The organism is Nocardioides sp. (assembly GCF_036274455.1).
Lineage (GTDB): Bacteria > Actinomycetota > Actinomycetes > Propionibacteriales > Nocardioidaceae > Nocardioides.
Genome location: NZ_DASUFR010000024.1, coordinates 1 through 55,458, shown reverse-complemented (window position 1 = coordinate 55,458; position 55,458 = coordinate 1). Strand labels below are relative to the sequence as shown.

The window sequence follows — 55,458 nt, the reverse complement described above, 5'->3', positions numbered from 1 at the left end:
CGGGTCGTGCGCGACCCGGCCCAGGCCGAGGAGGTCGCCCAGGAGGCGTTCCTGGAGATCTGGCGGACGTCGGGACGGTTCGACCCGGCCAAGGGCAGCCCGCTCGGCTGGCTGCTCACCATCGCGCACCGCAAGGCGGTGGACCGGGTCAGGTCCGCCGAGGCAGCCACCCGGAGGGACACGACGTACCACCACCAGAACCAGCCCGTCGAGCACGACTCGACGGCCGAGGCGGCGACGGCCTCGCTCGAGGCCCGCCGGGTCCGCGACGCCCTGGCGCGCCTCACCCAGGCGCAGCGCGAGGCGCTCGAGCTGGCCTACTTCGGCGGCTACACGCACACCGAGGTGGCGGCGATGCTCGAGCTCCCAGTCGGCACCGCCAAGACCCGCATCAGGGACGGTCTCATCCGTCTGCGCGACACCATGGGGGTGGGCGCATGACCACGTCACGACACCGCACGAGAGGGGGGCTGGGCGCCATGCCCGCACAGTTCCACGGGGACCCCGGAGGTGGAGCATGACCGAGATCCACGCACTCTCCGGGGCCTACGCCGTCGACGCGCTCGACGGTGACGAGCGCGCCCGGTTCGAGGAGCACCTGGCCGGGTGCGCCGACTGCCGCAGCGAGGTCGACTCGCTCCGGGAGGCCGCGGCGCTGCTCGCCGAGACGAGTGCCGCCACCCCACCGGCCGGGCTCCGCGACACGGTGCTGACCGGCATCACGACCGTGCGCCCACTGCCGCCGGAGCCGGCCGCGGCGCCGGTCGCGGCGCCGGTCGTGAGCCTGCGGCCACGCCGGCGTCGGCGTACTGTCGCCTGGCTCGCGGCGGCCGCCGCCGTGGTCGCGATCGGCGGCGGGGCGGTCGTCTGGCAGCAGGTGGACGAGGAACAGCCGAGCCGGATCGAGCAGCTGCAGGCGGCCGGCGACGTCCAGCGGTACACCCTGCCCGTTGGCGACGGGAGTGCCACGGTCTACCGCTCGGAGGACCTCAACGAGGCGGCGATCGTCACGAAGGGGGTGCCGCCCGCGCCGGAGGGCAAGGAGTACGTGCTCTGGCTCCAGCACGGCACGATGATGACCCCGGCGGGCGTGCTGCCCACCGGTTCGGACAACAAGGTCTTCTTCAGCGGGGACGCCGCCACCGCGGACGCGGCCGCGGTCAGCATCGAGGACGCGGGCACCGACCCGACCACCCCGAGCGCCGACGTCGTCGCCGTCTTCGCGTTCTCCTGAACGGCCACGACACGGGCTCGTCCGACACCGGTCGCCGCGGCGCAGGTGCGTGACCGCCGGATGGTCCGATGCTAGGAAGGGCACATGAGGCCCGCACCCAGGCCTGCGCCGTCGTACGCCGCGCGGCTCGTCGTCCTCGCCACAGCGCTCGTCTCGGCGCTGGTGCCCCTCGCGCTGCCCGGCCCGGCAGCGGCCGCGCCGCTGGGCAGGCAGAGCCTGTTGACCCTGGCCGAGGCGGAGACGGTCTACCCGCAGCTCCGCGGGCGCCATGACGACGGCCACCGCAGCGTCTACGCGTTCGGGATCGACGCTCCCGACTTCACGACCTCGCCGCTGCACTGCGACCGCTACCGGAGCTACCGCGGCACCAGCCGTGCCCAGGGCTACTACTACTCGCTGAGCGGCCCGGCGTTCGCCTTCACCGAGACCCTGGTCCGGATGCGCACGACGGCCGAGGCCCGCGCGGTGCTCAGCCACTACCGCGCGTTCGTCAGGGCCTGCAGTGGGACCCACGCCACCACCGACGGCGAGGGCGGCAAGGCGACCATGAAGGTCCGCGGCTGGGAACCCCCACGGGTCGGCGACGAGCGGGTCGGACTGCTCGACGCCTTCATCCAGTACGGCGACACGACCTGGCGGCGCACCCTGCTGACGAGGGTGGGCCGGACCGTGCTGGAGCTGGTGGTCGAGCCGCGCCGGGGCACCGGCAGTGCGACGCGGGCCGTCGAGGCCGCCGAGCTCGCTCTGGACAAACTCGGCTGACCGCGGTCGCCCTCACCCATCCAGGGAGGCCCGCCAGACCGGGATCGCGAGCAGGCCGGCGACCAGCAGCTGCGCGGCCTGCAGCACGTTCATCACACCGCCGGGGAGCCCGACGAACAGCGAGACGGTGAGGGCGAGGAAGACGGCGACGGCCGGCCACGGGACGGCGCGGGCCCGGATCAGGGCGGCGGAGAGCACCAGCGAGGCGAGCGTGACCAGCACGAAGCCGGCCATCTCGACGCCGAGCGCGTGACCGATCTCGTCGTTGACGGCGTCGACGAGGCCGCGGCCCTGCTCCTCGGGCAGCGTGGCGGCGAACCAGAGCAAGGTGGCGAACGCGAGCCCGCCCATGGCGCTGACCACGCCTCCGACCACCGCGAGCACTCCGCCGACGGTGGCCGCGAGCCGAGCGCGCGCGCGGACCAGGCGCCAGCAGCCGATGGTCACGCAGATCGACAGCAGGCCGAAGGCGAGCGAGTCGACCAGCATCGCGGTCCAGGCGGCGTCGATGTCGGCCGGCAGCCCGGCGTACGACACCACGTCGTCGGCGCTGCTGTCGAGCCGGTCCCCCCACGGATGGGTCAGCACGAGCACGGCGGCGGTCGCAGCCGTGACCGCGATGCCCGCGGCGACGATCCGGGTCCGGCCCGACAGTGCGGTGACCGTGGTGGTCACGGTCGGGTGCGGCGAGGTGGTGGTCATGGCTGCCTCCCAGGGCGGTCGATGGACGATGCCCGGACGCTAGGAGCGGGAGCCACGTCGCCGGATCGTGGCGGCCGCGGGGGTGGGTCCCGTGCTGGCACGGACCCCGCAAGGGCCCGTCGGTCCCTACAGTTCTGACATGTTGGCCCGTCGCGCCGCCCTCGGGTGCGCGGTGCTGGCCGCCGTCCTCCTGGTCGCCGCGGTCGGCTTCACGGCCACCGCCCCGACCCGCACGTCGTGGCTCACGCTCGGGCTCGGGCTGGTCGTCGTCCCCGCCACCACCGGCCTCTCGGTCCTGGTCTCCCGCCGGCGAGACGGGGCCGTGGTGGGCGCGCTCCTCGGCCTGCTGTCGCTCGCGGTCGCGGCGGTCGTGGCCAAGGAGGTCTGGCTGCAGTGGCTGGCCACCACCGACGACCCCGGCGGGTGGGCATGGCTGGTCGCGGTCACCGCCGAGAACGCGTGGTGGGTCCTGGCCACGTTCGGACTGGTGCTGCTCCACTTCCCGGACGGCCGGGTGCCGTCGCGCCGCTGGCGCTGGGTGCCGCTGACCCTGGTGACCGCGGCGGCGGTGACCCAGGTCGACGGGGCGGTCGCCGCCGAGCCGTTCCGGGCCCCGCTGGCCGACCTGGACCGTCCGTTCGGCCCGCCGCCCGCCTGGTGGGAGCTGTTCGCCCTGGTCTGGTTCGTCGTGCTGTTGGTGCTGGTCGCGGCCTGCGCGGTCTCGCTCCTGCTCCGGTTCCGCCGCGCCGAGCTCGTCCAGCGCCAGCAGATCAAGTGGCTGGCGCTCGCCGGGATCGGGCTCCCGCTCTATCCGCTGCTCTGCCTCGTCGAGATCCTCTTCTGGGGCCAGTCCCAGTGGGTCAGCGCCGCCGTCGGCCTGGCCTCCCTGGTCGCCACGCCGGTCGCGGCGGGCATCGCCGTCCTCAGGCACGACCTCTACGACGTCGACAAGGCGCTCGCGCTCGCGGTCACCTGGGGCGTGGTGACCGCGCTCCTCCTGTCGGTCTACGCCGCCACGTCGTCGCTGGCCGGGCTCCTCGTCGGTCGTGGCTCCGAGGTGGGTGTCGCCGTCGGCACGGCGGCGGCCGCCCTCCTGCTGCTGCCGGCCCTGCGCGTCGTACGCCGGGCGGTCGACCGGCGCATGTACCCGCTGCGCCGCGCGGCCCTGGCGGCCGTCGACGGCCTGCACCGCGAGGTGAGCGCGGGCCGGGCCCGCCCCGAACGGCTGCCGGACGTGCTCCGCGAGGCGCTGCGCGACCCCGGGCTGCGGGTCGGCTTCCGCGCGCCCGGCTCGGACACGTTCCTCGACACCTCGGGAGAGCCGGTGCCCGCCGACGGCGTCCTGGTCCAGCAGGACGGCGAGCCGACCGGCGTGCTCGTGCCCGGCGGCGGCCCGGCCTCCCCCGAGCTGCTCCGCGAGGTCGCCGACCGCAGCAGCACCCTGGTCGAGGTGGTGCGGCTCCGTGCGGAGGTGGCACAGGCCCTGCGGGAGGCGCAGTCCAGCCGCACCCGGCTGGTCGAGATCGGCTACGAGGAACGCCGCAAGATGGAGCGCGACCTCCACGACGGCGCCCAGCAGCGGCTGGTGTCGCTCGGGATGCAGCTGCGGCTGGCCCAGCGCCACCTCGGTGACGGCACCGTCGACCTCGACGAGCTTCTCGACGAGAGCGTGGCCGAGCTGGGGACGGCGGTGGCCGAGCTGCGGCAGATCGCCCACGGCCTGCGGCCGGGCAGCCTCGACGACGGACTGCCGGCTGCGCTCTCCAACCTGGTGCGCAGCCTGCCGATGACGGTCGACATGGATGTGGACGACGGGCCGCTGCCCGACGCCGTGGCCACGACGGCGTACTTCGTGGCGAGCGAGGCGATCGCCAACGCCGTCAAGCACTCCGAGGCGACCCGGATCGAGCTGCACGTCGAGCGACGCAACGGCCGTCTGTTCGTCCGGGTGGGCGACAACGGGTGCGGCGGCGCCCGGCTGGGGCTGGGGTCGGGGCTGGCCGACCGAGTGGCCGCCCTGGGCGGCTCGCTGCGCGTAGCCAGCCCGGTCGGGCACGGCACCGAGGTCGAGGCGGCGCTCCCCCTCGAGCCGTCGCTACCTCGCCCGGACGAGACGCCCTCCCTCGGCCTGGTCGGCCAGGTCGACCGCGTCCAGGGACCGCCGTGCGCATCGTGATCGGCGAGGACTCGGCCCTGTTCCGCGAGGGGCTGGCCCGGCTGCTCGAGGACGCCGGCCACGAGGTGGTCGGCAAAGCCGGCGACGCCACCGCCCTGGTCGAGGAGGTCGAGCGGCAGAGGCCGGACCTCGCGATCGTCGACGTGCGGATGCCACCGGACGGGACCGACGACGGCGCGCGTGCCGCCAAGGAGCTGCGTAGCCGCGACCCGGACCTCGCGATCGTGCTGCTATCGCAGCACGTCGAGACCAGGCACTCCGTCGAGCTCGTCTCCGGGGGCCGGGTCGGCTACCTGCTCAAGGACCGGGTCTTCGAGGTCGACGACTTCATGGACTCCCTGCGCCGGGTGGCGGCCGGAGGGTCGGCGCTCGACCCCGAGGTGGTGGCGACGCTGCTCGGCCCGCGCCGCGACGACGACCCGTTGGCGACCCTGACTCCGCGCGAGCGTGAGGTCCTCTCCCTGATGGCCGAGGGCCGCAACAACGTCGGCATCGCGCGCCGGCTCTTCCTCACCGACCGCACGGTCGAGACCCACATCGCCAGCATCATGCAGAAGCTCGGGCTGCACGAGACCGGTGAGGAGCACCGGCGGGTGCTGGCGGTCCTGACCTGGCTGGGTGTGCGGCAGCGCGGCTGACGGTCGTAAAGCCGGCTTCCTTTACGACCCGGGCGCGCCGGGAGCAAGAGGTAAAGGAAGGCTACTTTTCTTCCTGCTCGCGCTTCTGCTGCTCCTCATAGCGCTTCCGCTGCTGCTCGGCCCGGGCCCGCACCTGCTCGAGGAACGCCTCGTCCTTCTCCGGGTCGACGGCCGCCGCGCGGCCGGGGCGGTCGTACTCCGGGAACGACGGCTGGCCGCGCTCGTAGGCCGGCACGGCACGCGGCCGGTGATCCGGCCGGCCGAAGACGAACCACCCGACGATGCCCGCGAGCGAGAAGAACAGGACGATGACGATCCACGCGCCCTTGTTGAGGTTGCGGACCTCGGCCTCCGGTGTCTGGGCCACGTCGACCAGCGTGTAGACCCACGCGCAGAACAACGCCACCGCGAGGAGTCCCTCCAGCTTGATCACGGCGGCAGTGTTCACGACGTCAAGGTCGGCTGTCTCTGGTCCACATGGGTGGTGTCGGTCCCCTGGGGTTGCCAGACTCAGCGGATGGAGGACTCGGTCTCCGCCGCGTTCACGGCGACCCCGCGGTCCTGGTTCCTGCCCCGGCTGGCGCGCGGGCGGGCGGCGTACGACGGTCCGATCCAGATCGGCCGCGGCCAGACCAACTCCCAGCCGCGGACCGTGGAGGCGATGTTGCGGCTGCTCGACGTACGGCCCGGCGACCGGGTCCTCGACGTGGGCGCCGGCTCGGGCTGGACGACGGCGCTCCTGGCACACCTGACCGGTCCCACGGGCGAGGTGGTCGGAGTCGAGCTGGAGCCGACGCTGGTGGAGTTCGGCCGCGCCAACCTGGCTCGCGTCGCGCGGCCCTGGGCCCGGATCGAGCAGGCGCTCACCAGCGTCCTCGGCTGGCCCGACGGTGCGCCGTACGACCGGGTGCTGGTCTCCGCGGAGCCACGCTCGCTCCCCCAGGAGCTGGTCGACCAGGTCGTCGTCGGCGGCCGGATGGTCATCCCCGTGAACGGCGTCATGCTGCGGGTCGACCGCACCGACGTCGGGACCGAGATCAGCGAGCACGGCGGCTACCGGTTCGTGCCGCTGCGGTGACCCAGCTCCTCACGCCGCTGGTCGAGCCAGTCGAGACCTCCGCAGGAAAGCACCTACTGGCCCCGTCGGTGGCCCCGCCGGTCGAGCCTGTCGAGACCACCGCAGCGAAGGCACCCGGGCGAGTCCCAGCCCCGCGTCACCAGGCTTCGAGGCTCGGCGCCGGGGGCGCCTCGCACCTCAGCCACCGTGCTGGCCCGCCGCCGGTCGAGCCTGTCGAGACCTCCGCAGGGTAGGCACCCGCTGGCCCGCCGCTGGTCGAGCCTGTCGAGACCTCCGCAGCGAAGGCACCCGGGCGAGCCCCAGCCCGGCTCACCAGGCTTCGAGGCTCGGCGCTGGGGCGCCTCGCAGCTCAGCCACCGTGGGGTCGAGTTCCCACATCTTCGGCTCGAGGGGCCGGAAGGCCCCAGGGCTAGAGGGAGTCGTCCTCGAGCGGGCGCCGCTGCTCGGCGTACCGCCTCCGCTGCTCCTCGGCCCGGACGCGGAGCCGGGCGCGGAAGGATTCGAGCGACTCGGTGTCGAGGCCGTCGGCGAGGTCGTCGTGGTCGTACTGCCGTGGGGCACCGCTCGACGGCCGGCCCACGACCAGCCAGGCGATGGCTCCGGGTGCGAAGCCGAAGAACACCACGGGTGTCCAGGCGCCCGCGGTGAGGGTCCGGGCCTCGGCGTCGCGGGGCTCGAGCACGTCGATGAGGGCGTAGATCCACACGCCGAAGGCAGCGACGATCACCACCAGCATGTCCAACGTCATCGCGGAAGTGTGACCGAGCTCGCGGTCCTGTGTCTGTGGCCCGTCCGGGTGGTGGTGCCTGGCCCGTCGGCTGGTCGTTCACTCCCTCTCCCTAGGGTGTGCGTCGTGTCCGATGCGTCGCTGGGTGAGGAGCTGGTCCGCCTCGCATCGGCCGACAACTTCCGCGACCTGAGCGGCCCGGACACGGCGTACGTCGCCGCGGACGGGCGGCCACTGCGGCGTGGTGTGGCCTACCGCTCCAACGAGCTGCAGCTCTCGCACGCCGATGTCGAGTCGTTGACCCGGCTGGGGGTCGGCGCGATCTACGACCTGCGCACCGACCACGAGGTCGAGGCGCACCCGGACGTCGAGGTGCCCGGCGCGGCGTGGCGGCACCTCGAGGTCAAGGGCATCCCGATGACGGCGGTGAGCGACCTCGCCGACCGGGCGACCGCCCACGAGGTCATGCTGCGGGTCTACCGCGGGTTCGTGGAGATCGAGGGCGCGCGGGCGGCGTTCGCGACGCTGTTCGCCGAGCTCACCGCGGCCGAGGGGCCGGTGCTGTTCCACTGCACAGCCGGCAAGGACCGCACCGGCTGGGCCGCGGCGCTCCTGCTGCACCTCGCCGGGGTCGACGACGCGACGATCCTCGAGGACTACCTGCTCACCAACTCCTTCTCCTCGGCGACCCGCGAGAAGTACCTCGGCCTGGTCCGCGAGCACCTCGGTGCGGACAAGATCGACGTCTACGAGCGGGTGATGGTCGCCGACGCCGACTACCTGCAGGCCGGGTACGACGCCGTCTCCGCGGCGTACGGCGACCGGCTCGGCTACCTGCGTGACGGCCTCGGCCTCGGTCCGGCGACCCTGGACCGGCTCCGCGACAGGATGCTCGGCTGACCTGAGCCGAGGGTCAGGCGTGCGGAAGCAGCCCGCTCAGCGCCTCGGCGAAACGGTCCGCGCCGGCGCCGCGTCGCCCCGACCAGCCGACGATGCCGAACTTCAGGTCCGAGGACAGCGTGACCTCGACGGTCCCGGGCGGTCCCTGCCTGATCCGGGCGGTGACCTTCTCGCCCGAGCCCAGCACGAACCGCCCCGAGGTGAACACCGCGGTCCCGCTGTCGACGTCGCCGGAGAGGAACTGGAACCCGGTGCGCCGAGCCGCCTCCCGGAGCGCTGCGAAGACCTCCGGCGGCTTCGCCCGGAACGTGATCGACCGCGTGCTGCTACCGCTCATCTCGCCACCCTGGATCGCCTCGGAGCCACCGCCGTCCCCATGGCCCGTCCGCACGGCCCGGCCACGCGAGCCTAGTGGGCACCGCCGGCGAGACCGACGGGTCGGGACCGCCACGACGAGGAAAACGGTTGTGCGGCGGTCGTCGTCGCACGGCACCATGCCCGGGTGTCCCTGCCCACCCCCACCCTGGAGACCGACCGTCTCAGGCTGCGCCCCGTCACCGACGCGGACGCCGACCCCCTCTTCGCGATGCACAGCAGCGCACCCGTGCTGCGCTACTGGGACGCGCCTGCGTGGACCGAACGAGCGCGAGCCGAGAGGTTCATCGCGACGAGCCGGCAGCTGGCCGCGGACGGCAGCGGCGCGCGGACGGTGGTGGAGCAGGCCTCCGACGGAGCGTTCCTCGGCTGGTGCAGCCTGACCCGGTGGAACCCGGACTTCCGCAGCGCAGCACTCGCCTACTGCTACGCCGAGACGGCGTGGGGCCACGGCTACGCGACCGAAGCCGCGCACGCCCTGCTGCGGTGGGCGTTCGACACCCTGGACCTGAACCGGGTCCAGGCCGAGGCCGACACCCGCAACCTGGCATCTGCCCGCGTCCTGGAGAAGCTCGGCTTCGTCCGGGAGGGGACGTTGCGGGAGGACTGCGTGGTGAACGGCGAGGTGTCGGACTCGTGGGTCTACGGGCTGCTCAGGCGCGAGTGGCGGCCTGGGTCCTGACGGCCGGCGATTCGAGCGCCTGCCTCAGTGGGTCACCGCGGTCGGGGACGTCGTGACCGGCCGACGTCCGGGCCGGTACTCCTGCCACAGGACCAGCACGCCTGCCACGATGGCCATGAGCTCCGCCGCGGCTGCCGTCCAGACGGCCCACCCGGCCCAGTGCTCCGAGACCCCGAAAAGGCCCACGGTCGCGGCCGTGACGAACGCCGCGAGCGTGGACACGCCGAACCCCACGGCCAGCAGCGGTGGGATCCAGTGCCGCCAGGTCATCAGGAGCACGGCGATCACCAGCCCGGCGCCGGCGTTCAGCAGGAACGCGGGACCGATCTTGTTGTTGTCGTGTGCCCAGTCGAAGTACATCTTGAAGTGCACAGCCCCCGACACGAGCACCCCCGCGGCCCCCAACGCCCGCACTCTCATGGTGATCTCCGTTCGTCTCGCCGGTCCAGCCTGCCTGGGCCACCCGTAGACACGGGCTGCGGCCCGCGATGGTTCATCCCATCGGGCGTGGAGTCAGCGCGCCTTCGCGTCGATCTCGTCGCGGCGGGCCTCGACGATGCGCCGCAGAACGGCGTCGGGCAGCGGGTGGTCGGCCGAGTAGTGGACGCTGCCGGGGGTGGTCTCGAAGTCGCCGAGCGCGGCCGACACCGACGCGATGACCGCGCCGCTGTAGGGGTAGAGCGACAGGAACCTCTTCGCGCGCACCGTCGCGACCAGCCCCTTGCCCCGGTGGAGCAGCGCCGCCATCCCGTAGCTCATGCCCTCCTCGGCCTCCGGGACGACGTCACGGGCGATGGCGTAGACCCGCTCCAGAGCCACGCGGTCCGGGGAGTCGATGGTGCTGAGATAGTCGCCGACCACGCCCACGCTCGAACGCTACGCCGTCGAGACCGGTGGGCCGGGCGTCTCGGGGTCCTGCGACTCACCGCCCTCGGGGGTCGACGGACCCGATCCGGTGACGTGCAGGACCGTGCCGCGCAGCCTTGGGGCGACGAGGTTGTGCTCGGTCAGCCGTTTCCCCGGGTCAGCCACCCCGGCTGGAGTCGTGCAGAGGGCGCTCGTCGGGACCCGGGTCGTCCTTCGGGTCGTCGGGGGTCGGTTCGTCGGGCTTCGGGTCGGCCGGCGGGTCCTGGCGTTCGGGATCAGAGGTCGTCACGGTGTCAAGGATCCCACGATCCGGCGCCCGGTTCGGTCAGGACAGGCCCAGGATCGTCCCGTCGTCGGCCAGGTCGATCCGCGACGCCGACGGGTCCTTGGGGAGCCCGGGCATCGTCATCATGTCGCCGCAGACCACCACGACGAAGCCGGCCCCGGCCGAGAGCCGGACCTCGCGGACGTGCAGCTCGTGACCGGAGGGGGCTCCGACGAGAGTCGGGTCGGTCGAGAAGGAGTACTGCGTCTTCGCGACGCACACCGGCAGCTCGCCGTACCCGTCCCGCTCGATGCGCAGCAGCCGCCGCCGGGCCCGCGCGTCCCAGGTGACCAGCCCGGCGCCGTACAGCCGGGTCGCGATCGCCTCGACCTTCTGGGTCAGGGACAGGTCGTCGGGGTAGGTGAAGGAGAACGAGTATGGCGAGGGCTCGTCGAGGACCTGCAGCACACCCTTGGCGAGGTCCTGGGCACCGACGCCGCCATCGGCGAAGTGGCTCGCCGGGAACGCGCTGACGCCGGCCGACTCGACAAGCTCGACGACCTTCGCCACCTCGAGGTCGGTGTCGGTCGGGAACCGGTTGACCGCGACCACGCACGGGATGCCGTAGACGTCACGGACGTTGTCCAGGTGCCGGCGCAGGTTCACCATCCCCGCCTCGACGGCGCCGAGGTCCTCGGTGGCGAGGTCGGCGAGCGCGACCCCGCCGTGGTACTTCAGTGCCCGCACCGTCGCGACGACCACCGCGACGTCGGGCCGCAGCCCGGACTTGCGGCACTTGATGTCGACGAACTTCTCCGCGCCGAGGTCGGCCCCGAACCCCGCTTCGGTGACCACGATGTCGGCCAGCCGCAGGCCGGCGCGGGTGGCCATCACCGAGCTGCAGCCGTGCGCGATGTTGGCGAACGGACCGCCGTGCACGAACGCCGGAGCACCCTCGAGCGTCTGCACCAGGTTCGGCGCGAGGGCGTCGCGGAGCAGGGCCGCCATCGCACCGTCGGCACCGAGCTCGCGTGCGGTCACCGGCTGGCCCGCCCGCGCGTAGCCGATGACGATGTCGCCGATGCGTCGCTTGAGGTCGGCCCACGACTCGGTGAGGCAGAAGATCGCCATCAGCTCCGAGGCGACCACGATGTCGAAGCCGTCCTCGCGCGGGAAGCCGTTGGCGTGGCCGCCGAGCGCGACGGTCACCTGGCGCAGCGCGCGGTCGTTGACGTCGAGCACGCGCTTCCACGTGACGCTACGGACGTCGATGTCGAGCTCGTTGCCGTGGTGGACGTGGTTGTCGATCAGCGCGGCAAGCAGGTTGTTGGCGGCGGCGATGGCCGCGAAGTCACCGGTGAAGTGCAGGTTGATGTCGGTCATCGGCACCACCTGGCTGTAGCCACCTCCGGCCGCGCCGCCCTTCATGCCGAACACCGGCCCCATGGACGGCTCGCGCAGGCAGGCGACCGTACGCCGGCCCAGCCCGTGCAGCGCATCGGTGAGCCCGACCGTGGTCGTCGTCTTGCCCTCCCCGGGCGGCGTCGGTGACAGCGCGGTCACCAGGACGAGCCGGCCGAGCGGACGGTCGGCGAGCGAGGCCAGGTAGGCGATGTCGACCTTCGCCTTGAAGTGGCCGTAGGGCTCCAGGTGCTCCGCGGCGATGCCGAGGGTCTGTTCGGCGACCTCTCTGATCGGCCTCAGCGTGGCGGCGTTCGCGATCTCGATGTCCGACAGCACTGTCGTCCACCCCCTTCCTCCCGCGGGTGCACGCTAGCCCAGCACGGCGGGCGGGTCGACGCGTGAGCGACCTCCCAACGCTCGCGCGTCGGACCGGTCGACCCTCCTGCGCGGTCTCCGTGAGCCGGGCGACCGCTCATCGAGCCTGTCGAGATGCCCGCGGGGTCGGCTCCCAGCCCGGGCCGCGGGGGTCTCGACAGGCTCGACCAGCCGGATGGGAGGGCGGATGCGTCCGCGGTGGCCGGGCGACCGCCCATCGAGCTCGTCGAGATGCCCGCAGCGTCGGCTCCCAGCCCGGGCCGCGGGGGTCTCGACAGGCTCGACCAGCGGCGGTGGGGAGCTACCCGCGGGTCAGCGCCTCGGCCGCGGCGGCGCGGCCGGTACGCACCGCGCCCTCCATGTAGCCGGCGACCCACTGGTCGGAGCCGCAGACGTAGAACGGCGGCTCGTGCGTGCCGTGCAGCGGCCCGACCCGCAGGACGTCGCCGGGGTGCCACTGGGTGACGTAGCCCTGCGTCCACGGGTTGGTGCCCCACAGCCGCTCGAAGGTGGCCACCGGCGCCAGCGCCTCCTGGCCGAACCACGAGGCGAGCTCGGCCAGCGCCTCCTGCTCGCGGAACCGCGGGTCGGTCGAGAGGTACGCCGCGATCCGCTCCGGCGGCACCAGGCAGGACAGGACGCCCTCGCACTGCGGCCACGACGAGCCCAGGATGCCCTCGGACTCGGTCAGCCCGTTCTGGCCGTTGTCGCGCCAGAACGGCCGGGCGTACGCCGCCACGAACTTGGCGGCAAGGGCGTGCCGCTGCCGGTGCAGCGACTCGAGGCGTTCGTCGGAGACCCCCTCGACGTCGATGTCGCGCAGCGGACCGGCCGGGACCGCGCAGACCACAGCGCTCCCGGAGATCAGCTCGCCACCGTCCAGCTGCACCGCGCAGCCGTCGGTGCCCACCTCGACCGACCGCACCGGCACACTGAGCCGCACCCGGTCACCGAGCTCCTCGGCCAGCCGCAGCGCGACGGTCGCCGACCCCTCGGCCACGCGCAGGTTCTCCCACTCGTCGTAGGCGTAGAGGCCCTTGGTCGACGTGACCGCCGCCTTGCGCAGCTGCGACAGCAGCGACGTGCGCTCGTAGGCCCCCGCGCTGAGCGCGAGCTGCCCCGCCTCGAGGGCGCGGATGACGTTCGGGGTCGCGCCGACCTCGCGAAGCCAGCGCGTCACCGACGTGTCGTCGAGCCGGGCCGCGTCCGGGTGGGCCCACGGGTCGTCCGGGTCGACGGTGCGAGCCAGCTCGGCGAACGACGACTCGACCCGGGCCATGCTCGCGTGGTCGTCGTCCGAGAACCACGTGGGCCGCTCGCCGACATGGATGCCGTCGCTGAGGATCCAGGTGAGCTCACCCGGCTCGGCCACGTAGCTCGGCACGAGCGTGAGCCCGAGCTCGGCGACCAGCTGCTGGTAGGCGGTGTGCGCGTTGCCGATGACCTCACCGCCGAGCTGCACCAAGCGGCCGTCGTCGAGGACGACCTGCTCGACGCGGCCGCCGACGCGGGGCCGGGCCTCGAGCACGACCACGTCGGCACCGCCGCGGGCGAGGTCACGCGCGGCGGCGAGGCCGGCCAGGCCGGCGCCGATGACGACGATGTCGTGGGACATGGCATGGGCTCCTGGGTGGGCGAGGGACGGGTCAGTGGAGGACGAGGGGAGTGGTCGCACAGGTGTCGGCGTCCCAGACCACCGCGGCCAGGTCGCCGGAGGACATCCGGGCGCGGGTCACCGTCGGCGGTCCTCCGGGAACGACGTGGTGACACCGAGCGGCTCGGTCGCCAGCGCCCAGATCGCCGCCCGGGCGCTGTCGAGCGTGACCGCCGGGGTGCCGATCATCAGCTGGACACCGAAGCCGTCGCACAGGGCGTTGATGAGCTGGGCGTGGGCGGCGGTGTCGCACGGCTGGAACTCACCCGACGCGATGCCGTCGTCGAGGGTCTCCTCGATCCAGCCCGTGTGCGCCTTGTAGAGGTCGACGGCCAGCGTGCGCGACTCGCGGTCACGGCCGGCCCGGCACCAGAGCTCCTGCCACAGCGCCCACTCACGCCGCAGGCTCACCGTCATCGGGAGCGAGGCGTTGATGATGCGGACCAGGCGCGCGGTCGCGGTGTCGTCGTCTCCCCTGGCCTCGTAGACGTCGGCTCCGGTGCTGCCGAAGGAGTAGTGGAGCGCCGCCGCGAACAGCTGGTCGCGGGTGTCGAAGTGGTAGTGCAGCGCCGCCGTGGAGACCCCGGCCCGCTCGGCGACCATCCGCATCCGGATGTTCTCGAAGCCGGTCTCGGCGATCACGTCGCAGGCCGCGTTGAGGATCGCCTCGCGGGTCTGGGCGGCGATCGCGGCGCGGGTGCGCCTGCCGCCCTGCTTGCTGTTGCGGGGCTGGGTGTCAGCGGGCATGCGTCATTCTCACTGTTCGTCGGAGGGCGGGTGGGCCGGCGCCGGCTCGCCGCGGTCGTCGCGGGTGGCGGTCACGGTCGTCGTCCGCACTCACTCTGGCTGACTAACTGATTAGTCTGTTACTTTGCCGACACGGCCCCTCGCTGTCAAGGGATGGGCCACCGCGATCGGGAGATGACATGCACGGACGCAAGGCCGGCGGGAGGGCGTGGTGAGCCTCGCCCCGGAGCCTCGACCTCGACGGCTGGGGGTACGCCGGCCAGCTCGGCGACGGCGAGGTGACAGGTGACCAGCAGGGCCGGGCGCGAGAGGCTGCCTCCGTGTGCTCTGTTGCCGCCCTCAAGGTGACCTAGATGAACAGTTCCACGTGCTCGCACGCTATCCGCGACCTCTCTGCGCTCTTCGACCCCGGTCACATCGTCGTCGTCGGGGCCAGTGCCGACCCGTCCAAGTGGGGCAACGCGGTCGCGCTCCAGGCGCTGCGCGGCGCCGACCGGCACACGATCACCCTGGTCAACCGGCGCGGCGGCGAGGTGCTCGGCCAGCAGGTCGTCGCCTCGGTCGGTGAGCTGGATCGTCCGGTCGACCTCGCGGTCATCACGGTGCCCGAGCTCGGCCTCGAGGAGGCCGTCGACGACGTGCTGGCGCAGGGTGCCCGCGCCATCGTGGTCATCACCGCGGGGCTCGGTGAGTCCGGCGAGGAGGGCCGGGCACGGCAGGACGCGCTGATCCGGCGGGTGCGCGAGGCCGGCGCAGTCCTGGTCGGACCGAACTGCCTCGGCATCGTCGACAACCACACCGCGACCTACCTCTCGTCCAACACCTTCCGCCCGGGTGGCGTCGCGCTGCTCAGCCAGAGCGGCAACCTCGCGATCGAGGTGGACCGGCTCTTCGGCGAGCGCGGGCTCGGGATCTCGAGGTTCGTCTCGCTGGGCAACCAGGCCGACGTCGGCCTGGTCGAGCTGATCGAGGCCTGTGCGGCCGACGAGCACACCGAGGCGGTCGCCGTCTACGTCGAGGACGTCCGCGACGGCCGGGGGTTCGTCCGCGCCACCGCGGCCGCGGTGGAGGCCGGTACGCCGGTCGTCGTGCTCGCCGCCGGTGCCAGCAGCGCCGGTGCCCGGGGCGCCCGGTCGCATACCGGGTCGCTGACCAGCGACGCCGCGGTGGTCGCGGCCGGCTGCCGAGCCGCGGGCGCGATCCAGGTGCGGACGCCGCGCGAGCTGGCCGACGTGCTGATGGCGTTGCGCCAGCACGCGCAGCCACGCGGCCCCCGGGTCGCGGTGCTGACCGACGGCGGCGGCCACGGCGTCATCGCCTGTGACGTGCTCGAGGGCGCGGGGCTGCAGGTGCCCGCCCTCGGACCCGCCACGCAGGCCACGCTGGCCGAGGTGCTCTGGAGCCAGTCCAGCGTGACCAACCCCGTGGACCTGGCCGGCGCCGGTGAGATGGACCCGCAGTCCTACGCCCGCGCGTTCGCCGCACTGCAGCGTGCCGACGACGTCGACGCGATCTTGGTGACCGGCTACTTCGGCGGCTACTCCAGCGGCCAGGACGGCCTCACCGGGCTCGGCCCGGCCGAGTGCGCGGCGGCCAAGCAGATCAGCGTCGACGCCGCGGGGCACAAGCCGGTCGCCGTGCAGTCGATGTTCCCGGAGTCACCGGCCTGCCGGATCCTGGCCGAGGCCGGGGTGCCGGTCTTCGGAGCCGTCGAGGACGCCGTGGCCGCGCTGGCGGCCACCGCGGTGGACCCGCGGTCCGCGTCGGTGCTGGCGCTGCCCGCGCCGGCCGCGCCGGTCACGGCCGTCGACTACACCTCGTCGCGCGCGGCCATCGCCGCGGCGGGAGTCCCGTTCGTGGCCGCCCGCGAGATCCGCTCGGCGGCGGAGCTCCACGAGGCCGCCCAGGAGCTGCGGCCGCCGTACGTCCTGAAGGCGCTCGGGCTGCTGCACAAGTCGGACGCCGGCGGGGTCGTGGTCGGGCTGCCCGACCGCGAGGCGCTCTACCTCGCCTACGCACAGCTGTCCGAGCGGCTCGCGCCCCCGGCGTTCTCGGTCGAGGAGATGGCCGACCTGGACGGTGGCGTCGAGCTGATCGTCGGCGCCCGGTGGGACGTGCGCTTCGGCCCGACCGTGCTGGTCGGCCTGGGCGGCACCGCCACCGAGGTGCTCGGTGACGTGCAGGTCGCGCTCGCCCCGGTCGACGCCGCCGAGGCGGAGCGGATGCTGCGCCGGCTCCGGGCCGCGGCCCTGTTCGGCGAGCACCGGGGCCGGCCGGCGCTCGCGATCTCCTCCGCCGCCCGCGCGGTCGCCGCGGTGAGCCGGCTCGCCGCGGCCCACCCCGAGGTCGCCGAGCTCGAGATCAACCCGCTGCTCCTCACCCCGTCCGGCGCCGTCGCGCTCGACGCCCGCATCGTCACCCACTGACCGTCACCGAGGGAGGACCCGTGGACTTCGCCTACACGCCCGAGCAGCTGGAGCTGAAGGCCCGCGCCGCGGCGTACGCCGGGCTCCTGATGACCTACGAGGACGAGGCCGAGCGGGCCGGAGGCCCGCTGCCGGCCGAGACGGTCCACAAGCTCACCCGGGCCGCGATGGAGGCCGGCGTCTACGGCATCAACATGCCGAAGGAGTGGGGCGGCGCCGGGCTGACCCTGCTCGAGCAGGTGATCGTCGAAGAGGAGCTCGGCAAGGTCACCAACTGCCTCTGGGACATCCCGTGGCGCCCCTCCAACGTGCTGGCCAAGGCCGCACCCGAGCAGCGGGAGCGCTACCTGCTGCCGATCCTGCGCGGCGAGCGGTTCGACGCCTTCGCGACGACCGAGCCGGAGGCCGGCTCGGACGCCGGCGCGATCCGGACCACCGCCACCCCGGTCGAGGGCGGCTGGCGGCTGAACGGCGAGAAGTGGTTCGTCACCTGCGGCGACGTGGCCGACTTCCTGCTCGTGCAGGCCAACGTCCTGCCGGACAACGAGTCGACGCTGTTCTTCGTCGACAAGGACACCCCCGGCGTACAGATCAGCCGGACCCCGCAGTTCATGCACTCCGCGGTGAACGGCCACCCGGAGTTCGTCTTCGAGGACGTCTTCGTCCCGCACGACGCGGTGCTCGGCGAGGTCGGTCAGGGCTTCGAGCTGACCAAGGACTGGTTCACCGACGAGCGGCTGATGATCGCCGCGCGCACCGTCGGCGTCGCCGAGCGGGCGCTGTCGCTGGCCCGGGACTGGGCGGTCTCGCGGGAGCAGTTCGGTACGCCGATCGCGAGCTTCCAGATGGTCCAGGCGATGCTGGCCGACTGCGCGGTCGACATCGCGGTCAACCGGTCCTACACCCACCAGGTCGCGTGGGAGGCCGACCACGGAGTCGACCGCAAGACGCTGCACGCCAAGGCGTCGATCGCCAAGCTGTCGGCCAGCGAGGCGGCCGGCCGGGTGGTCGACCGCTGCCTGCAGATCTTCGGCGGCCGCGGCTACGACCGCTCCTACCCGGTCGAGCGGATGTACCGCGAGGTCCGCGTCGACCGGATCTGGGAGGGCACCTCGGAGATCCAGCGGATGATCATCGCCAACGAGCTGGTGAAGCGAGGCACGGCGTTCCTGGACCTGCCGGTCTCCTGACGTCGGCGCGGCGTGCCCGACACCACCGGGCCGGCGGGGCTACCGCCTGCGCCTGCCCACCGGGCCGTGGTCCTCGACCACGTGCTGCTCCCCGGTCTCCGGGTCGATGAAGGTGACCTCGACCTTCTCGGCGCCCTTGTGCTGCTGGGCCCGGACGTAGCCCGCGTAGGCGCGGCGGTCCGCGTCGGTGAGCTCGCCGCGGTCGACGAAGAGGGAGCGGATCGAGCGGGGCCAGAGCTTTCGGGCCAGGACGACGTTGACCTGCATGCCGACGACCCCGATGAGCGCCGCGAAGTAGATGATCCCGATCATCCCCAGCACGATGGCGAACGCGGCGTTCATGCCCTCGGTCTGCCTGATGACTCCGGTGGTGTACACGGTCCCGAAGTACTGCAGCGCCTGCCACAACACCGCGACCGTGAAGGCCCCCGGCCACGCGCGGCCCTGGTGGTGGCGGCGGGCGGCGGCGAGGCGGAACACGATGAGCAGCAGCAGGCCGATCAGCAGCACCGTGACGCCGCGGACCACCCAGCGCAGGGTGAGGTCGAGCCGCGGCCCGAACACCTCCGTCTCGTTGCCGAGGGTCGAGATGATCGTGATCGCCAGGACCGACGCACCGACCAGGGTGAGCAGCGCCAGGCTCTTCAACCGGAGGAGCAGCGGGTTGGGGCGCTTGTTGCGCGGCACCGACCACGCCACGTTGAGGGCGTTCTGCAGCGCCTGGCCGAGGCCGAGTGAACCGTAGATCGCGGTGAGGACACCGACCACGATCGTGGTGCTCGAGCCCTGCAGCCGATCCGGTCGCCCCAGCTCGTTTCCGATGATCGGGAAGGTGCCCAGCGCAGAGTCGATCACCTGCTCCTGGAGGTCCGGGTTGCCCTGGAGGATGAAACCCAGGATCGTCACCGAGAGCAGCAGCAGCGGGAAGATCGCGAGCAACGCGTAGAAGCTGATGATCGCTGCCAGGTAGGGACCCTGGTCATCGATGAACTTGAAGATGGTCGCGATGGGGAACCCCAGGAACGACCGTTTCCGCTGCGTCCGGTCGAGCCTGTCGACGAAGCCCACGACGACAGGCTATTGGGCACCACCTCTTCGGACCGTGCTCAGCACCCCGTCCGGCCCGTCTCGAACAGCTGGACCCTCGGTCGCCATCGCGCGGCAGATGGCCGTCGACTGTGTCAATGGCCGGTCCAGGTCTGCCACGACCCCGAGCGGTGCCACTAGCCTCCCGACCATGTCCTCGAGCCCGGTCGCGTGGCCCACGGCGGCGGCGTACCTGCTCGCGGGGACCATCATGGTGCTCGGCCTGGCCGCTCCCGCGTCCGCCGCGTCCGAGGACGCGCGTGATGCGCGGCGCGACGTGCTCAGCGGACCGAAGTACACCGACGACCTGCCGACAAGGGCCGAGCCGGCCCGCCGGGCGGGCGACATCACGCGCACCACGGTCGTCCTCGGCAAGCGCCTGGTCATCCCCACGACCTACCGGAGCATCGACCTCACCGGGGAGCAGGACTTCCAGTGGCTGCTGAAGACCTCCACCGACCACGAGGACGGCAGCTGGATCGGCTACCTCACCATCCCGGCCGGGAAGACCATCGGGAGCTTCCAGCTCATCGACCCGCTCGGCAACCAGCCGGGATGCGCAACGGCAGTGACCGACCGGGTCAAGGCCACGGTGAAGCTCAAGGTCCCCGCGTCGTGCCTGGGCAACCCGGCCTGGGTGCGGGTCGCCAACGGGCTCACCGTGATCACCGACAGCCGGGTGTACGAGGACGACGCCCGCCGCGACGGCGAGGTCCGGCACGGATGGAAGTACGGCCCGAAGGTGACCGCGTGAGCCGGTGGGCACCGCCCGTCAGTAGGACTTGGGCAGCCCCAGGGAGTGCATGGCCACGAAGTTGAGGATCATCTCCCGGCTGACCGGGGCGATCCGGCCGGCGCGGGTGGCGACCAGCAGCCCGGCCATGCCGTACTCCTGGGTGATCCCGTTGCCGCCGTGGGTCTGCACGGCACGGTCGGCGGCGTTGCACGCGGCCTCGGCGGCGGCGTACTTCGCCATGTTCGCGGCCTCGCCGGCTCCCATGTCGTCGCCGGCGTCGTAGAGGGCGGCGGCCTTCTGGGTCATCAGCCGCGCCATCTCGGTCTCGATGTAGGACTGGGCGAGCGGGTGTGCGATGGCCTGGTGGGAGCCGATCGGCTCCTTGAACACCGTCCGCTCCTTGGCGTACGCCGCCGCGCGGGACAGCGCGAACCGGGCCAGCCCGGTCGAGAACGACGCGGCCATGATCCTCTCCGGGTTGAGCCCGGCGAACAGCTGCACGAGACCGCCGTCCTCGTCGCCGACGATCGCGTCGGCAGGGAGCCGGACGTCGTCCATGAACACGGTGAACTGCAGCTCGGGGCTGACGATCTCCATCGGGATCGGCTGGTACTCGAACCCGGTGCTGTCGGTCGGCACCACGAACAGCACCGGCTTCACCTTGCCGGTCCGGGCGTCCTCGGTGCGCGCGACGACGAGGACGTGGTCGGCCTCGTCGACGCCGGAGATGTAGATCTTGCGGCCGTTGAGCACCCACTCGTCGCCGTCGCGGCGGGCGGTCGTGGTGATGTTGTGGGTGTTGGTGCCGGCGTCCGGCTCGGTGATCGCGAAGGCCATCGTCGAGGTGCCGTCGCAGATGCCGGGCAGCCAGCGCCGCTTCTGCTCTTCGGTGCCGTAGCGGCTGATGATCGTCCCGCAGATCGCCGGGCTGACCACCATCAGCAGCAGCGGGCAGCCCTGCGCGGCCAGCTCCTCGCAGACCGCGGCGATGTCGCCGATGCCGCCGCCCCCGCCGCCGTACTCCTCGGGGATGTTGATGCCGAGGTAGCCGTTCTTGCCGATCTCGAGCCAGAGCTCTGTGGTCTTCTCGCCCGAGCGCGCCTTCTCGGTGAACCACTCGCGGCCGTACTTGCCCGCGAGCTTCGCCACCTCCCTGCGCAGCGCCTGGCGCTCCTCGGACTCGCTGAACGCAACGGTCATCGCCTGCTCACTCCTCGCTGGTCGAGCTTGTCGAGACCACCGCAAGGACGGCACCCGCCGCCACCTGGCCGCCGACCTCGACGTCGATCTGGGTCACCGTGCCCGCATCCGGCGCGCGCACGGTGTGCTGCATCTTCATCGCCTCGAGGACCAGCACCGGCTGGCCGGCCTCGACACTCTGGCCCTTCTCCACGTTCACGCTGACCACGGTGCCGGGCATCGGCGCCAGCAGGCTGCCGCTCGCGACCACGTCGGCGGGGTCGACGAAGCGAGGCTTGCGCCGGTACGCCGCGTGGCCGCCCGGCCAGTCGACGAAGACCTGGTCGTCCTCGACCATCGCGACGTAGGTGGTGCGGACGCCGCCCTCCTCCAGGACGATCTCGCAACCACCGTCGATCGAGCCTGTCGAGATCACCGCAGCATCGGGCAGGACGTACCCGTCGCGGCCGCCCCACCACTCGACGGTCGTGCCGTCCTCGGTGCCGTCATCGAGCTCGGTCACCTGCGGTTGGGAGACGACGTTGCGCCAGGCCACCGGGATGCCCTGCTGGACGGTCCTCGACTCCCTGGCCCGCTCGGCCAGCGCGATCGCCGCCGCGTGCGCCGCGGTCGGTGGCCGAGGTGCGAGCGCAGCGAGCCGCGAAGCCTCCGACAGGAACGCGGTGGAGACCTCACCGGCCAGGAACCGCTCGTCGCGCAGCACCATCACGAGCTGGTCCCGGTTGGTCTGCACACCGTGGATCCGCGCCCGCGACAGCACGCCGGTGAGCTTGCGGGCCGCCTGTTCGCGGGTGGGCGCGTGGGCGACGACCTTGGCGAGCATCGCGTCGTAGTGCGTCGACACCACACTGCCGCTCTCGTAGCCGGTGTCGACGCGGATGCCCTCCTCGAGCGGGACCTCGAAGCGCGTGAGCGTGCCGCTCTGCGGCTGGTCGCCGGCGGCCGGGTCCTCGGCGTAGAGCCGCACCTCGATCGCATGGCCATCGCCGGTCGAGCCTGTCGAGACCACCGCAGCGTCGGCACCCTCCGCAGCCGCGAGCTGCATCGCGACGAGGTCGATGTCGTGTACCAGCTCGGTCACCGGGTGCTCGACCTGGAGCCGGGTGTTCATCTCCAGGAACCAGAACCGCTCGGTGGCCGGGTCGAAGAGGAACTCGACCGTGCCCGCGCCGCGGTAGTCGATCGCCTCGGCCGCCTTCCGGGCGGCATCGTGGAGCGCCTCTCGGACCTCGTCGCTCAGCCCGGGCGCGGGCGCCTCCTCCACCACCTTCTGGTGGCGGCGCTGGAGCGAGCAGTCGCGGTCGCCGTAGACGCTCGTGCCGACCACCTGGACCTCGACGTGGCGGCCCCGCTCGACGTACGGCTCGACGAACACCGTGCCGTCCCCGAACGCCGACGCCGCCTCGGCCTCGGCCGCCGCGAGCTCGCCGGGCAGCTCCTCGAGGCGGCGTACGACGCGCATCCCGCGGCCGCCGCCACCGGCGGAGGCCTTGACCAGCAGCGGCAGGTCCTCCTCGCCCGGCTCGTCGGGGGCTTCGAGCACCGGTACGCCGGCCGCCCTCATGATCTCCTTGGCCCGGATCTTGGAGCCCATCGCCTCGATCGACTCCGGAGCCGGCCCGACCCAGACGAGCCCGGCGCCGATGACCGCCCGGGCGAAGTCGGCGTTCTCGGAGAGGAAGCCGTAGCCGGGATGGATCGCGTCCGCGCCCGCGGCCTTGGCGGCCGCGAGCACCGCGTCGATGTCGAGGTAGGTCTCGGCGGGAGTGCTGCCCGGGAGCCGGACGGCGAGGTCCGCCTCGCGGACGTAGGGCAGGCCCGCGTCGGCGTCGGAGTGGACCGCCACGGTCTCGATGCCGAGCCTGCGGCAGGTGCGGAAGACGCGCGAGGCGATCTCGGCGCGGTTGGCGACCAGCAGTCTCGTGATCACGAGGCATCCGCCTGACCACAGCTGATCGAGCCTGTCGAGATCACCGCAAGGAGGGCACCCTCGCAACGGTCGTGGATACGTTCCAGCGCGTCCTGCGGACGTCTCGACAGGCTCGACGGGCGGTGCACCGGTCCCAGCCCACCCTGCCGAGCCGCCGGCTGGCGTCGTTCGCTCATGGCCGGAACACCCCGAACCGGTCGGTGCCGGCGTACGGCTTGTTCTCGATCACCGACAGGCAGATGCCGAGGATCGTTCGGGTGTCGCGCGGGTCGATGACGCCGTCGTCGTAGAGCATCCCGGAGAGGAAGAACGGCAGCGACTGCTCCTCCACCGAGGCCTCGACGAACTCGCGCATCCCCTTGTCGGCGTCGTCGTCGTACTCCTGACCGCGCGCCTCGGCGGCCTGTCGGGCGACGATCGACAGCACGCCGGCCAGCTGGGCAGGGCCCATCACTGCCGACTTGGCCGAGGGCCAGGTGAACAGGAAGCGCGGGTCGTACGCGCGGCCGTTCATGCCGTAGTTGCCAGCGCCGTACGACGCGCCCATGATCACCGACAGGTGCGGCACGCGGGAGTTGGAGACCGCGTTGATCATCATCGCGCCGTGCTTGATGATCCCGCCCTGCTCGTACTCCGCGCCGACCATGTAGCCGGTGGTGTTGTGCAGGAACAGCAGCGGGGTGTCGACCTGGTTGGCGAGCTGGATGAACTGGGTCGCCTTCTGCGCCTCCTCGCTGAACAGCACGCCCTGCGCGTTGGCGAGGATGCCGATCGGCCGGCCGTGCAGCCTCGCCCACCCGGTGACGAGCGAGGTGCCGTAGAGCGGCTTGAACTCGTCGAAGGCGACCGCGTTGGAGTCCGAGACGCCGTCGCAGATGCGGGCGATCACCTCGCGCGGGTCGAACGGCTCCTTGAGGTCCTGCGGGATCAGGTCGAGCAGCTCCTCGGGGTCGGCGTCCGGCTCGGCGTACGACGCCGGGTCGGGCGCGGCGTATGCCTTGCGCCAGTTGAGCCGGGCCACGATGCGGCGCCCGATCCGGATCGCGTCGCGCTCGTCCTCGGCGAGGTAGTCGGCCAGGCCGGACACGCGCGCGTGCATCTCGGCGCCACCCAGCGACTCGTCGTCGGACTCCTCGCCGGTGGCCATCTTCACCAGCGGCGGGCCGCCGAGGAACACCTTGGCCTGCTGCTTGACCATCACCGTGTAGTCGGACATGCCGGGCACGTAGGCGCCACCGGCGGTCGAGTTGCCGAACACCAGCGCGACGGTCGGCAGCTTCGCCGCCGAGGAGCGGGTGATGTCTCGGAACAGCTTGCCGCCGGGGATGAAGATCTCCTTCTGGGTCGGCAGGTCGGCTCCGCCGGACTCGACCAGCGCGACCGTCGGCAGCCCGTTCTCCTCCGCGATCTGGGAGGCCCGGAAGATCTTCTTGACCGTCCACGGGTTGGAGGCGCCGCCCTTCACCGACGGGTCGTTGGCCGTGATCATGCACTCGACGCCCTCGATCACGCCGATGCCGGTGACGACCGACGCGCCGACGGTGAAGTCACTCCCCCAACCGGCGAGCGGGGAGAGCTCGAGGAACGCCGACCCCTCGTCGATGAGCAGCTCGATCCGCTCGCGCGGCATCAGCTTGCCGCGGTCGTGGTGGCGGTCGACGTACTTCGGCCCGCCGCCGGCCACCGCCTTCGCGTGCTCGGCCTCGAGGTCGGCGAGCTTCTCGAGCATCGCCTCGCGGTTGGTCATGACTCGAGCACCGCCTTCATCCGCTCCAGCGTCGTCCGCATCCCCTGCTCGTTGGTGCGGCCGCGCAGCGGACCGAGAAGAGTCCAGTAGAGCCGCATGTATGGCTTCGGCTCGATCCGGAAGTACTCGGTGACGGTGGTCCCGGTCCCCGACGGCTCGAGCCGGTAGCCCCAGTTGTTCACCGTCACCTCGTCGGTGCCGACCGCGAACTCGAAGACCTCGTCGGGCACGCACTTGGTGACCTGGCACGGCGACCAGTACGTCGGACCGACGCCGTTGCGGCGTACGTGCCCCTTGAACGACGCACCGACCTCGGGTCCGGTCGAACCGCGGGTCCAGCGCGCCTCGAAGGTCTCCGGCGAGAACTCCCCGATCCTGGTCACGTCGCTGACCAGCGCCCACACCTTCTCCGGCGGCGCACCCATGTGCAGGGAGACCTCGCCGGTCATCGGCCGCGACAGCTTGATCATCGATGACCACCGCTCATCGAGCTTGTCGAGATGTCCGCAGCCGTGGCTCCTGCCGGGCCACGGTCGAGTGCCTCCCTTGCGGAGGTCTCGACGAGCTCGACCAGGGCGGGGCGGGTTCCAGCGCGTGTCGTGCTCATGCGGTATACCCCAACAAACGCGCCGCGAGGTCGGTCAGCACCTCGGTCGCTCCTCCTCCGATCGGCAGGATCCGGGCGTCGCGGTAGTGCCGCTCCACCTCGGTCCCGTGCATGTAGCCCGTGCCGCCGTGCAGCTGCACCGCCTGGTCGCAGACGTAGGTCGCGGCGTCGCACGCGGTCTGCTTGGCGAGGCACGCCTCAGCGATGACGTTCTCTCCTGCGATGTGTTGCTCGGCCACACGGCGCGTATAGGTGCGCGCCACCTCGACCTGGCGGCGCATCTCGACCAGCTTGTGCCGCACGACCTGGTTGGCGATCAGCGGCTTCTCGAACGTCTCGCGATCGCGGCAGTACGCCGCCGTGAGCTCCAGCGAGCGGGCCGCGATGCCGTAGGCGTGCACGGCCAGCGCGATCCGCTCGACCACGAACTGCTCTGCGATCTGGTAGAAGCCGGTGTTCTCATCTCCGACGAGGTTTGCGACCGGCACGTGCACGTCGACGTAGGACAGCTCGGCGGTGTCGGAGCAGTGCCAGCCCATCTTGCGCAGCGATCGGTCGACGGTGAAGCCGGGCATGCCCGCCTCGACGACCAGCAGGCTCACGCCGCCGTGGCCGGGGCCGCCGGTCCGCACCGCGGTCGTGACGAAGTCGGCGCGAACGCCGCTGGTGATGAACGTCTTCGCGCCGTTGACGACGTAGTGGTCGCCCTCGCGGACCGCGGTGGTCCGGATCGACGCCACGTCCGAGCCGCCGCCGGGCTCGGTGACCGCGAGCGAGCCGATCGTCTCCCCGGCCAGGGTCGGCCGTACGAACCGGTCGACCAGCTCCTGGTTGCCGGACGCGACGATGTGCGGCAGCGCGATGCCGCTGGTGAACAGTCCGGCCATCAGCCCGCTGGAGGCGCCCGCCTCGAACATCGCCTCGGCGAGCTCGACCGAGTCCAGCAGCGTGCCGCCACCCCCGCCGACCTCCTCGGGGAAGGCGATCCCGAGCAGCCCCTGCTTCCCGGCGGCCACGTGCAGCTCGCGCGGGATCGACCCGGCGTCCTCCCACTCCTGCAGGTGCGGCGCGACCTCCCGGCGTACGAACTCCGCGCCGAGACCGCGGATCCCGACGGTGGCTGAGGTGCGAGCGTGCGAGCCTCGAAGCCCGTTCATGTCAGCTCCTCCTGGATGTGCACGATCCGCGACCGCATCCACTCGCCCAGCCCCTTTGCCTGCGGGTCGAACCGCGTCGACGCCGCCACGCCCTTCCCGAGCAGGCCGTGGATGACCACGTTGACCCCACCCAGGTTGGGCAGCACGAAGACGTCGACCTCGAGCTCGCGGGCCTCGGGCACGAGCTCGCGGACCCGACGCGGGGTCATCAGCTTGGCCAGCCACGTGGCCCGGGCCTCGCGGCGCGGGTCGCCGTCGTTGGCAACCCAGAGTCCGACGTTGGCGTCGCCGCCCTTGTCACCGGAGCGCGCGTGCACGAAGCTGCCGAGCGGCATCCGCCGGTTGAGCGAGTCGGGCGGTGCGGGGTACGGCGACGTCCGGCGACCGGCGTCGGGGTCGACGGGCGAGAAGTCGGTCGGGTCGGCGATCTCCTCCCGCCGCCCGTCCGCGTGCACCACCACGTGGTGGACCTGGCTGCGGTCGACGTACTCCGGCCGGTAGATGCCGTAGGGCGTCGGCTGCTGCGGCGGGGTGGTCATCGTGAACCCGGGATAGGACGCCAGCGCCAGCTCGACCGCGGGACCGGTGAAGGCGCGGCCGACCGGGTCGGGCTTCGGGTCCATGACGCTGCAGCGCAGCAGCACCGACGCGCCCTCCTCGGTGTCCGCGTCGGGTGGCGGCGCCGAGGCCCGCGACCACGTGACCTCGGCGGCCGTGAGCGACGGCGTCAACTGCTCGCGCACCCACGCCGCCTTCTCCTCGACGTCGAGGCCGGTCAGCACGAACTCGACCTGGTTGCGGAAGCCGCCGAGCTCGTTGACGCAGACCTTGAGCCTCTCCGGCGGCTCCTCCCCCTCGACGCCGCTGATCGCGACTCGGTCGGGTCCCTCCTGGGTGAGCCGGACGGTGTCGAGCCGCACCGTGACATCGGGGTTGAGGTAGCGGGTCGTCTGGATCTCGTAGAGCAGCTGGCTGGTGACGGTGTCGACGGTGACCGCGCCGCCGGTGCCGTCGTGCTTGGTGATGACGCTCGACCCGTCGGCCGCGACCTCCGCGACCGGGAAGCCCAGTGGTCGAGCCGGATCCATGCCGTCTCGGACGAGCTGCCGGAAGCCCGAGAAGTTGCCTCCGGTCGCTTGCGCGCCGCACTCGACGACGTGGCCGGCGACCACCGCGCCGGCGAGCTCGTCGTACGACGTCGGGCTCCAGCCGTGGTGCGCGACCGCCGGCCCGACGACGAGGCTGGCGTCCGTCACCCGCCCGGTCACGACGACGTCGGCCTCGGCCGCGAGGGCGGAAGCGATGCCGAACCCGCCGAGGTAGGCGTTGGCGGTGAGCGCTCCGTCGAAGAGGCCCAGGGGACGCAGGTCATCGCCCTCGACGTGGGCCACGGCGGCGTCCAGGCCCAGCCCCCTGGCCACCTCGCGGACCCGCTCCGCCAGCCCGGCCGGGTTGAGGCCACCGGCGTTGCTCACGATCTTCACCCCGCGCTCGAGCGCCAGGCCGAGGCAGTCCTCGAGCTGCCTGACGAACGTGCGGGCATAACCCAGCGACGGGTCCTTCATCGTGTCCTTGCCGAGGATCAGCATGGTGAGCTCGGCGAGGTAGTCGCCGGTCAGCACGTCCAGCGCCCCGCCCTCGAGCTGCTCCCGCATGGCCGAGAACCGGTCGCCGTAGAAGCCGGAGCAGTTCCCGACCCGCAACGCGCGGCTCATGGACGGGTCCCGACGGCGGCTGAGGTGCGAGGCCGGCCACGGCCGGGGCGAGTCCCAGCACCCACGGTGGCTGAGGTGCGAGGCCGGCCACGGCCGAGCCTCGAAGCCCCCGCAGCGCAGGCACCCGGGCGAGCCCCAGCACCGGCTCGCCTGCCTTCGAGGCTCAGGCGCAGAACGCCTTCGCACCTCAGCCACCGAGGAGCCTCAGCCACCGATCGACTCCCTTCCAGGACCCGGCGGTCCCGCGAACGCCTGCGCGATGTCGAGCCAGCGGTCGGCGTCGGGGCCGGTCGCCACGAGGTCGGTGTCGTCGCGGTTGACCCTCTGGGTGACCAGCAGACAGAAGTCGTAGCCCGGACCCGCGACACGCTGCGCCGCGTCGGGCGGTCCCCAGGTCCAGAGCTCGCCACTCGGCGCCACGAGCTCGACGAAGAACTCCTCGGCCGGCGGCTGCTGGCCGTGGACGGAGTAGGCGTAGTCACGCGTGCGCACGCCGAGGTGGGCGACGTGCCTGATCCGGTCCGTCGGAGCGGGGCGGTCCCCGGCCGCGTCGTGGACGTCGAGCGCATGTGCCCACGTCTCCATGAACCGCGCGGTCGCCATGCTCGCGGCGCTCATCGGCGGGCCGAACCACGGCAGCTTCTGTCCGGCCGGGAGGCTCGTCAGCGCAGCCTGGAGCTCGTCACGGCCCCTGTCCCACCGCACCAGCACCTCGTCGCGAGGGAGCGCTGCCAGCTCGAACGCCGCCGCGTCGACGTAGCCGAGCGGGTCGTCGATCGCCCTCAGCACCACGTCGTCCCAGGCCGCCTTGGCCTCGGGCGACTCGTGGGACCGGGCCGCGAGCACCGCCACCTCATCGGTCCACATGAGGTGGACGACCTGGGTCGCGACGGTCCAGCCGGGCGCCGGCGTCTGGCGGGACCAGCCGTCGGCACCGAGGGCCTCGACCGTGCTGCGCAGCTCGTCGCCCTCGGCGCGGAGGTCGGCGAGCAGGCCCTGCAGGAGGTCGGTCATGCGGACTCCAGCGCCCGGTCGAGGGTGTGCGCCCACTGGTCGAGGATGCGGGTACGCCGCCGCCGGTCGTCGCTGATCGTGTCGGCCAGCCCGAGCCCACGGACGAGGTCGAGCGTGGCCTGCACCAGCTCGCGCACACCGGGCCGCGACTCGTCGGCACCGAGCAGGTCGACGGTCATCCGGTGGGTCTCCCGGCCGACCTGTTGCTCGAGCGGCGCCACCTCGGCCAGCAGCGCCGGGTCGGTGCGCGCGGCCACCCACAGCTCGAGCGCCGCGGTGAACACCGGTGAGGTGAAGTGATCGCCCAGCACCCGGAGCACCGCGCGAGTACGGCGGGCACCGGTCGGCAGGTTCTCCGCGGCCGCGGCCAGCTCCGCTCCCCGCACCTCGGTCACGTGCCGGACCGCCGCGACCACGAGGTCCTGTTTTGTCGGGAAGTGGTGCAGCTGAGCGCCCCGGCTCACCCCGGCCCGCTCGCTGACCAGGGTCGTCGACGTGCCGGCGTATCCCTTCTCGACGAGCAGCTCGACCGTCGCCTCGAGCAGCCGCGCCCGCATCGCGCGGGTGCGCTCCTCCTGCGGCACGCGGGTCGGGGCAGTCTGGCTCGCCATCGGACTCAGGATGGCGGCAGAACTAACAAACAGTCAAGCCTGACTTTTTTTCTGTGCGGTGATCAGCCGCTGGATGTACGGCACCCAGTGGCCGGCATACCTCGTCTGCAGCTGCGGGATCTGCCAGTCGCTGCCCTCGACCATCTGACGGCAGCGGTAGGACGGGCAGTGGCAGCGCAGGAACCAGTCCGGGTCCGTGGTGCTCATCGCGTAGTCGACCAACAGCTCCTCACCGGCGGCGACACCGCCCAGGGTGACGAGGGTGTACTCGTCGGCGAAGCCGAGGTTGGGGTCACAGCCGTGGTTGCCGAACCGGCTGTCACTGCCAGGCGCCAGCACGAGGTGCACGTCCTCGGCGACGACGATCGTGTCGACGTACTCCTCGCTGAGGTCCATCAGCTCGCGGAGCGTTGCAGTGTCGACGAGGCGTCCACCGAGTCGCGAGACAACGGTGCCGGCCGCGATGGGCACAGCGGCGAACAGGCCGCGGCCCGCGATCGGTGAGGGTCGTACCTCCACATCGGGATGCAGCCAGCACTCGGCCTCGGGCGTGCGCACCCGTCAATCCAACCGCGCCAGGAGCACCACGACGAGCCCGAGCATCATCAGCCATGGGAAGGGCCCAGACTGGGCTGCATGTCGACGATCCTGATCACCGGCGCCTCCTCGGGGCTCGGCGCCGAGATGGCCCGCCAGTTCGCCGCCAGGGGCCACGACCTCGCGCTCTGCGCGCGGCGTACCGACCGACTCGAGGAGCTGCGCGCCCAGATCCAGGCCGCCCATCACTCGGTCCGGGTCGAGGTGCGGGCGCTGGACGTCAACGACGACGCGCAGGTCTTCGAGGTCGTCCGGGCCTTCCGGGCCGACTTCGGCCGGCTCGACCGGGTCGTCGTGAACGCGGGGCTCGGCAAGGGCGCGCCGCTGGGCACCGGCCGCTACGACGTCAACCGCGAGACCGCGATGACCAACTTCGTCGCCGCGCTGGCCCAGGCCGAGGCCGCGATGGAGGTCTTCCGGGACCAGAACGCAGGCCACCTCGTCCTGGTGTCGTCGATGTCCGCGATGCGCGGGATGCCGAAGTCCATGACCGTCTACGCCGCCACCAAGGCCGCGCTCTCACACCTGGGCGAGGGGCTCCAGTACGAGCTCCTCGGCAAGCCGATCAAGGTCACCGTCCTGCACTGCGGCTACATCGCCTCGGAGATGAACGAGCGCGTGCAGCAACAGGTGCGGTTCATGGTCCCGACCGAGGAGGGCGTCCGCGCCATGGTCGCCGCCATCGAGAAGGAGAAGGCGCACGCCTACGTGCCCGCCCTCCCCTGGACCGCCCTCGCCCCCGTCATGAAGCACGCCCCGCTCCCCGTCCTCAAGCGCCTCCTCTAGCCCGCGCCGTCGGGATACTCCGTGACGAAGTGGTCGTGGAGAACGGTGTTCGACCAGCCATTTCGTCACGGACTACCCCGGTGCCGACCCCACCTTCGCCATCTCGACCGGGTCCTCGTCGGCGTCGTCGCCGATGCGGAGGTCGAGGTGGGCGAGGGTGTGGCTGAGGCCGCGGTGGTTCCTGGTGCGCCAGGCGAAACCGACGGTCAGCACGGCGTACGCCGCGAGGAGGCCGACGGCGAGCGGGCCGACGACCTGGTTCCAGAGCGGCGCGAGCACGAAGACCGGCCCGACGCCGACCGCGAGCTTCACGAGCCGGCCGGGGAGGAGCAGCCGGCGCCGGCGCGGGACGGTGTGCAGCGAGACCACCCACTCGCCGACAGTGCGGCCGAAGCCCAGCACCAGCACCGCCTCGACCGCGAACGGGACACCCCACTGCAGCGCGGCCTGCACGTGCCGGTCGACCTCCAGCGGTGGCACGTCGCGCACGTAGATCTCGACACCCCGGTAGGCGACCGCCGCCGCGGCGCCGGTGAACGCGATGAACACCACGTCGCAGGCGAAGCCCACCAGCCGGCGACCGAACGAGATCGTCGTGGGCAGCACGACCTTCCCGGTCCGGCGGCGCACGACCAGCAGCGACAACAGCGACCCGACCGTGGCACCGAGGGTGTTGACGATGATGTCGTCGACGTCGAAGAGCCGGTAGGCACAGGAGTAGAGGTGCCAGTCCCCGGTCTTCTGGGTCAGCTCGACCAGCAGCGAGAGCCCGAACCCGGCGAGGGTCGCGACCACGACCCCGCGGTGCGCGATCACCCGCAGGAAGTAGCCGAGCGGCACGAACAGCAGGACGTTCAGCACGATCTGGAGGAACGCCGGCTCGCGCAGCAGCGCCAGCGGTCCGCCGTGCTCGGGGACGTGGATCAGCCCCAGGGACCCGAGCACCCTCAGCTGGCTGCCCTTGCACCGGAACGTGTGGTCCGCGGGCATCGGCAGCAGCGTGTAGGTCCAGATGGCCAGCGAGTAGATGGCCGAGGTGACCAGGATGGCCAGGTCCCCGGGGCCGAGCCGGCCGTCGAGGCGGTACTGCACCGCGGCGGTCGGGATCAGCAGCAGCACCGCGAGGACGCTGCCGAGGGCGATGGCGATCAGCGCGTTGGTCGCCTGGTCGCCCACAGGGGCGACCCTAAGGCCGCCCTGTGAGTGCCGGTCACACGGCCGGAGCGACCTCGGGTTGGGCAACAGCGGGCTCTGCCGCGGGACGCCGGTCGAGCTGCTGGACGACGTACGCCGCATCCTTGCCGACGCCGCCCACCGTGTGGGAGTTGAACATGTACTGGAACTCCTGGCCGAGCACGTACAGGCCGGGCTGACCGACCACCGCGCCCCGCTCCTCGTCGAGCCGGCCGGACGAGTCGAGGCCGGGCAGCTCGATCCAGCCGAAGCCCTTCTCGAAGCCGGTGCACCAGATGACGGTCCTGACGTCGAGCACCTCGCCGTCCTCGGTCTGCGGTCGGCCGGCCACGGTGCCCGCGATCCGCGACGTACGTCGGACCCCCGCCCGCCCGATGTCCTTCTCCTTCTGGCGGATCCACGGGTCGCCGTGGCCCTGGACCATCTCCGCCTGCGCCTTGCGCCCCGGCTTGGTGTCCTCGGTGAGGACGTGCTCCCACACCCACCAGATCACCGGGAACAGCAGCCGGCCCTGCCAGCCGCGGGTGTCGATCGGGATCTCCCCCACCGTGCGCCCGGCCAGCAGCACCTCGTGCGTCGGCGCCAGGTCCATGGCGATCTCGGCGCCGGTGTTGCCGGCACCCACCAGCAGCACCGGCCCGGGCTGGAGCTGTCCGGGGTTGCGGTAGTCCACGGAGTGCATCGAGACGATGTCGTCCGCGAGCTCGTGGGCGAACGACGGCGTGCGCGGCACCCGGTGCGCACCGGTCGCGAGGATGACGTGGTCGGCGTCGAAGGCCTCCGCTCCCGCGGTGACCCGGAAGCCGGTGCCCTCGCGGAACAGCCCGTCGACGTGCACGCCGAGCCGCACCGGCAGCTCGAACGTCGCGACGTACCGCTCCAGGTAGTCGACCAGCTCGCCCGTGGTCGGGAAGTGGTAGCCGCCGCCCAGCTCCAGGCCGGGCAGGCTGTCGCGGATCGACGGCGAGAACAGCCTCAGCGAGTCCCAGCGGTCGTTCCACGAGCCGCCGACGCGGTCGGCGCCGTCGAGGATGACGAACGGCTTGCCGCGCCGGGCCAGGTGGTAGCCGGCGGCGAGACCGGCCTGGCCGGCCCCGATGACGATGGTGTCGAGCTTCTCGGTCATGACGATCTCCTGTGGTCGACGGACGATGCGCCGACGCTAGGAACGGCAGGTGGCACGCCGCGTCGGCGAAACCACCCATTCGCCCGGTGGATGGGTGTGGGTACCGGCGCCAGAGGATCAGACCAGCTGCCGGTCGAAGGCGTACGCCGTGGCCGCCGCCCGCGACGAGACGCCGAGCTTGCCGAAGATGTTGCTGACGTGGCGGTCGACCGTGCGTTCGCTCAGCACCAGCTGCCCGGCGATGGCGCGGTTGGTTGCGCCGGTCGCCAGCAGCCGCAGGACCTCGAGCTCGCGCGGGCTGAGGAGGTCGTCACTCCCGGTGAGCCGGGCCAGGTCGGGGGCCGCGCCGAGCTCCTCGAAGATCGCGCGGGCGGCGTCGACCTCGCGGTCGGCGGACTCCCGGTCGCCGAGCGCGCGGCAGGCGTCGGCGAGCAGGACGCGGGTGCGGGCCTCCTCGTACGGCGCGCGGGTGCGGACCCACGTGCCGAGCGCGTCGCGCAGCAGTGGGAGCGCCTCGGCCGCGGCACCACGGTCGATAAAGACCGCTGCGCGGGCGCACTGGGCGAGGGCGAGCACCACCGGGCTGCGGTGCACCGAGGCGAGGTCACCCAGCTCGCGGGCGACGGCGTCTGCCTCGTCCGGCTCGCCGACTGCGAGCAGGATCTCGGTCGCGGCAGCGAGCACCTGGATGCGCCGCCCCGGCTGGTGGGTCTCGGCGAGCGAGCGCCGCACCATCGAGGCCGCCGCCTGCACGCTCCCGCGCGCCAGGCGGAGCAGGGCGAGCCCGGGTTGCGGGTCCTCGCCGTGCCGCGACGCGAGGCCGAACTGCTCCTCCGCCGAGCCGTATCGGCCCAGCATGCGGTCGAGGTTGCCCCGGACCGAGGCGGCGTGGCCGGATGCCCACCGGTTCATCTCGTCGGCGGTCACCCCGTCGAGCTCGTCGAGCGCCTCCGGCCACCGGCCGTCGAGCTGCTTGAGCTCGGCGCGCCGCACCTTGCACTCGCCGGAGAAGCTGCACATCTCCGGCTGTTCGGCGGCCCACCGCGACATCGCTGCCGTCCACTGCTGGGCTCGGGTGAGCTCGTAGGTCGACCAGCACGCCTCAACCACGTTGCAGTAGATGATCCCCTCCACCATCGCCGAGCACTCGCCGGACGCGACCCCGAGCATGGCCTCGTCGAGGCAGGCGAACCCCTCCTCGGTGCGGCCGGCCTGGAGCAGGAACATCCCTTGCTGGTGGAGCGACAGGGCTGCGTACTCCTCAGCTCCGAGGCGCCGCGCCATCTCGACGGTCTCCGCGGTGATGGCGGCCGCCCGCTCGGGGTCGCCGGCCATGGCGACGTCGAAGGCCTGCGCCACCTTGAGGAAGGCCGCCGCTCTCGAGTCGCTGCCGTCCTGCGCCACGAGCCGCGCGGCACGGGCGATCCAGCCGCCGCCCTCGGCGACGTCGCCCATCCGCGCCTTCTGCATGCCGAGCCACAGGGCGGACTCGGCGGCATCGATCGTCTCGCCGCGCTCGAGCAGGGTCTTGTACGCCCGCTCCCGGATGGCGAAGTAGTCCGGGAACCGCGCCAGCAGGTGCGCGGACACGGCGAACCGGGTGTAGTCCTCCGCGTCGAGGGGACCCACCGCCTCGGCGGCCGCGAACCCGTCGAAGGCGCGCTGCCACGCGCGCTCGGCGTACGCCGTCCGCGCCGCCCGGAGCTCCACAGCCCCAGTATCGACCTCAGCGAGCCGTCGGCGCTCCCTACGCTGGTGCCTCCTCCGAGTCCTGCGTGCGGCTCGCTGGGGCGGCACCGTGGTACTCGTTGTACTGGTAGGGGCTCTCGACCAGCGCGACCTCCGGCACGTCGGGGTTCATCCCCTTCTCCCATGCCTCGTCGCCGATGCCCGAGCGCAGGTAGTCGACGGTCGACTCGACCTCGCGCTTGATCGAGGCCAGGTCGACGCCGACGAGCGCCCCGTCGCGCTTCACGACCCGACCGTCGACCAGCACGGTGTGCACGTCGCCGCGCTGGGCCTGGAAGGCCACGTGACCGTAGGGGTTGAGGACCGGGAAGGAGACCGGCGAGGCGTCGTTCTTGAGCAGCACCAGGTCGGCCTTCTTCCCGACCTCGACGCTGCCCAGGTCGGAGTCCCGGCCCAGCGCCTTCGCACCGCCGCGGGTGGCCCACTCGACGACCTGCTCCGCGCGCAGTGCGTGGTTGGTCACCGTGTCGCCCTTGCCGTGTGCCTCCAGGTGCTCGCGCGACCGGTCCGCCCCCAGCGTGGACCGCATCGCGGAGAACAGGTCACCGCTCCACCAGACACTGGTGTCCATCGACAGCGAGACGGGGATGCCGTACTTGCGCAGCTGCCAGCTGACCGGGTAACCCTGTCCGGCGCTCTGCTCGCTCTCGGTCGCCACCGAGACCGAGCCACCGGTCCCCGCGATCCGCTGGTAGGAGTCCTCGGTCAGCGTCGCCGCGTGCACGTAGATCGTCTCCGGCGTCATGAAGCCGTGCTCGTGCATCAGCCGGATGCCGTCGTCGTTGGTGGCGCCCCAGACGCCGGCGTGCGTGGTCACCGGTACGCCGAGCTCGCGCGCGACCTCGAACGCCGCCTGCTCGGGGAAGCTCGGGTCGCCGGGGATGTCGAAGGCGATCTGGAAGCCGAGCATGTCGTCGCCGGTGATCCGGCGGTTGACGAAGTCGCGGAACTCGGGCTTGGTGCTCCACTCCCACGGCGGTGCCTGGATGTTGCCGTAGGCGAACACGAAGCGGCCCGGGATCGACTGCAGTGCGTCGACCGCGGCGTCCGCGTGGTCGACCGTGTGGTTGTTGTGCGACCAGTCGACGCAGGTCGTGACGCCGGCGTCGACGGCCTCCGCCGCCGCCAGCAGGTTGCCGGCGTGGATGTCCTCGGGGCGGAACCGCTTGCCGTGCTCGAGGTAGTAGTAGACGAAGTACTGCGTGAGGGTCCAGTCGGCGCCGTACCCGCGCTGGACCGTCTGCCACATGTGCCGGTGCGTGTCGATCATGCCCGGCATCACGATGCCGCCGGTCGCGTCGATCTCCACCGTGCCTTCGGGTACGTCGAGCCCGGGCCCGACCGCAGCGATCCGGTCGTCCTGGGTCAGGACGTCGGCGTTGGTCAGCACCGTCTTCGCGTCGTCCATCGTCAGTACGGTCGCGCCGCGCAGCACCACCGGCGGTCGCGCACCCTGGTCAGCCATGTCGTCCCTCCCTGTGGTCGGAATCCCCGGTCAGCCGGGGAGTCCTCCAGCCGCGGACGCGTGTCCGCTGTCCGGTCATCTGGTTGAACGTTTGACACTCTGGACCGCCGGGCAGGACGTGTCAACGGATGGTGGGCCATGGGAGGGTGGCACCATGCCGCGCACCGGGACCGGCCCAGACTTCATCGAGTCGCTGGCCCGCGGGCTCGAGGTGATAGCCGCGTTCCGGCCGGGTCAGGACGCCATGTCGCTGAGCGACGTCGCCACGGCGACCGGGCTCGCGCGGCCGACCGCGCGCCGGATCCTGCTGACCCTGGCCGAGCTCGGCTACGTGCGGGCCGACGGCGCCCGCTACACGCTGACCCCGCGGGTGCTCGAGCTCGGTGCGGCCTACGTCGGGTCGCAGGGGCTCTGGGAGGTGGCCCGTCCGCACCTGCAGGAGCTCTCGGCGAAGACCAACGAGTCGTGCTCGGTCGCGCAGCTCGATGGCAGCGACATCGTCTACGTCGCACGGGTCGCGGTCCCCAAGATCGTGGGCCTCTCGGTGCAGATCGGCACCCGCTTCCCGGCGTTGCAGACCTCCCTGGGCAAGGTGCTGCTGGCCGAGCTGCCCGCCGCCGAGCTCGAGGAGGTGCTCGCCCAGCCCAGCCGCTCCGGCCTCACCCCGCTGTGGCAGCCGACCAAGAAGGAGCGCGAGGCCGAGCTGCGCCAGGTCCGCGCCCGGGGCTGGGCGCTGACCGACCAGCAGCTCGCGCTCGGCATCCGGTCGGTGGCCGCGCCGATCCACGACGGCGACCGGGTGGTCGCCGCGGTCAACGTCAACACCCATGCGGCCGAGACCACGGTCGAGACGCTCACCGAGCACCACCTGCCCCTCCTGCTGCGGGCCGCCGGCGAGATCGGAGCCGACCTCGACCGGTTGCGGAGCCTGCCCCTCGTGGTGCGATGATCGATTCGGACACCTGTCCGCACAACGGTCCCCGGAGGAGGTCGGCGTCATGACCGGACCACTCGCCGGCCTGCTGGTCGCCGACTTCTCCCGAGTGCTCGCCGGCCCCTACGCCACGATGCTGCTGGCAGACATGGGCGCCGAGGTCGTCAAGGTAGAGGGCCCGCCGACCGGCGACGAGACCCGGTCGTGGATCCCACCGGAGCGCGACGGCGTCTCGACCTACTACCTCGGCGTCAACCGCGGCAAGCGCTCGATCGTGCTCGACCTGCGCGACGAGGCCGACCTCGCCCTGGCCCGGGAGCTGGCTCGCCGTGCAGACGTGCTCATCGAGAACCTCCGCCCCGGTGGCATGGCCAAGTTCGGCCTCGACTTCGAGTCCGTACGCCGCGACAACCCCGCCGTCGTCTATGCCTCGATCAGCGGGTTCGGGTCGGCCGAGGGTGCCGACGTACCCGGTTACGACCTCCTGGTCCAGGGGATCTCCGGGCTGATGAGCCTCACCGGCTCGCCCGACGGGCCCGGCTACCGGGCCGGCATCTCGGTCTTCGACGTCATGGCCGGCAACCACGCGGTGATCGGCATCCTCGCTGCCCTGCGCCACCGCGACCGCACCGGCGGCGGCCAGCACGTCGAGGTCAACCTGCTCTCCTCGGCCCTGACCGGGCTGGTCAACCACAGCTCGGCGTGGGTGGCCGGGGGCGTGGTCCCCTACCGCATGGGCAACGCGCACCCGAGCGTGTTCCCCTACGAGCCGTTCCCGACCGCCGACAGCGACCTGATCGTCATCGCCGCCAACGACCGGCAGTTCCAGCGACTGTGCGGGGCGCTCGGCATCCCCGACGTCGCGCAGGACGAGCGGTTCCGCACCAACCGCGACCGGACCCGCAACCGCGACCAGCTCCGGCCGCTGCTCGAGGAGCAGCTGGTCAGGCGGAAGGCCGAGGAGTGGTTCGAGGTGCTGCTCGAGGCGGGCGTTCCCAGCGGGCCGATCAACACCATCGACGACGGGTTCGCGGCCGCCGAGCGGTTCGGCCTCGACCCGGTGGTCGAGGTCGGCGAGGCCGACCGCGCGCTGCCCACCACCCGCCACCCGATCCGCTTCTCCGCCACGCCGGTCGACTACGCGCTCCCGCCACCCGACCTCGACGAGCACGGCGCGCAGCTGCGGGCCTGGCTGGAGAGCGAGCGATGACCGAGCACCCCACGCAGTACCCGACGGCACTGGGCGCCTCCAGCCGCGAGACGATCACGCTGCTCGGCCACGACCTGGCCCACGACGTGATGGGGAGCGTCGGCTTCGGCGAGCTCGCGTTCTGGCTGGCCACCCAGCGGCGCCCAGACCAGGGCGAGGTGCGGGTCTTCGAGGCCGTGCTCGCCGCGCTCGCCGACCACGGGTTCACGCCGACGGCGATCGTGACCCGGCTGACCTGGCTCTCCGCGCCCGACTCCGTGCAGGGCGCGCTGGCGGCCGGGCTGCTCGGCGGCGGCTCCCGGTTCCTCGGGGTCACCGAGGACTGCGGCCGGTTCCTGCACGACGTGGTCGCCGCCCTCGACGAGCTCCCGGCCGACGAGGTGGGCTGGGACGCCGTCGCCCTCGACGTCGTACGCCGCCGGCGCGAGGCCGGTGCGTTCGTGCCCGGCCTCGGCCACCACGTCCACAAGGACGGCGACCCGCGCACGCCGCGGCTGTTCGAGATCGCGCGCGAGGAGGGCAGGTTCGGGCCGCACCTCGCGCTGTTCGAGGCGATCGGCCGGGTGCACCCCGAGGTCCTCGGCCGGACCCTCCCGCTCAACGGCGCCGGCGTCTGCGGCGCCGCCCTGGCCGACCTCGACCTGCCCCTGGAGCTGCTGCGGGGGTTCGCGCTGCTGGCCAGGACCGCCGGGCTGATCGGGCAGCTCGCAGAGGAGCTGCGGCACCCGGTCGCCAACGACATCTTCCTCTCGGTCGACCTGAACAACCGTCCGGTCGACCCCGACCCCCTTCCCCGCTCGACAGAGCCGCGCACAACCTGACGGAGGCAACCCATGCAGCTGGTCACCGAGGACAACATCACCGAGCTCGCCGAGCAGCGATGGGGCACCGCGCACGACGCGCGCACCCGGGAGGTCCTCACCGCGCTGGTTCGGCACCTGCACGACTTCGCCCGCGAGGTGCGGCTGACCGAGGACGAGTGGATGGCCGCGATCCAGTGGCTGAAGCGGACCGGGCAGATCAGCGACGAGAAGCGCGAGGAGTTCATCCTCGCCTCCGACGTGCTCGGTCTCTCGATGCTCGTCGTCCAGATGAACCACCGCTTCGACCCCAGCGCGACGCCGGCCACCGTGCTCGGGCCGTTCCACATCGACGGTTCGCCCGAGCTCGACTACGCCGCGGACATGTCGGAGGGACTGCCCGGCCTTCCCATGTACATCACCGGCACCGTGCGGAGCCTGGACGGTACGCCGATCGGCGGCGCGGTCCTCGACGTCTGGCAGGCCGACGAGGAAGGCGCCTACGAGGGGCAGCTCGAGGTGGAGGAGGCCCGGTTGCGGGCCAAGTACACGACCCGCACAGACGGGTCCTACTGCTTGCGCACCATTGCCCCGAAGGGCTACGCGATCCCGATGGACGGCCCTGTGGGCGACCTGATCCGGCAGACCGACATCAGCTACTTCCGGCCGGCGCACGTGCACTTCCTCATCAACGTGCCCGGCTTCGAGCCGCTGATCACCCACCTCTTCGAGGCGGGCGGGAAGTACCTCGACAGCGACGTCGTCTTCGGCACCAAGCAGGAGCTCGTCGTCGACTACCAGCACCACGAGCCCGGGCCGACCCCGGACGGCGGCACCATCGAGGTGCCGTGGGTGTCGGCGAGCTACGACTTCGTGCTGCAGCCCGAGTGAGACGCCGATGAGGGCCGTCGAGCTGCACACGCCGGGCGAGCCCCCGGCGGTGGTGGACCGGGAGCCGCCCGCACCCTCGGACGGCTCGGTCGTGGTGGCGGTGACGGCCGCGCCGATCGTGCCGCTCGACCTGCTCTGCGCGTCGGGCACGTCCTACTTCGGGGTGCCCCGGACGCCGTACGTCCCGGGCGTGCAGGGCGTCGGCACCGTCGACGGGCAGGCCGTGTGGTTCCCGACCTCGGCCGGGATGGCGCCGGGCGACGGCGCGATGGCCGAGCAGGTCGCGGTGCCGTCGGCCGACCTCGTGCCCCTGCCGGCGGAGGTCTCGCCGGCCGAGGTGGCGGCGTTGGGGCTGTCGGCGATCGCCGCCTACATGGCGCTGACCTGGCGGGGTGGGCTCGCCCCCGGCGAGACCGTGCTGGTCCTCGGCGCCGGCGGCGTGGTCGGGCAGGCTGCGCTCCAGCTCGCGCGGCTGCACGGCGCGGCCCGGGTGGTCGGCGCGGCCCGCTCACCCGAGGGCCGGGAGCGTGCGCTGGCCGCGGGCGCCGACGAGGTGGTCGCGCTCGACACCGACGACGTGGCCGAGCTCGCCGAGCGCCTGACCGACTGCGCGAACGGTCCGGTCGACCTGGTGCTCGACCCGCTCTACGGCGTACCCGCCGCCGCCGCGGCGCGCTGCCTGCGGCCCGGCGGTCGCCTGGTCAACCTCGGCGGCTCCGCGGCCGAGCATGCGCCGCTGGACTCCTCGACGATCCGCGGCCGCTCGCTCCAGGTGCTCGGCTACACCAACAACGCGCTGACCCGTGAGCAGAAGGCGACCGCGATGACGGCCATCGCCCGCCACGCCGCCGCCGGCGAGCTCACGGTCTCCCACGAGGTGGTCCCCCTCGAGGATGCCGTCGACGCCTGGGCCCGCCAGGCCTCGGGACGTACCACCGGGAAGCGCCTGGTGCTGGTCCCCGCGGCGCGATAGTCCCAGCCGTTCCCAACCGATCTGACACTCAGGCCATGTTGGGGAGGTCTGGGACTATCCCGGCGGCCGGGTCACCTGTAGGTCACGAGCTCCCGGTCGAGTGCGGAGTGCTCGTTGAAGGTGAGCAGCCGGGCGCCGGTGGAGCCGACGACGATGCGGGTGACCGAGGCGTTGACGATCACCGCGTTGAAGCGGGCCCAGGAGGCAGAGAGCCGGCGGGGCTCCTCGCCGACCTCGGTGAGCATCGCGCAGGCTGCGGCGATCGGGCCGCCGGAGGTGACGACCACGGCGGTACGCCGCTCGCCCGCCATCCGCGCCGCGTGGCCGATGGCCGAGCGGATCCGGCCGATGAAGTCGGCGAACGACTCGGGGTAGTCCGCGTCGTAGGCGCCGGAGGCCCACCGGGCGGTGGCCTTGGCGTACAGCTCGTAGAACGCCCGCAGCTCCATGCCGCCCGAGGCGATCAGCTCGCGGTCCCGGTCGGTGGTGGTGGGGTAGGCGTTCATGACCGCGAGGTGGTCGAGCTCGCGCCAGCGGACGTCGGTCTCGGGCTCCAGTGACCACGACGGAGCACCCAGCAGCATCTGCTCGGCGGTCTCCTGCTGGCGCCGCATGCCGCCGTGGATGAGCGAGGTCGGCGAGACGCCGTACCCGGCCAGCGTCTCCGCCACCTTGCGGCTCTGGCGAACACCCCGCGAGGACAGCTCGTCGTAGTCGACGGTGCCGAACGACGCCTGTCCGTGGCGGACCAGCATCAGGACGCCCATGGCCTCATCGTCTCCCGTCCTCGACCATCATCCAGCGACGGTGGTCACGACCGTGGCGCGCCGGACCGGATCGGTCCAGGCGTCCCGGGCGTGCAGCAGGCGGACCATCGACCAGACGAGGAACGGCGAGGCGACCAGCAGTGAGACCTCGGGATGCGGCACCTTGGCCAGCCCGGAGAAGACCAGGCTGGTCAGGGTCGTGGTGACCGCGAGCTTGGTCGAGTAGCCCACCATCACCAGCGGCGGAGCCGGCGTGGCGCGGGCGGAGCGCAGGTCGACCGCGAACGGCCGCCGCGACGACCAGCGCATCGCCGAGGACACCACCTGGAGCACCACGACCACCCAGGTGCACAGCAGCGCGGTGAACTCCGCCGCGTCCGGCAGCCCCGCGCGCAGCCCGGCCAGCACCATGGTGGCGAACGACGCGACGAGCAGGAACTCGGTGAGCACCCACGTTCGGGCGGCGAACACGGTCCCGGCACCGACCGGCAGGCTCTCGCGCCACAGTCCGCCGCGTGCGTCGAGGCACCAGGCGTTCACGCCGAAGAGAAGCGCACCACCGGAGGCGACCAGGCCCGGCAGGATCGTCATCTGCGCCCAGTCGAGGTTGCCGGCCAGCGCGACGATGCCGGGCCCGACGGCCAGGACGGCGAGGCCGCGGCGCATGGGGACGGCGCGCCAGACCGAGCCGCGATCGGTGCGGACGAGCGCGGCCAGCGGCGAGCGGGGCAGCCCGCGGGCCGGGTAGGACCCGCTCTCCACGCGCAGCTCGTCACGCGGTGTCCGGCGTGCGGCCAGGTGGCCGGGCACCGCACCAAGGGCGACGGCGAGGACCACGAGCCCGACCTCGATGCAGACACACAGCACCCACCGGCCGCCGAACCCGTTGACCAGCCCGGCGGCGAGCCGGGTGGTCGGGAACGAGTCGAGCAGGGTCCCGAGCCGGCCGCTGAGCTGGAGCAGGACCGCGATGCCGAACAGCACGCCGGCCATGACCCGCACGGCCGCGATCCCGTGGTTGCGGCGGCGGACCGCCTCGACGGTCCAGGCGACGACCTGGCCGGTGGCGGTGGCCAGCACGATCCAGAGGAAGATGCCCACCAGGGCGAAGGGCAGGAAGGCCCGCTGGACGCCGTAGGACGTGGCGCCGAGCAGCAGCCAGGCCTGCACCAGCCAGGCGATGTTGAGCGGCGCGAGCAGCAGCGCGCCGAGGTGGTCGGTGGTCGGGCTGACCGGGTGGACGACGGCGTGCTCGCGGTCGAGCAGCTCCCGGCCACCGCCGGACGCGACGGCCGAGGCGATCGCGATCAGAAGGAACCCGGCCATCGCCGAGGGCAGCACCGAGATCGTGTCCAGGGCGTAGCCGCGGTAGCTGCCGGCGCCCTCCACGAACGGCGGCCCCCCTGTCGCCGCGGCCGTCAGCCCGACGAAGATCGCGGCGGTGACGGCGAAGGCGCGCGGCCGGCGCACCGTCCCGGCGCGGAAGGCGACCAGGTACGCGACGTCGCGGACCGCACGGCGTACCTCAGTCGAGGAGGCTGCGGTAGGCACGCGCCCCCTCCTCGCCGGCCATCTCCCCCGCGGTCGCAGTCGCCACCTGGGCCCCGCCGCGCAGGACCAGGACCGAGGTGCAGGCCTGCACGGCCAGCTCCCGGAGATGGGTGGAGACCAGCACGCACGCACCCCTCGAGCGCGCGTCGCTGATCACGTCGAAGGTCGCCTCGACGCCGATCGGGTCGACGCCGTCGAAGGGCTCGTCGAGCAGCAGCACCTGCGGCTCGTGCAGGGCGGCCAGGCACACCGACAGTCGGCGGCCCATGCCGTGCGAGAAACCGGTGGTCACCCGGTGCGCGACGTCGCCGAGCTCGAACCGCTCGAGCAGGTCGCGGGCGCGGTCCTCCCAGTTGTCCAGCCGGCGCAGCCGGGCGGACAGCTGCAGGTGCTCCCACGGCGTGGCGCGGGGCACCAGCCCGCCGACGTCGGGGCAGTAGCCGACCGCGCGCTTGACCTCGAGCGGGTGCGTGCGCACGTCGTACCCGGCCACGGTCGCGCTGCCCGCGGTGGGGGGTACGACGCCGGCCAGGACCCGCATCGTGGTCGACTTGCCGGCCCCGTTGCGGCCCAGGAGCGCCGTCGCGTGGCCGGCGTAGGCCTCGAGGTGGACGCCCGCCACCGCCTCGACCTCGCCGAAGCGCACGTGCAGGCTCCGGACGTCGACGACGGGGGTGCGGGTGGTCACTCCTGAATCCTCCCCGCGTGCGCGCTCGCGCGCGGAGGAATGGCGACATTGGGCCGGCGCCGTCAGGGAAGTCTGACCGAAAGGACCACCCGAGAAAGCACGAAGGAATGTGCCATCGGCTCTGGACCGGCCGGTGCCGCGGTCGTAGCGTCGGAAGCCAACTTTCGACGACCACCCCTCGGGAGGCGGCCGCCCTGTTCCCCAGAGGAGGCCCCACTGTGTTCATCCAGATCATCCAGGGCAGGTGCTCGCGCCAGGACGAGATGCATGCGCTCGCCGACGAATGGCGCGAGCAGCTCGGTCCCACGGCCGACGGCTGGCTCGGCGGCACCTACGGGTTCACCGACGACGGCATGTTCCTGGGCGTCGTCCGCTTCGAGGACCGGGAGAAGGCGATGGCCAACTCACGGCGTCCCGAGCAGGACGAGTGGTCCAGGCGGATGGCTGCGCTGTTCGACGGCCCCGTCGAGTTCCACGACAGCGACGACGTGACGCTGCTGCTCGACGGCGGCTCGGACCAGGCGAAGTTCGTCCAGATCATCCGCGGCAAGGTCGACGACCCCGGCCGGCTGAAGGCGATGATGGCGCACGGGCAGATGCTGCACGAGATGCGGCCCGACATCCTCGGCGCGACCCTGGCCGTCGAGCCGGACGGCACCTACACCGAGACGGTCGCGTTCGCCGACGAGGAGAGTGCCCGCAAGGGCGAGGCCGTGATGCCTCCCGACGACGTGCGGGCCGACCTGGAGTACGCCATGCAGGGCGCCACCTTCTACGACCTGCGGCACCCCTGGTTCGAGACCGCCTGAGCGTCTCCCGCCGCATGTAACTCCGTGTTACGTCAGCTACCACCGTGTTCTGACACGGACCTGGTGGACGTAACACAGAGTTACATCACGTGGTGAGTTCCGGTCAGGCCGGGAACGAACCGCCACGGGCGGCCAGGTCGCGCAGCCACTGGGTGGCCCGGAACCGGTCGCCGTACGCCGCCGCGAGCTCGTCGGCCCGCTCCAGGAACACCGCCAGCCCGACCGGGCCCTCGGGGTTCTCGGGGTCCTGGTAGCCGGCCATGAACTGGGCCGCACCACCGGTCATGGGCGGGAAGCCGATGCCCATGATCGAGCCGATGTTCGCGGCCGCGGAGGACTCGATGACGCCCTCCTCGAAGCACTTCGCGGTCTCGAGCGCCTCGGCGAAGAGCATCCGGTCCTTGATGTCGCGCAGCGGCGGCTGCTCCTGGTGAGGAGGGAACAGCTCGGCGAGCCCGGCCCAGATCGAGCCGCGGTTGCCGTTCTCGTCGTAGTCGTAGAAGCCCGCGCCACGGAGCCGCCCGGGTCGGCCGGCCTCGAGCATCTTCTCGACCACCGCGGCGCCCGGGTGCTCGGCGTACGGCGTCCCGTCGCGCTCGGCGGCCTCGCGGGTGGCCTTGGCGATCTTGGCCATCAGCTCGAGGTTCAGCTCGTCGGAGAGCTGCAGCACCGGCGCCGGGTAGCCGGCCTGGGTCGTGGCCCTCTCGATCGACCAGGGGTGCACGCCCTCGGCGAGCATCGCCATGCCCTCGTTGACCATGAAGCCGATGACCCGTGAGGTGTAGAAGCCGCGGCTGTCGTTGACGACGATGGGCGTCTTCTTGATCTGCTGCACGACGTCGTAGGCCTTGGCCAGCGCCACGTCGGACGACTCGGCGCCCTTGATGATCTCGACCAGCGGCATCTTGTCGACCGGTGAGAAGAAGTGCAGGCCGATGAAGTCCTTCGGCCGGTCCACGCCCGCCGCGAGCTCGGTGATCGGCAGCGTGGAGGTGTTGGAGCAGAGGAGCGCGTCAGGGTTGACGTACGACGCGATCTCGGCGAACACCTGGTGCTTGAGCGACGGGTCCTCGAAGACCGCCTCGATCACCAGGTCGCAGCCGGCGAGGTCGGCCGGGTCCGCGGTCGGGGTGATGCGCGCCAGCAGCTCGGCCTTCTTCTCCTCCGTCGAGCGGCCGCGGGAGATCGCCTTGTCGAGCAGCTTCTCGGAGTAGGCCTTGCCCTTGTCGGCGTTCTCGACCGCGACGTCCTTGAGCACCACCTCCATGCCGGCCCGGGCGCACACGTAGGCGATGCCCGCGCCCATCATCCCGGCGCCGAGGACGCCGACCTTGGTGGCTCGCCACGGCTCGATGCCCTGCGGGCGGAGCTTGCCCGCGTTGATCGCCTGCAGGTCGAAGAAGAACGCCTGGATCATGTTCTTCGAGCCCTGATGGACGACCAGGTTGGTCAGGTAGCGGGACTCGATCCGCGACGCGGTGTCGAAGTCGACCTGCGCGCCCTCGACGGCCGCCGACAGGATCGCCTTCTGCGCCGGGTAGTCGGCTCCCTTCAGCTGCTTGCGCAGCAGCGCCGGGAACGCCGGCAGGAACGCCGCGAGGGCCGGCGAGGTCGGCGAGCCGCCGGGCATCTTGTAGCCGGGCGCGTCCCAGGGGTTCTGCACGGCGTCGGGGTTGGCCTTGACCCAGGCCTTGGCGGCCGGGACCAGCTCGTCCTGGGTGGCGACGACCTCGTCGACGAGCCCCTTCTCCATCGCCTGGGCCGGCTTGAAGCGGCTCCCCTGGAGCAGCACGTCCATCAGCCCGCTCTGCAGCCCGAGCATCCGCACGACGCGGGTGACCCCGCCGCCGCCGGGGAGCAGGCCGAGGCTGGCCTCGGGCAGGCCGATCTCGTAGCCGCCGTCGACCGCGATCCGGTGGTTGCACGCCAGCGCGATCTCGAGGCCACCGCCGAGCGCGGCGCCGTTGATCGCGGCCACGACCGGCTTCGGGAAGGTCTCCAGCCGGCGTAGCGCGGCCTTGACCCGCTCGGCCAGCTCGAAGACCGCCGGAGCGTCGGCCGGGGTCGCCTTCATCATCTCGTTGAGGTTGGCACCGGCGAAGAAGGTCTTCTTCGCGCTCGTGACCACGACCCCGGTGACGGGGTTGTCCTGAGCGTCCACCTCGTCGTACAACCGGTCGACGGCGGTCGCCATCGACTCGACGTAGAGGTCGTTCATGGTGTTGGCCCCGGCCGTCGGGTCGTCGAGGGTCAGCGTGACGATGCCGTCGGCGTCCTTGTCGTAGCGAACGGCGCTCTGCCGCTCAGTGGTGCTGCTGGTCATCGGTGAAGTCCTTCGTTCTCGGTGGCTGAGGTGTGAGGAGCGCCAGCGACGAGCCTCGAAGCCTCGCAAGCACGGGTTGGGAGCTGGGTCAGAACAGCTCGACGATCGTCGCGATGCCCATGCCACCGCCCACGCAGAGCGTGGCGAGGCCGCGGCGCAGGTCGCGCCGCTTGAGCTCGTCGACGAGGGTGCCGAGGATCATCGCGCCGGTGGCTCCCAGCGGGTGACCCATGGCGATGGCGCCGCCGTTGACGTTGGTGATCTCCGGGGTGATGTCCATGTCGCGCATGAACCGCATCGCGACCGCGGCGAACGCCTCGTTGATCTCGAAGAGGTCGATGTCCTTGGTCTCGAGACCGGCGAGCGCCAGCGCCTTGCGGGCGGCCGGCGCGGGTCCGGTGAGCATGATCGTCGGGTCGGCGCCGGAGACCGCCGCGGAGATGATCCGCGCGCGCGGCGTGAGCCCGAGGTCGGAGCCGACCTGCTCGCTGCCGACCAGCACCAGCGCCGAGCCGTCGACGATGCCCGAGGAGTTGCCGGCGTGGTGGACGTGGTCGATCTTCTCGACCCAGTGGTACTTCTCCAGCGCCACGTCGTCGAAGCCGGCGTCCTGGCCGATCTGGGCGAAGCTCGGCTTGAGGCCGGCCAGCCCCTCGACCGTGGTGTCCGGCCGGATCAGCTCGTCGTGGTCGAGGACGACGACGCCGTTCAGGTCCCGGACCGGGATCACCGACTTCTCGAAGTAGCCGTTGGCCCACGCCTTGGCCGCGCGGTGGTGGGACTCGGCGGCGAAGGCGTCGACGTCCTCCCGGCTCCAGCCCTCGATGGTGGCGATCAGGTCCGCCCCGATGCCCTGCGGCACGAAGCCGGTCTTGAGCGCGGTGGCCGGGTCGGACGCCCAGGCACCTCCGTCGGAGCCCATCGGGACCCGGCTCATCGACTCGACCCCACCGGCCAGGATCAGCTGCTCGAAGCCGCCGCGGACCCGCGACGCGGCCTGGTTGACGGCCTCGAGCCCCGAGGCGCAGAACCGGTTGAGCTGGACGCCGGCCGTCGTCTCCGGCAGCCCCGCGGCCAGCGCCGCGGTCTTGGCGATGTCACCACCCTGGTCGCCGAGCGGCGAGACCACGCCGAGGACGACGTCGTCGATGCGGGTGGTGTCGAGCCCGGGGTTGCGCTCGCGCAGCTCGTCGATCAGGCCGACGACGAGGTCGACCGGCTTCACCTCGTGCAACGACCCGGCGGCCTTGCCCTTGCCCCGTGGAGTGCGCAGGTGGTCGTAGACGAAAGCTTCAGCCATGCTGCGATTGTGACACCATTAGTGTCACGATCAACAGGGACCGATCGTGTGGTCTGACTCTCACCGCGACCTAGGACGAAGGGATCTCGTGGACGACGAGCAGCTCCTCAGCCTCGACGAGCTCTGTGAGCGCGTCGGCATGAGCGTGCGCAACGTGCGCTTCTACACCTCGCGCGGGCTGGTGCCGCCTCCGCTGCGCAAGGGTCGCTCCGGCTACTACACCCGCGACCACGTCGCCCGGCTCGAGCTGGTGCAGGAGCTGCAGAGCCACGGCTTCACGCTCTCCGCTATCGAGAAGTACGTCGCAGGCATCCCGGCCGACGCCACCCCCGAGGACCTCGCGCTGGCCCGGACCATGCTGGCGCCGTGGGACGTGGAGCGCCCCATCGAGATGTCCCGCGGCGAGCTGTCGGCCCGCGCCGGCCGCGAGCTCTCCGACGACGACCTGCGGACGCTCGCCGCGCTGGGCGTGGTGTTCCCGCTCAAGCGTGGCCAGTACCAGGTGGCCGTCTCGCAGCTCTCGGTCGGCCTCGGGCTGCTCGACCTCGGCTTCCCGGTCGAGGCGGCGCTGGCGGCGGCCGACCTCTACGCCCGGCACGGGCGCGACATCGCCAAGGAGCTCTACGACGTGTTCCGCACACTGGTCTGGCCGGTCTACCGCGACCAGGGCGCCTCGCCGGAGACCGTGCGCCAGGTCGTGGAGAAGATCAAGCCGCTCTCGATCGCGGCGCTCGTCTCGGCGTACGAAGCCGGGATGGACGAGACCAAGCGTGAGGGGATCGCCCGCCGCTCCCGTTGAGTCGGGACATCCGCCGGTCGAATCGGGAGTTCTGCCGGTTCATCCGGCCGACTCGACCGGCGGAAGTCCCGACTCAACGTGGCGGGCGGCCGGCTCGGGTACCGCGCACCCATGTCCCTAGGATCGGCGCGATGAGCGAGTCGGAAGCAGGCGAGCGCCTGACCGTGCTGGTGACCGGAGCAACCGGTTTCATCGGCAGCCGCCTCGTGCGCGCGCTCGTCGAGCAGGGACACCGGGTCCGGGCGATGACCCGCCACCCCGACGACTACGACGGGCCGGGCGACCCGGTCTTCGGGGACGTCTTCGACGCCGGCACCCTGGCCGAGCCGATGGAGGGCGCCGACGCGGCGGTCTACCTCGTGCACTCGCTCGACGACAACGACTTCGAGCGCAAGGACGCCGAGGCCGCGAAGGGTTTCGGCCTGGCCGCGGCGGCCAGCGGCGTCCGCCAGATCGTCTACCTGGGCGGTCTCGGGAAGGACGACGACGACCTGTCGCCACACCTGCGGTCGCGCCGCGAGGTCGAGCGGCTGCTCGGCAGCTCCGGCGTGCCGGTCACCGTGCTCCGGGCCGCGATCGTGGTCGGCGCCGGTGGCATCTCGTGGGAGATGACCCGGCAGCTGGTGAAGAACCTGCCCGCCATGGTCGTCCCGCGCTGGGCGGACACCCGCACCCAGCCGATCGCCGTCGACGACGTGATCCGCTACCTCGCCGGGGTGATCGGGGTGGAGAAGACCTACGGACAGGTCTACGAGATCGGCGGCGCCGACCGGCTCACCTACGTCGAGATGCTCCAGCAGGCCGCCGACGTCATCGCGGGACGGCGGGTGCCGATCGTGACGGTGCCGGTGCTCACGCCGCGGCTGTCGTCGTACTGGATCGGCCTGGTCACCAACGTCGACGTCACCACCGCCGGCAACCTCATCGACTCGATGAGCACCGAGGTGCTGCAGACCGACTACGCCATCCAGGACGTCGTGCCCGGGGAACCGCTCACCTACCGCGAGGCTGTGGAGCGAGCGGTCGCCGAGGACACGTCGCGGTAGCCAAGGTCGGGCTAGGAGAACACCCAAGGCAGCGCGAACAGCATCGCCAGCGACCAGGTGCAGTGGGTGAGGACCGGCGCGAGGATGCCGCCGCTGGCCCGGCGTTCGAGGCCGACGACCACGCCGAGGAGCACGGCGGCGAAGGCCAGCATCACGTTGCCGGTCGCGGCGGTGGCGATCGCGTAGGCGACGGTCGTCCAGAGCACCGGGTGGCGCGGGATGGCGGCGTACGCCGCGCCGCGGAAGAACAGCTCCTCGGCCACGCCGTTGACCGCGGTCACCACGACCAGCAGCGCCAGCGAGCCCTGGTCGGCGTAGGCGGTCACCGCGACGACCTGGTCCTCCAGGCCGGAGAGCCACGAGATCGAGCGCACCAGCAGCGCCCCGGCCACGAAGAGGGCGGCGAGCGCCAGCCCCACCGCGACCGGCGTCACGACCGGGCGGACCAGCTCGGACTGTCGGGCGATCCGGCCGAGGTGGAGCGGACCGGAGGCGAAGGCCCCGATCGTCCAGACGGCGGCCAGCGCGAGGGTCGCGGGATAGAACCAGTCGCTGCCCGCCTCCAGCCGTAGCGAGAAGCCGAGCACGACCCCGCCGAGGACGACGAAGCCGAGGGTCACCAGCTGCCGGCGGCGCAGGTCGCGCGGGTCCTCCCGATGGTCGCGGGGTACGACGTCCCAGAGCGCCCGGCGGACCCACGCCTGGAGCTGGCTCATCGAGGCGATCCTACGAAGCGCCTCAGCGGCGACCGCGGCTGAACGATGCGGCGCTGTGCCCGCCCGGCGACCCCGTGGCAGCAGGGCCGCCGCGACGCCGGCGCGGCCGGCCGGTGCCGGAGCGCTGCGGCTTGCCACCGTCGCGACCGGAGCGACCGGAGCGACCGGAGCGGTTGGACCGCGAGCCGCCACGGCCACCGCCGGAGCCACCGCCGGACCGTGGCCCGGGCTCGTCCCCCGAGACCCCCAGGCCACCGGCGACCAGGACCCGCTCGCCCGGCGCGAGCGTGGCGAGCACCGGGTGCCGCGGGCCGTCGACCCGGGTGATGGTCGGCTCGATGCCGGCCGCCCGGGTCAGGTCGCGCACGTCGCGCACCTGGTCCTCGGTCATCAGGGTGACGACGGTGCCGGCCGCGCCGGCCCGCGCCGTGCGTCCTGACCGGTGCAGGTAGGCCTTGTGCTCGGCGGGCGGGTCGGCGTGCACGACGAGGGCCACGTCGTCGACGTGGATGCCTCGCGCGGCGATGTCGGTGGCGACCAGAGTTGTCGCCCGGCCCGTGTGGAAGGCGTCCATGTTGCGGGTGCGAGCGCCCTGGCTGAGGTTGCCGTGCAGCTCGACGGCCGGTACGCCGCTGCGGTTGAGCTGGCGCGCCAGCGCCTTCGCGCCGTGCTTGGTCCGGGTGAAGACCACGGTGCGTCCGGGTGCGCTGGCCAGGTCGACGAGCACGGGCACCCGGTGCTCGCGCGCGACGTGCAGCACGTGGTGGTCCATCGCGGCGACCGGCGACTGCACCGAGTCCGCCTCGTGGGTGACGGGCTGGTGCAGGAACTGCTTGACCAGGACGTTGACGCCCTTGTCGAGGGTGGCCGAGAAGAGAAGCCGCTGGCCCTGCGTCGGGGTGGCGGCGAGGAGCCGGCGTACGGCGGGGAGGAAGCCGAGGTCGGCCATGTGGTCGGCCTCGTCGAGCACGGTGACCTCGACGGCGCCGAGGTCGCAGTGACCCTGGCCGATCAGGTCCTCGAGCCGGCCCGGGCAGGCGAGCACGATGTCGACGCCGCGGCGCAGCCCCTGGACCTGCGGGTGCTGGCCGACGCCGCCGAACACGGTGCGCGTGGTCAGCCCCGCCGTGGCGGCGAGGGGCGCGAGGGCCTGGTCGATCTGGCCGACCAGCTCACGGGTCGGAGCAAGGATCAGGGCGCGAGGACGTCCGGGGCGGCGCGGACGGCCGGACTCGGCGAGCCGGGCCACGAGCGGCAACAGGAACGCGTAGGTCTTGCCGGAGCCGGTGCGGCCACGGCCGAGCACGTCACGGCCGGCCAGCGAGTCGGGCAGCGTGGCGGCCTGGATCGGGGTGGGGACGGTGATGCCGCGCGCCTCGAGGGCAGCGGCGAGGGAGGTGGGCACGCCGAGGTCGGCGAAGGACGAAGACAAGGGAACACTCTCGATGGTGGTGTCTCACCAGAGGACTGATTCTGCGGTGGCCCGGCCGCTCTTGATCAGCGGGGGCCGGCCCGGGGCAAGACAGGAACGGGCCGCTCCCACCAGTGTGGCAGAGCGGCCCGCACGACCCGCAATCGCGGGCCGGTGACGTCGGTTACTTCTCGGGTTACTTCTTCTTGACCGCGTCCTTGACGTCCCCGGCGGCGTCCTTCACCTTCTCGCCCGCCTGCTTCACCGAGCCCTCGGTCTGGTCGGACCGCCCCTCGCGGCGCAGCGACTCGTCGTCCGTGGCCGCACCGGCCGCCTCCTTCGCGCGACCCTTGACCTGCTCGCCCTTGTTCTTGGCCTTGTCTCCGATACCCATGCCCATGCGGTTGCCAAGCCGCCGCCGCGGCAAACCTCAGCCTGGATCAGGCGTCGGTGAGTGCGGCCTCGCGCGCGGGCACCCGGTCGAAGGCCAGCACGCCGTCGTCGATCGCCCCGCGCCTGATGGTGCGCAGGTCGGTCAGGTAGTTCTGCTTCAGCCGCCACGGCGGCCGGTCCCCCTGCTTGGGCAGCCGGTCCAGCGACCGCAGGACGTAGCCGGACTGGAAGTCCATGAACGGCACCTCCCCGACCTCGGGCTGCCGGACCGGCACCACCGACCGCGCCCCGACCCGGTCGAGGTGACGCAGCAGCCGGACGACGTACGCCGACACGAGGTCGGCCTTGAGCGTCCACGAGGCGTTGGTGTAGCCGACGGTGTAGACGAAGTTCGGCACGCCGCTGAGCATCAGCGCCTTGTAGGCCATGGTCTTCGAGTAGTCGACGGGCTCGCCGTCGACGACGAGCTCCATCCCGCCGAACGGCAGCAACTGCAGCCCCGTCGCGGTCACGACCACGTCGGCCTCCAGCTCGCGGCCCGAGGTCAGCCGGATCCCGGTGGGCGTGAAGGTCTCGATGGTGTCGGTGACGATCGAGGCCTGCCCCGCGCGGAGTGCCCGGAACAGGTCGCCGTCCGGCACGAAGCACAGCCGCTGGTCCCACGGGTCGTAGCGCGGGTTGAAGTGCACGTCGACGTCGACGTCCTCCGGGACCTGCGACCGGACGCCCTTGCGGATCACGTCCTTGACCTTCTCCGGCCAGCGCCGAGCCGCCTGGTAGGTGCCGACCGTCATCAGGATGTTGGCCCAGCGGACCACGGGGTAGGACACCCTGGTCGGCAGCCGCTCGAGCAGGGTGGCCAGCCGGTCGCGGCCCGGGCGGCTGAGGATGTACGACGGCGAGCGCTGCAGCATCGTCACCTGGCCCGCGGTGCCGGCCAGCGCCGGCACCAGCGTCACCGCGGTGGCGCCGCTGCCGATCACCACGACCCGCTTGCCGGCGTAGTCGAGGTCCTCCGGCCAGTGTTGCGGGTGCACCAGCCGTCCCTCGAACGCCTCGACGCCGGGGAGCTCAGGCTCGTACGGGTGCTCGTAGTCGTAGTAGCCCGAGCAGCACCAGAGGAAGCTCGCAGTCATCGTCACCGGCTCGCCGTCACGGTCGACCTCGACGGTCCAGCGCGCCGCCGCGGAGTCCCAGCTCGCCCGCCTGACCCGGTGCCGGTAGCGGATCAGCTCGTCGACGGCGTACTCCTGCGCCACGGTGCGCAGGTAGTCCAGGATCGACGGCCCGTCGGCCAGGGCCCGGTCGCCGAGCCACGGCCGCCAGCTGAAGCCGAAGGTGAACATGTCGGAGTCGGACCGGATGCCGGGGTAGCTGAACAGGTCCCACGTGCCGCCGCTGGTCTCACGGGCCTCCAGGATCGCCACGCTCCTGGTCGGCACGTGCTCGCGGAGCTGACAGGCCGCGCCGATGCCGGACAGCCCGGCTCCCACGATCAGGACGTCGACGTGCTCGGGGCTGGTCATGTTGAGTCGGGACTTTCGCCGGTTGAGTCGGGAGAACCGATCATCGCACCCCGGCGAAACACCCGACTCGACCGGCGAAAGTCCCGACTCAACGGCGCGCGAACAGCTCCACGAACCGCGCCAGCAGCTTCGGCGGCTCGCTGATGTGGGCGGCGCGGGACCGCTCGACGACCTCCTCGACCTGGTGCGGCTCGAAGTAGCCGAAGTGCCGGTAGGCCTCGGTGCGGGTGATGATCCCGGCCAGGTCGAGCTCGGGGTGGAACTGCGTGGCATAGACGTTGCTGCCCATCCGGAACGCCTGGACCGGACAGGCGGCACTGCCGGCCAGCCGCTCGGCGCCCTCGGGCAGTCGGGTGACGGCCTCCTTGTGGCCGAGGAACGCGTCGAACTCACGGGGCA

At 72.1% G+C, this 55,458-nt stretch carries 54 protein-coding genes and 2 pseudogenes (1 of these 56 only partly in view); 21 read left to right on the top strand and 35 right to left on the bottom strand.

Going from position 1 to position 55,458, the window contains the following annotated elements; genetic code table 11:
* The 3 genes from sigK to VFV89_RS02380 all read left to right on the top strand — a co-directional run.
* Positions 1 to 441 carry the 3' portion of an ECF RNA polymerase sigma factor SigK gene (sigK, locus tag VFV89_RS02390; RefSeq protein WP_329704295.1) on the top strand. It extends 165 nt beyond the left edge of the window, so 441 of the gene's 606 nt are visible here — the last part of the coding sequence; its start codon lies off the left edge, out of view; it ends in the stop codon at positions 439 to 441.
* A 76-nt stretch (positions 442 to 517) separates the two neighbouring features.
* On the top strand, positions 518 to 1,234 hold the full coding sequence (locus tag VFV89_RS02385) for an anti-sigma factor (protein ID WP_329704294.1): 717 nt from the start codon (positions 518 to 520) through the stop codon (positions 1,232 to 1,234).
* Positions 1,235 to 1,318: 84 nt separating this feature from the next.
* Positions 1,319 to 1,996, top strand: coding sequence for a hypothetical protein (locus VFV89_RS02380; protein WP_329704293.1), 678 nt, complete (start codon positions 1,319 to 1,321; stop codon positions 1,994 to 1,996).
* Between the two features lie 12 nt (positions 1,997 to 2,008).
* Here VFV89_RS02380 and VFV89_RS02375 read toward each other — a convergent pair whose 3' ends face one another.
* Positions 2,009 to 2,698 (bottom strand): hypothetical protein, encoded by a 690-nt coding sequence (locus VFV89_RS02375; protein WP_329704292.1) that lies wholly within the window; start codon positions 2,696 to 2,698, stop codon positions 2,009 to 2,011.
* A gap of 139 nt (positions 2,699 to 2,837) precedes the next feature.
* On the opposite strand from VFV89_RS02375, the gene VFV89_RS02370 reads away from it, so the two are divergent.
* Positions 2,838 to 4,874, top strand: coding sequence for a sensor histidine kinase (locus tag VFV89_RS02370; protein WP_329704291.1), 2,037 nt, complete (start codon positions 2,838 to 2,840; stop codon positions 4,872 to 4,874).
* Complete coding sequence (locus tag VFV89_RS02365) at positions 4,862 to 5,512, top strand: response regulator transcription factor (protein WP_329704290.1); 651 nt, start codon at positions 4,862 to 4,864, stop codon at positions 5,510 to 5,512. The genes VFV89_RS02370 and VFV89_RS02365 overlap by 13 nt, the downstream gene beginning before the upstream one ends.
* A 61-nt stretch (positions 5,513 to 5,573) precedes the next feature.
* On the opposite strand, the gene VFV89_RS02360 is transcribed toward VFV89_RS02365, so the two are convergent.
* Positions 5,574 to 5,960: a PLD nuclease N-terminal domain-containing protein gene (locus tag VFV89_RS02360; protein WP_329704289.1), complete on the bottom strand. Its 387-nt coding sequence runs from the start codon at positions 5,958 to 5,960 to the stop codon at positions 5,574 to 5,576.
* Between the two features lie 69 nt (positions 5,961 to 6,029).
* Here VFV89_RS02360 and VFV89_RS02355 point away from each other — a divergent pair, with 69 nt between their 5' ends.
* Positions 6,030 to 6,590 (top strand): protein-L-isoaspartate O-methyltransferase, encoded by a 561-nt coding sequence (locus tag VFV89_RS02355; protein ID WP_329704288.1) that lies wholly within the window; start codon positions 6,030 to 6,032, stop codon positions 6,588 to 6,590.
* Positions 6,591 to 6,999: 409 nt separating this feature from the next.
* Here the strand turns inward: VFV89_RS02355 and VFV89_RS02350 are convergent, their stop codons facing one another.
* The gene (locus tag VFV89_RS02350; protein ID WP_329704287.1) at positions 7,000 to 7,338 is read right to left on the bottom strand and encodes a PLD nuclease N-terminal domain-containing protein; all 339 of its coding nucleotides are present in this window, start codon (positions 7,336 to 7,338) and stop codon (positions 7,000 to 7,002) included.
* 105 nt (positions 7,339 to 7,443) lie between these two features.
* Between VFV89_RS02350 and VFV89_RS02345 the strand changes: the two genes are divergently transcribed.
* A complete protein-coding gene (locus VFV89_RS02345) occupies positions 7,444 to 8,217 on the top strand; it encodes a tyrosine-protein phosphatase (protein ID WP_329704286.1) in 774 nt (257 codons plus the stop codon).
* A 13-nt stretch (positions 8,218 to 8,230) separates the two neighbouring features.
* On the opposite strand, the gene VFV89_RS02340 is transcribed toward VFV89_RS02345, so the two are convergent.
* Positions 8,231 to 8,554 (bottom strand): hypothetical protein, encoded by a 324-nt coding sequence (locus tag VFV89_RS02340; RefSeq protein ID WP_329704285.1) that lies wholly within the window; start codon positions 8,552 to 8,554, stop codon positions 8,231 to 8,233.
* A 165-nt stretch (positions 8,555 to 8,719) separates the two neighbouring features.
* Between VFV89_RS02340 and VFV89_RS02335 the strand changes: the two genes are divergently transcribed.
* Positions 8,720 to 9,274, top strand: a complete 555-nt coding sequence (locus VFV89_RS02335) for a GNAT family protein (protein ID WP_329704284.1) — start codon at positions 8,720 to 8,722, stop codon at positions 9,272 to 9,274.
* Between the two features lie 24 nt (positions 9,275 to 9,298).
* Here the strand turns inward: VFV89_RS02335 and VFV89_RS02330 are convergent, their stop codons facing one another.
* From VFV89_RS02330 to VFV89_RS02300, 7 genes are all read right to left on the bottom strand, one after another.
* Complete coding sequence (locus VFV89_RS02330; RefSeq protein ID WP_329704283.1) at positions 9,299 to 9,694, bottom strand: hypothetical protein; 396 nt, start codon at positions 9,692 to 9,694, stop codon at positions 9,299 to 9,301.
* 93 nt (positions 9,695 to 9,787) lie between these two features.
* On the bottom strand, positions 9,788 to 10,141 hold the full coding sequence (locus tag VFV89_RS02325; protein WP_329704282.1) for an iron chaperone: 354 nt from the start codon (positions 10,139 to 10,141) through the stop codon (positions 9,788 to 9,790).
* Positions 10,142 to 10,150: 9 nt separating this feature from the next.
* Positions 10,151 to 10,306, bottom strand: a complete 156-nt coding sequence (locus VFV89_RS02320; RefSeq protein ID WP_329704281.1) for a hypothetical protein — start codon at positions 10,304 to 10,306, stop codon at positions 10,151 to 10,153.
* Complete coding sequence (locus VFV89_RS02315; protein WP_329704280.1) at positions 10,299 to 10,430, bottom strand: hypothetical protein; 132 nt, start codon at positions 10,428 to 10,430, stop codon at positions 10,299 to 10,301. Before VFV89_RS02315 ends, VFV89_RS02320 begins: the two co-directional genes overlap by 8 nt.
* 36 nt (positions 10,431 to 10,466) lie before the next feature.
* Entirely contained in the window at positions 10,467 to 12,146 is a 1,680-nt protein-coding gene (locus VFV89_RS02310) for a formate--tetrahydrofolate ligase (RefSeq protein ID WP_329704279.1), read from the bottom strand.
* A gap of 340 nt (positions 12,147 to 12,486) precedes the next feature.
* A complete protein-coding gene (locus tag VFV89_RS02305; protein WP_329704278.1) occupies positions 12,487 to 13,800 on the bottom strand; it encodes an NAD(P)/FAD-dependent oxidoreductase in 1,314 nt (437 codons plus the stop codon).
* 117 nt (positions 13,801 to 13,917) lie between these two features.
* Entirely contained in the window at positions 13,918 to 14,586 is a 669-nt protein-coding gene (locus VFV89_RS02300) for a TetR/AcrR family transcriptional regulator (RefSeq protein WP_329704277.1), read from the bottom strand.
* A 251-nt stretch (positions 14,587 to 14,837) separates the two neighbouring features.
* Between VFV89_RS02300 and VFV89_RS24810 the strand changes: the two are divergent.
* The 3 genes and pseudogenes from VFV89_RS24810 to VFV89_RS02290 form a co-directional block, all read left to right on the top strand.
* Positions 14,838 to 14,939: pseudogene (locus VFV89_RS24810) on the top strand (hypothetical protein); the annotation flags it as partial.
* Positions 14,940 to 17,012 carry an acetate--CoA ligase family protein gene (locus tag VFV89_RS02295; RefSeq protein WP_329704276.1) on the top strand — a complete coding sequence of 691 codons (2,073 nt, stop codon included), beginning with the start codon at positions 14,940 to 14,942 and terminating at the stop codon, positions 17,010 to 17,012.
* 20 nt (positions 17,013 to 17,032) lie between these two features.
* On the top strand, positions 17,033 to 18,202 hold the full coding sequence (locus tag VFV89_RS02290; RefSeq protein WP_329704275.1) for an acyl-CoA dehydrogenase family protein: 1,170 nt from the start codon (positions 17,033 to 17,035) through the stop codon (positions 18,200 to 18,202).
* Positions 18,203 to 18,241: 39 nt separating this feature from the next.
* Here the strand turns inward: VFV89_RS02290 and VFV89_RS02285 are convergent, their stop codons facing one another.
* Positions 18,242 to 19,270: a YihY/virulence factor BrkB family protein gene (locus VFV89_RS02285; RefSeq protein ID WP_329704274.1), complete on the bottom strand. Its 1,029-nt coding sequence runs from the start codon at positions 19,268 to 19,270 to the stop codon at positions 18,242 to 18,244.
* 169 nt (positions 19,271 to 19,439) lie between these two features.
* On the opposite strand from VFV89_RS02285, the gene VFV89_RS02280 reads away from it, so the two are divergent.
* A complete protein-coding gene (locus VFV89_RS02280) occupies positions 19,440 to 20,042 on the top strand; it encodes a hypothetical protein (protein WP_329704273.1) in 603 nt (200 codons plus the stop codon).
* 18 nt (positions 20,043 to 20,060) lie between these two features.
* On the opposite strand, the gene VFV89_RS02275 is transcribed toward VFV89_RS02280, so the two are convergent.
* The 9 genes from VFV89_RS02275 to VFV89_RS02235 all read right to left on the bottom strand — a co-directional run bounded on the left by VFV89_RS02275 (position 20,061) and on the right by VFV89_RS02235 (position 30,563).
* Complete coding sequence (locus VFV89_RS02275) at positions 20,061 to 21,224, bottom strand: acyl-CoA dehydrogenase family protein (RefSeq protein WP_329704272.1); 1,164 nt, start codon at positions 21,222 to 21,224, stop codon at positions 20,061 to 20,063.
* A 7-nt stretch (positions 21,225 to 21,231) separates the two neighbouring features.
* Positions 21,232 to 23,154: an acetyl/propionyl/methylcrotonyl-CoA carboxylase subunit alpha gene (locus VFV89_RS02270; RefSeq protein WP_329704271.1), complete on the bottom strand. Its 1,923-nt coding sequence runs from the start codon at positions 23,152 to 23,154 to the stop codon at positions 21,232 to 21,234.
* Positions 23,155 to 23,326: 172 nt separating this feature from the next.
* Positions 23,327 to 24,901, bottom strand: a complete 1,575-nt coding sequence (locus VFV89_RS02265) for an acyl-CoA carboxylase subunit beta (protein ID WP_329704270.1) — start codon at positions 24,899 to 24,901, stop codon at positions 23,327 to 23,329.
* Positions 24,898 to 25,371, bottom strand: coding sequence for an SRPBCC family protein (locus VFV89_RS02260; protein WP_329704269.1), 474 nt, complete (start codon positions 25,369 to 25,371; stop codon positions 24,898 to 24,900). The genes VFV89_RS02265 and VFV89_RS02260 overlap by 4 nt, the downstream gene beginning before the upstream one ends.
* A gap of 133 nt (positions 25,372 to 25,504) precedes the next feature.
* A complete protein-coding gene (locus VFV89_RS02255) occupies positions 25,505 to 26,665 on the bottom strand; it encodes an acyl-CoA dehydrogenase family protein (protein WP_329704268.1) in 1,161 nt (386 codons plus the stop codon).
* Positions 26,662 to 28,380: an acyclic terpene utilization AtuA family protein gene (locus VFV89_RS02250; RefSeq protein WP_329704267.1), complete on the bottom strand. Its 1,719-nt coding sequence runs from the start codon at positions 28,378 to 28,380 to the stop codon at positions 26,662 to 26,664. Before VFV89_RS02250 ends, VFV89_RS02255 begins: the two co-directional genes overlap by 4 nt.
* A 204-nt stretch (positions 28,381 to 28,584) precedes the next feature.
* Positions 28,585 to 29,394, bottom strand: a complete 810-nt coding sequence (locus VFV89_RS02245) for a TIGR03084 family metal-binding protein (protein WP_329704266.1) — start codon at positions 29,392 to 29,394, stop codon at positions 28,585 to 28,587.
* The gene (locus VFV89_RS02240; protein WP_329704265.1) at positions 29,391 to 30,005 is read right to left on the bottom strand and encodes a TetR/AcrR family transcriptional regulator; all 615 of its coding nucleotides are present in this window, start codon (positions 30,003 to 30,005) and stop codon (positions 29,391 to 29,393) included. The genes VFV89_RS02245 and VFV89_RS02240 overlap by 4 nt, the downstream gene beginning before the upstream one ends.
* Positions 30,006 to 30,038: 33 nt before the next feature.
* Positions 30,039 to 30,563: an SET domain-containing protein gene (locus tag VFV89_RS02235; RefSeq protein WP_329704264.1), complete on the bottom strand. Its 525-nt coding sequence runs from the start codon at positions 30,561 to 30,563 to the stop codon at positions 30,039 to 30,041.
* A 78-nt stretch (positions 30,564 to 30,641) separates the two neighbouring features.
* Between VFV89_RS02235 and VFV89_RS02230 the strand changes: the two genes are divergently transcribed.
* Entirely contained in the window at positions 30,642 to 31,388 is a 747-nt protein-coding gene (locus tag VFV89_RS02230) for an SDR family oxidoreductase (RefSeq protein ID WP_329704263.1), read from the top strand.
* Between the two features lie 72 nt (positions 31,389 to 31,460).
* On the opposite strand, the gene VFV89_RS02225 is transcribed toward VFV89_RS02230, so the two are convergent.
* From VFV89_RS02225 to VFV89_RS02210, 4 genes are all read right to left on the bottom strand, one after another.
* Positions 31,461 to 32,564, bottom strand: coding sequence for a VanZ family protein (locus tag VFV89_RS02225; protein ID WP_329704262.1), 1,104 nt, complete (start codon positions 32,562 to 32,564; stop codon positions 31,461 to 31,463).
* 34 nt (positions 32,565 to 32,598) lie between these two features.
* Complete coding sequence (locus VFV89_RS02220; protein ID WP_329704261.1) at positions 32,599 to 33,708, bottom strand: flavin-containing monooxygenase; 1,110 nt, start codon at positions 33,706 to 33,708, stop codon at positions 32,599 to 32,601.
* A 117-nt stretch (positions 33,709 to 33,825) separates the two neighbouring features.
* Positions 33,826 to 35,418, bottom strand: a complete 1,593-nt coding sequence (locus VFV89_RS02215) for a LuxR C-terminal-related transcriptional regulator (protein WP_329704260.1) — start codon at positions 35,416 to 35,418, stop codon at positions 33,826 to 33,828.
* 37 nt (positions 35,419 to 35,455) lie between these two features.
* The gene (locus tag VFV89_RS02210) at positions 35,456 to 36,922 is read right to left on the bottom strand and encodes an amidohydrolase family protein (RefSeq protein WP_329704259.1); all 1,467 of its coding nucleotides are present in this window, start codon (positions 36,920 to 36,922) and stop codon (positions 35,456 to 35,458) included.
* A gap of 154 nt (positions 36,923 to 37,076) precedes the next feature.
* Here VFV89_RS02210 and VFV89_RS02205 point away from each other — a divergent pair, with 154 nt between their 5' ends.
* From VFV89_RS02205 to VFV89_RS02185, 5 genes are read left to right on the top strand one after another with little or no spacing between them, the layout of a single operon-like run.
* Positions 37,077 to 37,871, top strand: a complete 795-nt coding sequence (locus tag VFV89_RS02205; protein WP_329704258.1) for an IclR family transcriptional regulator domain-containing protein — start codon at positions 37,077 to 37,079, stop codon at positions 37,869 to 37,871.
* A 49-nt stretch (positions 37,872 to 37,920) separates the two neighbouring features.
* Positions 37,921 to 39,066 carry a CoA transferase gene (locus tag VFV89_RS02200; RefSeq protein WP_329704257.1) on the top strand — a complete coding sequence of 382 codons (1,146 nt, stop codon included), beginning with the start codon at positions 37,921 to 37,923 and terminating at the stop codon, positions 39,064 to 39,066.
* Complete coding sequence (locus VFV89_RS02195) at positions 39,063 to 39,887, top strand: citryl-CoA lyase (RefSeq protein ID WP_329704256.1); 825 nt, start codon at positions 39,063 to 39,065, stop codon at positions 39,885 to 39,887. Before VFV89_RS02200 ends, VFV89_RS02195 begins: the two co-directional genes overlap by 4 nt.
* Positions 39,888 to 39,899: 12 nt before the next feature.
* Positions 39,900 to 40,757 carry a dioxygenase gene (locus VFV89_RS02190; RefSeq protein WP_329704255.1) on the top strand — a complete coding sequence of 286 codons (858 nt, stop codon included), beginning with the start codon at positions 39,900 to 39,902 and terminating at the stop codon, positions 40,755 to 40,757.
* Between the two features lie 7 nt (positions 40,758 to 40,764).
* Positions 40,765 to 41,730, top strand: a complete 966-nt coding sequence (locus VFV89_RS02185) for a quinone oxidoreductase family protein (RefSeq protein ID WP_329704254.1) — start codon at positions 40,765 to 40,767, stop codon at positions 41,728 to 41,730.
* Positions 41,731 to 41,801: 71 nt separating this feature from the next.
* Here the strand turns inward: VFV89_RS02185 and VFV89_RS02180 are convergent, their stop codons facing one another.
* Genes VFV89_RS02180 through VFV89_RS02170 form a run of 3 tightly spaced genes read right to left on the bottom strand, consistent with a single transcriptional unit; the run spans position 41,802 to position 44,736 of the window.
* Positions 41,802 to 42,497: a histidine phosphatase family protein gene (locus VFV89_RS02180; protein WP_329704253.1), complete on the bottom strand. Its 696-nt coding sequence runs from the start codon at positions 42,495 to 42,497 to the stop codon at positions 41,802 to 41,804.
* Between the two features lie 27 nt (positions 42,498 to 42,524).
* The gene (locus VFV89_RS02175; protein WP_329704252.1) at positions 42,525 to 44,048 is read right to left on the bottom strand and encodes a hypothetical protein; all 1,524 of its coding nucleotides are present in this window, start codon (positions 44,046 to 44,048) and stop codon (positions 42,525 to 42,527) included.
* The gene (locus VFV89_RS02170; RefSeq protein WP_329704251.1) at positions 44,023 to 44,736 is read right to left on the bottom strand and encodes an ABC transporter ATP-binding protein; all 714 of its coding nucleotides are present in this window, start codon (positions 44,734 to 44,736) and stop codon (positions 44,023 to 44,025) included. Before VFV89_RS02170 ends, VFV89_RS02175 begins: the two co-directional genes overlap by 26 nt.
* 218 nt (positions 44,737 to 44,954) lie before the next feature.
* Between VFV89_RS02170 and VFV89_RS02165 the strand changes: the two genes are divergently transcribed.
* Positions 44,955 to 45,545 (top strand): hypothetical protein, encoded by a 591-nt coding sequence (locus VFV89_RS02165; protein WP_329704250.1) that lies wholly within the window; start codon positions 44,955 to 44,957, stop codon positions 45,543 to 45,545.
* 103 nt (positions 45,546 to 45,648) lie between these two features.
* Here VFV89_RS02165 and VFV89_RS02160 read toward each other — a convergent pair whose 3' ends face one another.
* Both VFV89_RS02160 and VFV89_RS02155 read right to left on the bottom strand, forming a co-directional pair.
* Entirely contained in the window at positions 45,649 to 47,868 is a 2,220-nt protein-coding gene (locus VFV89_RS02160; RefSeq protein WP_329704249.1) for a 3-hydroxyacyl-CoA dehydrogenase NAD-binding domain-containing protein, read from the bottom strand.
* An 88-nt stretch (positions 47,869 to 47,956) separates the two neighbouring features.
* On the bottom strand, positions 47,957 to 49,168 hold the full coding sequence (locus VFV89_RS02155) for an acetyl-CoA C-acetyltransferase (protein WP_329704248.1): 1,212 nt from the start codon (positions 49,166 to 49,168) through the stop codon (positions 47,957 to 47,959).
* Positions 49,169 to 49,256: 88 nt separating this feature from the next.
* On the opposite strand from VFV89_RS02155, the gene VFV89_RS02150 reads away from it, so the two are divergent.
* Positions 49,257 to 49,967: a MerR family transcriptional regulator gene (locus tag VFV89_RS02150; RefSeq protein ID WP_329704247.1), complete on the top strand. Its 711-nt coding sequence runs from the start codon at positions 49,257 to 49,259 to the stop codon at positions 49,965 to 49,967.
* A gap of 131 nt (positions 49,968 to 50,098) precedes the next feature.
* Positions 50,099 to 51,013: an NAD(P)H-binding protein gene (locus VFV89_RS02145; RefSeq protein ID WP_329704246.1), complete on the top strand. Its 915-nt coding sequence runs from the start codon at positions 50,099 to 50,101 to the stop codon at positions 51,011 to 51,013.
* 11 nt (positions 51,014 to 51,024) lie between these two features.
* Here the strand turns inward: VFV89_RS02145 and VFV89_RS02140 are convergent, their stop codons facing one another.
* The 5 genes and pseudogenes from VFV89_RS02140 to VFV89_RS02120 form a co-directional block, all read right to left on the bottom strand.
* Complete coding sequence (locus VFV89_RS02140; protein ID WP_329704245.1) at positions 51,025 to 51,729, bottom strand: type II CAAX endopeptidase family protein; 705 nt, start codon at positions 51,727 to 51,729, stop codon at positions 51,025 to 51,027.
* A 22-nt stretch (positions 51,730 to 51,751) separates the two neighbouring features.
* Positions 51,752 to 53,161 carry a DEAD/DEAH box helicase gene (locus VFV89_RS02135; protein ID WP_329704244.1) on the bottom strand — a complete coding sequence of 470 codons (1,410 nt, stop codon included), beginning with the start codon at positions 53,159 to 53,161 and terminating at the stop codon, positions 51,752 to 51,754.
* A 175-nt stretch (positions 53,162 to 53,336) separates the two neighbouring features.
* Positions 53,337 to 53,534 (bottom strand): CsbD family protein, encoded by a 198-nt coding sequence (locus tag VFV89_RS02130; protein ID WP_329704243.1) that lies wholly within the window; start codon positions 53,532 to 53,534, stop codon positions 53,337 to 53,339.
* A gap of 46 nt (positions 53,535 to 53,580) precedes the next feature.
* A complete protein-coding gene (locus VFV89_RS02125) occupies positions 53,581 to 55,059 on the bottom strand; it encodes an NAD(P)/FAD-dependent oxidoreductase (RefSeq protein WP_329704242.1) in 1,479 nt (492 codons plus the stop codon).
* 88 nt (positions 55,060 to 55,147) lie between these two features.
* Positions 55,148 to 55,458: pseudogene (locus VFV89_RS02120) on the bottom strand (glutamine amidotransferase); the annotation flags it as partial.

Bases quoted from the DNA above. Each gene is read 5' to 3' on its own strand.
- VFV89_RS02190 (WP_329704255.1), top strand. From the start codon at position 39,900: ATGCAGCTGGTCACCGAGGACAACATCACCGAGCTCGCCGAGCAGCGA.
- VFV89_RS02340 (WP_329704285.1), bottom strand. From the start codon at position 8,554: ATGAGCGGTAGCAGCACGCGGTCGATCACGTTCCGGGCGAAGCCGCCG.
- VFV89_RS02205 (WP_329704258.1), top strand. From the start codon at position 37,077: ATGCCGCGCACCGGGACCGGCCCAGACTTCATCGAGTCGCTGGCCCGC.
- VFV89_RS02350 (WP_329704287.1), bottom strand. From the start codon at position 7,338: ATGACGTTGGACATGCTGGTGGTGATCGTCGCTGCCTTCGGCGTGTGG.
- VFV89_RS02230 (WP_329704263.1), top strand. From the start codon at position 30,642: ATGTCGACGATCCTGATCACCGGCGCCTCCTCGGGGCTCGGCGCCGAG.
- VFV89_RS02155 (WP_329704248.1), bottom strand. From the start codon at position 49,168: ATGGCTGAAGCTTTCGTCTACGACCACCTGCGCACTCCACGGGGCAAG.
- VFV89_RS02305 (WP_329704278.1), bottom strand. From the start codon at position 13,800: ATGTCCCACGACATCGTCGTCATCGGCGCCGGCCTGGCCGGCCTCGCC.
- VFV89_RS02385 (WP_329704294.1), top strand. From the start codon at position 518: ATGACCGAGATCCACGCACTCTCCGGGGCCTACGCCGTCGACGCGCTC.
- VFV89_RS02260 (WP_329704269.1), bottom strand. From the start codon at position 25,371: ATGATCAAGCTGTCGCGGCCGATGACCGGCGAGGTCTCCCTGCACATG.
- VFV89_RS02275 (WP_329704272.1), bottom strand. From the start codon at position 21,224: ATGACCGTTGCGTTCAGCGAGTCCGAGGAGCGCCAGGCGCTGCGCAGG.
- VFV89_RS02130 (WP_329704243.1), bottom strand. From the start codon at position 53,534: ATGGGTATCGGAGACAAGGCCAAGAACAAGGGCGAGCAGGTCAAGGGT.
- VFV89_RS02220 (WP_329704261.1), bottom strand. From the start codon at position 33,708: ATGACCGAGAAGCTCGACACCATCGTCATCGGGGCCGGCCAGGCCGGT.
- VFV89_RS02140 (WP_329704245.1), bottom strand. From the start codon at position 51,729: ATGAGCCAGCTCCAGGCGTGGGTCCGCCGGGCGCTCTGGGACGTCGTA.
- VFV89_RS02355 (WP_329704288.1), top strand. From the start codon at position 6,030: ATGGAGGACTCGGTCTCCGCCGCGTTCACGGCGACCCCGCGGTCCTGG.
- VFV89_RS02245 (WP_329704266.1), bottom strand. From the start codon at position 29,394: ATGACCGACCTCCTGCAGGGCCTGCTCGCCGACCTCCGCGCCGAGGGC.
- VFV89_RS02200 (WP_329704257.1), top strand. From the start codon at position 37,921: ATGACCGGACCACTCGCCGGCCTGCTGGTCGCCGACTTCTCCCGAGTG.
- VFV89_RS02180 (WP_329704253.1), bottom strand. From the start codon at position 42,497: ATGGGCGTCCTGATGCTGGTCCGCCACGGACAGGCGTCGTTCGGCACC.
- VFV89_RS02240 (WP_329704265.1), bottom strand. From the start codon at position 30,005: ATGGCGAGCCAGACTGCCCCGACCCGCGTGCCGCAGGAGGAGCGCACC.
- VFV89_RS02210 (WP_329704259.1), bottom strand. From the start codon at position 36,922: ATGGCTGACCAGGGTGCGCGACCGCCGGTGGTGCTGCGCGGCGCGACC.
- VFV89_RS02375 (WP_329704292.1), bottom strand. From the start codon at position 2,698: ATGACCACCACCTCGCCGCACCCGACCGTGACCACCACGGTCACCGCA.
- VFV89_RS02295 (WP_329704276.1), top strand. From the start codon at position 14,940: ATGAACAGTTCCACGTGCTCGCACGCTATCCGCGACCTCTCTGCGCTC.
- VFV89_RS02145 (WP_329704246.1), top strand. From the start codon at position 50,099: ATGAGCGAGTCGGAAGCAGGCGAGCGCCTGACCGTGCTGGTGACCGGA.
- VFV89_RS02125 (WP_329704242.1), bottom strand. From the start codon at position 55,059: ATGACCAGCCCCGAGCACGTCGACGTCCTGATCGTGGGAGCCGGGCTG.
- VFV89_RS02280 (WP_329704273.1), top strand. From the start codon at position 19,440: ATGTCCTCGAGCCCGGTCGCGTGGCCCACGGCGGCGGCGTACCTGCTC.
- VFV89_RS02195 (WP_329704256.1), top strand. From the start codon at position 39,063: ATGACCGAGCACCCCACGCAGTACCCGACGGCACTGGGCGCCTCCAGC.
- VFV89_RS02250 (WP_329704267.1), bottom strand. From the start codon at position 28,380: ATGAGCCGCGCGTTGCGGGTCGGGAACTGCTCCGGCTTCTACGGCGAC.
- VFV89_RS02255 (WP_329704268.1), bottom strand. From the start codon at position 26,665: ATGAACGGGCTTCGAGGCTCGCACGCTCGCACCTCAGCCACCGTCGGG.
- VFV89_RS02160 (WP_329704249.1), bottom strand. From the start codon at position 47,868: ATGACCAGCAGCACCACTGAGCGGCAGAGCGCCGTTCGCTACGACAAG.
- VFV89_RS02300 (WP_329704277.1), bottom strand. From the start codon at position 14,586: ATGCCCGCTGACACCCAGCCCCGCAACAGCAAGCAGGGCGGCAGGCGC.
- VFV89_RS02265 (WP_329704270.1), bottom strand. From the start codon at position 24,901: ATGACCAACCGCGAGGCGATGCTCGAGAAGCTCGCCGACCTCGAGGCC.
- VFV89_RS02330 (WP_329704283.1), bottom strand. From the start codon at position 9,694: ATGAGAGTGCGGGCGTTGGGGGCCGCGGGGGTGCTCGTGTCGGGGGCT.
- VFV89_RS02380 (WP_329704293.1), top strand. From the start codon at position 1,319: ATGAGGCCCGCACCCAGGCCTGCGCCGTCGTACGCCGCGCGGCTCGTC.
- VFV89_RS02370 (WP_329704291.1), top strand. From the start codon at position 2,838: ATGTTGGCCCGTCGCGCCGCCCTCGGGTGCGCGGTGCTGGCCGCCGTC.
- VFV89_RS02185 (WP_329704254.1), top strand. From the start codon at position 40,765: ATGAGGGCCGTCGAGCTGCACACGCCGGGCGAGCCCCCGGCGGTGGTG.